At 31.9% G+C, this 57671-nt stretch carries 52 protein-coding genes and 1 pseudogene (1 of these 53 running past the window's edge); 34 read left to right on the top strand and 19 right to left on the bottom strand.

What is annotated here, in order from left to right; genetic code table 11:
* The 16 genes from COJ46_RS22215 to COJ46_RS22140 all read left to right on the top strand — a co-directional run.
* Positions 1 to 526 carry the 3' end of a VirD4-like conjugal transfer protein, CD1115 family gene (locus tag COJ46_RS22215; RefSeq protein ID WP_098566336.1) on the top strand. It extends 1916 nt beyond the left edge of the window, so 526 of the gene's 2442 nt are visible here — the last part of the coding sequence; its start codon lies off the left edge, out of view; its stop codon occupies positions 524 to 526.
* A gap of 19 nt (positions 527 to 545) precedes the next feature.
* Positions 546 to 974 carry a hypothetical protein gene (locus tag COJ46_RS22210; protein ID WP_098566335.1) on the top strand — a complete coding sequence of 143 codons (429 nt, stop codon included), beginning with the start codon at positions 546 to 548 and terminating at the stop codon, positions 972 to 974.
* Positions 974 to 3097 carry a pLS20_p028 family conjugation system transmembrane protein gene (locus COJ46_RS22205; protein WP_098566334.1) on the top strand — a complete coding sequence of 708 codons (2124 nt, stop codon included), beginning with the start codon at positions 974 to 976 and terminating at the stop codon, positions 3095 to 3097. Before COJ46_RS22210 ends, COJ46_RS22205 begins: the two co-directional genes overlap by 1 nt.
* A 1-nt stretch (position 3098) precedes the next feature.
* Complete coding sequence (locus COJ46_RS22200) at positions 3099 to 3407, top strand: DUF5592 family protein (protein WP_098566333.1); 309 nt, start codon at positions 3099 to 3101, stop codon at positions 3405 to 3407.
* Positions 3404 to 4042, top strand: a complete 639-nt coding sequence (locus COJ46_RS22195) for a hypothetical protein (RefSeq protein WP_098566332.1) — start codon at positions 3404 to 3406, stop codon at positions 4040 to 4042. The genes COJ46_RS22200 and COJ46_RS22195 overlap by 4 nt, the downstream gene beginning before the upstream one ends.
* A gap of 13 nt (positions 4043 to 4055) precedes the next feature.
* Positions 4056 to 6014, top strand: a complete 1959-nt coding sequence (locus COJ46_RS22190) for a VirB4 family type IV secretion system protein (RefSeq protein WP_176527976.1) — start codon at positions 4056 to 4058, stop codon at positions 6012 to 6014.
* 4 nt (positions 6015 to 6018) lie between these two features.
* The gene (locus COJ46_RS22185) at positions 6019 to 7125 is read left to right on the top strand and encodes a bifunctional lytic transglycosylase/C40 family peptidase (RefSeq protein ID WP_098566331.1); all 1107 of its coding nucleotides are present in this window, start codon (positions 6019 to 6021) and stop codon (positions 7123 to 7125) included.
* 10 nt (positions 7126 to 7135) lie between these two features.
* The gene (locus COJ46_RS22180) at positions 7136 to 7711 is read left to right on the top strand and encodes a hypothetical protein (RefSeq protein ID WP_098566330.1); all 576 of its coding nucleotides are present in this window, start codon (positions 7136 to 7138) and stop codon (positions 7709 to 7711) included.
* A gap of 19 nt (positions 7712 to 7730) precedes the next feature.
* The gene (locus COJ46_RS22175) at positions 7731 to 8591 is read left to right on the top strand and encodes a hypothetical protein (RefSeq protein ID WP_098566329.1); all 861 of its coding nucleotides are present in this window, start codon (positions 7731 to 7733) and stop codon (positions 8589 to 8591) included.
* A gap of 277 nt (positions 8592 to 8868) precedes the next feature.
* Complete coding sequence (locus COJ46_RS22170) at positions 8869 to 9117, top strand: hypothetical protein (RefSeq protein WP_091024467.1); 249 nt, start codon at positions 8869 to 8871, stop codon at positions 9115 to 9117.
* 7 nt (positions 9118 to 9124) lie between these two features.
* Positions 9125 to 10765, top strand: a complete 1641-nt coding sequence (gene mobP2, locus COJ46_RS22165) for a MobP2 family relaxase (protein ID WP_176527975.1) — start codon at positions 9125 to 9127, stop codon at positions 10763 to 10765.
* Between the two features lie 9 nt (positions 10766 to 10774).
* Complete coding sequence (locus tag COJ46_RS22160; RefSeq protein ID WP_098566328.1) at positions 10775 to 11236, top strand: hypothetical protein; 462 nt, start codon at positions 10775 to 10777, stop codon at positions 11234 to 11236.
* On the top strand, positions 11233 to 11499 hold the full coding sequence (locus COJ46_RS22155) for a hypothetical protein (protein ID WP_098566327.1): 267 nt from the start codon (positions 11233 to 11235) through the stop codon (positions 11497 to 11499). The genes COJ46_RS22160 and COJ46_RS22155 overlap by 4 nt, the downstream gene beginning before the upstream one ends.
* A gap of 25 nt (positions 11500 to 11524) precedes the next feature.
* Complete coding sequence (locus tag COJ46_RS22150) at positions 11525 to 13960, top strand: LPD25 domain-containing protein (RefSeq protein WP_098566326.1); 2436 nt, start codon at positions 11525 to 11527, stop codon at positions 13958 to 13960.
* An 11-nt stretch (positions 13961 to 13971) separates the two neighbouring features.
* A complete protein-coding gene (locus tag COJ46_RS22145; RefSeq protein ID WP_098566343.1) occupies positions 13972 to 14955 on the top strand; it encodes a toprim domain-containing protein in 984 nt (327 codons plus the stop codon).
* A gap of 100 nt (positions 14956 to 15055) precedes the next feature.
* Positions 15056 to 17218 (top strand): type IA DNA topoisomerase, encoded by a 2163-nt coding sequence (locus tag COJ46_RS22140; RefSeq protein WP_098566325.1) that lies wholly within the window; start codon positions 15056 to 15058, stop codon positions 17216 to 17218.
* Between the two features lie 446 nt (positions 17219 to 17664).
* Here COJ46_RS22140 and COJ46_RS22135 read toward each other — a convergent pair whose 3' ends face one another.
* Positions 17665 to 17886 carry a hypothetical protein gene (locus COJ46_RS22135; protein WP_098566324.1) on the bottom strand — a complete coding sequence of 74 codons (222 nt, stop codon included), beginning with the start codon at positions 17884 to 17886 and terminating at the stop codon, positions 17665 to 17667.
* Positions 17887 to 18780: 894 nt separating this feature from the next.
* Here COJ46_RS22135 and COJ46_RS22130 point away from each other — a divergent pair.
* Positions 18781 to 19665: a hypothetical protein gene (locus COJ46_RS22130; protein ID WP_098566323.1), complete on the top strand. Its 885-nt coding sequence runs from the start codon at positions 18781 to 18783 to the stop codon at positions 19663 to 19665.
* A gap of 1142 nt (positions 19666 to 20807) precedes the next feature.
* Here the strand turns inward: COJ46_RS22130 and COJ46_RS22125 are convergent.
* Positions 20808 to 21139, bottom strand: a pseudogene (locus COJ46_RS22125) (recombinase family protein); the annotation flags it as partial.
* Positions 21140 to 21494: 355 nt separating this feature from the next.
* Here COJ46_RS22125 and COJ46_RS22120 point away from each other — a divergent pair.
* Both COJ46_RS22120 and COJ46_RS22115 read left to right on the top strand, forming a co-directional pair.
* A complete protein-coding gene (locus COJ46_RS22120; RefSeq protein ID WP_176527974.1) occupies positions 21495 to 28493 on the top strand; it encodes a DNRLRE domain-containing protein in 6999 nt (2332 codons plus the stop codon).
* 111 nt (positions 28494 to 28604) lie between these two features.
* On the top strand, positions 28605 to 29042 hold the full coding sequence (locus COJ46_RS22115) for a hypothetical protein (protein ID WP_098566321.1): 438 nt from the start codon (positions 28605 to 28607) through the stop codon (positions 29040 to 29042).
* Positions 29043 to 29615: 573 nt separating this feature from the next.
* Here the strand turns inward: COJ46_RS22115 and COJ46_RS22110 are convergent.
* Positions 29616 to 30236, bottom strand: coding sequence for a recombinase family protein (locus tag COJ46_RS22110; protein WP_098566320.1), 621 nt, complete (start codon positions 30234 to 30236; stop codon positions 29616 to 29618).
* 204 nt (positions 30237 to 30440) lie between these two features.
* The gene (locus COJ46_RS22105; RefSeq protein ID WP_098566319.1) at positions 30441 to 31019 is read right to left on the bottom strand and encodes a recombinase family protein; all 579 of its coding nucleotides are present in this window, start codon (positions 31017 to 31019) and stop codon (positions 30441 to 30443) included.
* Between the two features lie 252 nt (positions 31020 to 31271).
* Here COJ46_RS22105 and COJ46_RS22100 point away from each other — a divergent pair, with 252 nt between their 5' ends.
* Both COJ46_RS22100 and COJ46_RS22095 read left to right on the top strand, forming a co-directional pair.
* Positions 31272 to 32885 carry an ATP-dependent nuclease gene (locus tag COJ46_RS22100; RefSeq protein ID WP_098566318.1) on the top strand — a complete coding sequence of 538 codons (1614 nt, stop codon included), beginning with the start codon at positions 31272 to 31274 and terminating at the stop codon, positions 32883 to 32885.
* On the top strand, positions 32869 to 33981 hold the full coding sequence (locus COJ46_RS22095) for a UvrD-helicase domain-containing protein (RefSeq protein WP_098566317.1): 1113 nt from the start codon (positions 32869 to 32871) through the stop codon (positions 33979 to 33981). The genes COJ46_RS22100 and COJ46_RS22095 overlap by 17 nt, the downstream gene beginning before the upstream one ends.
* A 300-nt stretch (positions 33982 to 34281) precedes the next feature.
* On the opposite strand, the gene COJ46_RS22090 is transcribed toward COJ46_RS22095, so the two are convergent.
* Together COJ46_RS22090 and COJ46_RS22085 are read right to left on the bottom strand one after the other, a co-directional pair.
* Positions 34282 to 34608: a thioredoxin domain-containing protein gene (locus COJ46_RS22090; RefSeq protein ID WP_098566316.1), complete on the bottom strand. Its 327-nt coding sequence runs from the start codon at positions 34606 to 34608 to the stop codon at positions 34282 to 34284.
* A 486-nt stretch (positions 34609 to 35094) separates the two neighbouring features.
* The gene (locus COJ46_RS22085) at positions 35095 to 35850 is read right to left on the bottom strand and encodes an alpha/beta fold hydrolase (RefSeq protein WP_098566315.1); all 756 of its coding nucleotides are present in this window, start codon (positions 35848 to 35850) and stop codon (positions 35095 to 35097) included.
* Between the two features lie 430 nt (positions 35851 to 36280).
* Here COJ46_RS22085 and COJ46_RS22080 point away from each other — a divergent pair, with 430 nt between their 5' ends.
* On the top strand, positions 36281 to 36829 hold the full coding sequence (locus tag COJ46_RS22080) for a carbamoyltransferase N-terminal domain-containing protein (RefSeq protein WP_098566314.1): 549 nt from the start codon (positions 36281 to 36283) through the stop codon (positions 36827 to 36829).
* Here COJ46_RS22080 and COJ46_RS22075 read toward each other — a convergent pair.
* Positions 36733 to 37095 (bottom strand): hypothetical protein, encoded by a 363-nt coding sequence (locus COJ46_RS22075; protein WP_098566313.1) that lies wholly within the window; start codon positions 37093 to 37095, stop codon positions 36733 to 36735. The genes COJ46_RS22080 and COJ46_RS22075 overlap by 97 nt on opposite strands.
* 310 nt (positions 37096 to 37405) lie before the next feature.
* Here COJ46_RS22075 and COJ46_RS22070 point away from each other — a divergent pair, with 310 nt between their 5' ends.
* Entirely contained in the window at positions 37406 to 37747 is a 342-nt protein-coding gene (locus COJ46_RS22070; RefSeq protein ID WP_098566312.1) for a hypothetical protein, read from the top strand.
* Positions 37748 to 37760: 13 nt separating this feature from the next.
* Here COJ46_RS22070 and COJ46_RS25155 read toward each other — a convergent pair whose 3' ends face one another.
* Positions 37761 to 37883, bottom strand: a complete 123-nt coding sequence (locus COJ46_RS25155) for a hypothetical protein (protein WP_286145538.1) — start codon at positions 37881 to 37883, stop codon at positions 37761 to 37763.
* Between the two features lie 143 nt (positions 37884 to 38026).
* Here COJ46_RS25155 and COJ46_RS22065 point away from each other — a divergent pair, with 143 nt between their 5' ends.
* The 7 genes from COJ46_RS22065 (at position 38027) to COJ46_RS22035 (ending at position 42695) form a co-directional block, all read left to right on the top strand.
* A complete protein-coding gene (locus COJ46_RS22065; protein WP_286145536.1) occupies positions 38027 to 38647 on the top strand; it encodes a hypothetical protein in 621 nt (206 codons plus the stop codon).
* Between the two features lie 461 nt (positions 38648 to 39108).
* Entirely contained in the window at positions 39109 to 39300 is a 192-nt protein-coding gene (locus COJ46_RS22060) for a hypothetical protein (RefSeq protein WP_098566310.1), read from the top strand.
* Between the two features lie 576 nt (positions 39301 to 39876).
* Positions 39877 to 40281, top strand: coding sequence for a helix-turn-helix domain-containing protein (locus COJ46_RS22055; protein ID WP_176527973.1), 405 nt, complete (start codon positions 39877 to 39879; stop codon positions 40279 to 40281).
* 251 nt (positions 40282 to 40532) lie between these two features.
* The gene (locus tag COJ46_RS22050; RefSeq protein ID WP_098566308.1) at positions 40533 to 40901 is read left to right on the top strand and encodes a hypothetical protein; all 369 of its coding nucleotides are present in this window, start codon (positions 40533 to 40535) and stop codon (positions 40899 to 40901) included.
* A complete protein-coding gene (locus tag COJ46_RS22045; RefSeq protein ID WP_098566307.1) occupies positions 40902 to 41483 on the top strand; it encodes a hypothetical protein in 582 nt (193 codons plus the stop codon).
* A 1-nt stretch (position 41484) separates the two neighbouring features.
* A complete protein-coding gene (locus COJ46_RS22040) occupies positions 41485 to 42363 on the top strand; it encodes a ParM/StbA family protein (RefSeq protein WP_098566306.1) in 879 nt (292 codons plus the stop codon).
* Positions 42363 to 42695 carry a hypothetical protein gene (locus tag COJ46_RS22035; RefSeq protein ID WP_098566305.1) on the top strand — a complete coding sequence of 111 codons (333 nt, stop codon included), beginning with the start codon at positions 42363 to 42365 and terminating at the stop codon, positions 42693 to 42695. Before COJ46_RS22040 ends, COJ46_RS22035 begins: the two co-directional genes overlap by 1 nt.
* A gap of 379 nt (positions 42696 to 43074) precedes the next feature.
* On the opposite strand, the gene COJ46_RS22030 is transcribed toward COJ46_RS22035, so the two are convergent.
* Positions 43075 to 43458 carry a hypothetical protein gene (locus COJ46_RS22030; RefSeq protein WP_098566304.1) on the bottom strand — a complete coding sequence of 128 codons (384 nt, stop codon included), beginning with the start codon at positions 43456 to 43458 and terminating at the stop codon, positions 43075 to 43077.
* Positions 43451 to 44224 (bottom strand): ParA family protein, encoded by a 774-nt coding sequence (locus COJ46_RS22025; protein WP_176527972.1) that lies wholly within the window; start codon positions 44222 to 44224, stop codon positions 43451 to 43453. Before COJ46_RS22025 ends, COJ46_RS22030 begins: the two co-directional genes overlap by 8 nt.
* Positions 44225 to 45372: 1148 nt before the next feature.
* On the opposite strand from COJ46_RS22025, the gene COJ46_RS22020 reads away from it, so the two are divergent.
* Genes COJ46_RS22020 through COJ46_RS22005 form a run of 4 tightly spaced genes read left to right on the top strand, consistent with a single transcriptional unit; the run spans position 45373 to position 49962 of the window.
* A complete protein-coding gene (locus COJ46_RS22020) occupies positions 45373 to 46404 on the top strand; it encodes a CBASS cGAMP-activated phospholipase (protein ID WP_098566302.1) in 1032 nt (343 codons plus the stop codon).
* On the top strand, positions 46391 to 47368 hold the full coding sequence (locus tag COJ46_RS22015; RefSeq protein WP_098566301.1) for a CBASS cGAMP synthase: 978 nt from the start codon (positions 46391 to 46393) through the stop codon (positions 47366 to 47368). Before COJ46_RS22020 ends, COJ46_RS22015 begins: the two co-directional genes overlap by 14 nt.
* Positions 47352 to 49142: a ThiF family adenylyltransferase gene (locus COJ46_RS22010; RefSeq protein ID WP_098566300.1), complete on the top strand. Its 1791-nt coding sequence runs from the start codon at positions 47352 to 47354 to the stop codon at positions 49140 to 49142. The genes COJ46_RS22015 and COJ46_RS22010 overlap by 17 nt, the downstream gene beginning before the upstream one ends.
* Positions 49114 to 49962: a Mov34/MPN/PAD-1 family protein gene (locus tag COJ46_RS22005; RefSeq protein WP_176527971.1), complete on the top strand. Its 849-nt coding sequence runs from the start codon at positions 49114 to 49116 to the stop codon at positions 49960 to 49962. Before COJ46_RS22010 ends, COJ46_RS22005 begins: the two co-directional genes overlap by 29 nt.
* A 437-nt stretch (positions 49963 to 50399) precedes the next feature.
* On the opposite strand, the gene COJ46_RS22000 is transcribed toward COJ46_RS22005, so the two are convergent.
* The 9 genes from COJ46_RS22000 to COJ46_RS24685 all read right to left on the bottom strand — a co-directional run.
* On the bottom strand, positions 50400 to 51311 hold the full coding sequence (locus COJ46_RS22000; RefSeq protein WP_098566298.1) for a BRCT domain-containing protein: 912 nt from the start codon (positions 51309 to 51311) through the stop codon (positions 50400 to 50402).
* Positions 51308 to 51766 carry a hypothetical protein gene (locus tag COJ46_RS21995; RefSeq protein ID WP_098566297.1) on the bottom strand — a complete coding sequence of 153 codons (459 nt, stop codon included), beginning with the start codon at positions 51764 to 51766 and terminating at the stop codon, positions 51308 to 51310. The genes COJ46_RS22000 and COJ46_RS21995 overlap by 4 nt, the downstream gene beginning before the upstream one ends.
* Before the next feature lie 1961 nt (positions 51767 to 53727).
* Positions 53728 to 54135, bottom strand: coding sequence for a hypothetical protein (locus COJ46_RS21980; RefSeq protein WP_098566294.1), 408 nt, complete (start codon positions 54133 to 54135; stop codon positions 53728 to 53730).
* Complete coding sequence (locus COJ46_RS21975) at positions 54116 to 55288, bottom strand: ParM/StbA family protein (RefSeq protein ID WP_141540917.1); 1173 nt, start codon at positions 55286 to 55288, stop codon at positions 54116 to 54118. Before COJ46_RS21975 ends, COJ46_RS21980 begins: the two co-directional genes overlap by 20 nt.
* A 299-nt stretch (positions 55289 to 55587) precedes the next feature.
* Complete coding sequence (locus COJ46_RS25295; RefSeq protein ID WP_098566292.1) at positions 55588 to 55830, bottom strand: Uma2 family endonuclease; 243 nt, start codon at positions 55828 to 55830, stop codon at positions 55588 to 55590.
* Between the two features lie 43 nt (positions 55831 to 55873).
* A complete protein-coding gene (locus tag COJ46_RS25290; RefSeq protein ID WP_176527970.1) occupies positions 55874 to 56167 on the bottom strand; it encodes a Uma2 family endonuclease in 294 nt (97 codons plus the stop codon).
* A 125-nt stretch (positions 56168 to 56292) separates the two neighbouring features.
* Complete coding sequence (locus COJ46_RS21960; RefSeq protein ID WP_098566290.1) at positions 56293 to 56610, bottom strand: nucleotidyltransferase family protein; 318 nt, start codon at positions 56608 to 56610, stop codon at positions 56293 to 56295.
* On the bottom strand, positions 56607 to 57002 hold the full coding sequence (locus COJ46_RS21955) for a nucleotidyltransferase substrate binding protein (protein WP_098566289.1): 396 nt from the start codon (positions 57000 to 57002) through the stop codon (positions 56607 to 56609). The genes COJ46_RS21960 and COJ46_RS21955 overlap by 4 nt, the downstream gene beginning before the upstream one ends.
* A 125-nt stretch (positions 57003 to 57127) precedes the next feature.
* Positions 57128 to 57671: hypothetical protein (locus COJ46_RS24685; RefSeq protein ID WP_176527969.1), on the bottom strand; the 544-nt coding region annotated here is incomplete at its 5' end.

Genomic DNA, 57671 nt, shown 5'->3' with positions numbered 1-57671 from the left:
ACGGCAAGATTTAAATCGAAACCGTATTACACCTTATCCAATCTTTAATTCGAAAGAAACGGCAATGAAGTATAGATGGGAGTACCTATCTGAGGACTTTGATACGGACAAATCAATCAATGACATTGATATTCGTTGCTTGCATGCAGATGTGAATTTAAAGAAATTAATCATTAATTTTAACGGAAGTAATAGAAACCCTGTTGAGGAAGTATTTCAAGATTTAGATGAGAAACTTGGCCAATATGTTAAATCGAACCAAGAAGAACCTCACCAACCTGATACGTCAGATCCTGCAGAGCCTAAACTAACAGATTGGCGACAAATGGATATTCAAACGTTTTTCAAAGGTGATAGCTTAATTTCTTTCATTGAAAAACATGAAAGTGATATTCGGACTATGAATATTCTTGATTTTAATGATTTACTAGTCAATTTACGAGAAACGAATCAAATCAAGATGAATATCTATACGGCAGTGATTGATAAATACAAAGCTTTAATTAATGAATATGAAAATAGTTAACTACTGGAGGTAAGGAAAAGTGAAAAAAAAGATTAGCAAGCTACTAACAGCGATGATAGGGCTCTGTTTACTAACCATCATTTTAACAGCTTGCGGGAAGCCCCCTTTTAATGGAGAGGGAAAAATCATTAATATTAATGTAAAAGAGTATCAACAGTTTGTAGATGGTAAAAAAGACGGATTTGTTTATGTAAAGCGTCCGTTTCCTGAACAAGAAAAACGATATTTAGATCAATTAACTAAAATGGGGAAGGAAAAACATTTTAATGTTTATGTTATTGATGGTGGTTTAGATCTTTATAGCAAATATATTCATCAAATATCTAGAACGATTGTTTACTATAAAGAAGGTACCGTAAAATCTACTGTAGATCTTGAGAAATTTGAAAAAGAACAAGTAGATTTAGCTATCAATCAATTTCTTCAAGATGTGAAGGAGACTGAGTAATGAATGAAACGGTCCAAATTCTATTAAAATTCTCAGACCATCTAGAAATTTCAAATCCAATTAATTATATGTTTAGAATTATTGGATGGTTAATTATTAATGGTTTAGTTTGGTTAGTTGATTCACTATCGAATGTAACGGATTCCATTTTAAAGTTAAAATTATTTTTCACAGACAATCAAATACACGATCTAATTGATCTCTTAAAGCCATTATCGATTACGTTAATGGCTTTTTCTCTTTTATATTTAGGTTATTTAATAATGTTTCAAAAGAAAGTGAATCGAGAAGCCATTGTAGTGAATATCTTTATGGCTCTTGTTGTTTTTACAATTTTAGGAACAGGGATGGAAAAGACAAATAAATTTACAGACCAGGCAATTGAAGGTTTTGGAGTTTCAGGTACTCAATCCATTGCGAAACAAATTGTAAAGGACAACATAACGGATGTTTCGCAATACGATTTAACTTATTGGGAAACAGTGAATTTAGATAAACCAAATAAGATTCCAAAAGATAATATATTAAACATTTCGATAACAGAAACAATTGATAAAGATTTTCAATTTGATAATAATAAAGAATTGAGTCAAAACGGGCAGTATGTTTTTGAAAATAAACTTAGTTACGGAGATAGTGGTACACCAAAAGAAGTTGAATTAGATAAAGGATTGTTCAAGTTCGATGAAAATTATTACCGTTGGGATTGGAACTTTTGGACGATTGCGATCACGTTAGGGGTTATGGCGTTTACCATGCTGACAATTGCGATTAAGTTAGCTAAGTTATTTTTTGAATTAACATTCAATTATGTACTGGCTACCATCATTGCGCCAGCCGATATCCATTCAGGCCAAAAGACGAAACAAGTTATTCAAAATATCCTTAATATCTTTATTACAACCATCATAATATTTATGTCGCTTAAGATTTATACAATCGGAACTGGTTTTATTACGCAAAAACTTGATGGAATTGCCTATGTAATTGCATTATTCTCATTCTCTTTAGCTGTGGTTGATGGTCCAAATATCGTTGAGCGATTATTTGGAATTGATGCAGGTCTCAAATCAGGTTGGGGAGCACTTGCAGGTGCATATGGTGCTGCGAAAGGTATGAGTAAAGGAGTTAATGGTATTACAAGTTTAACAAAGTCTTTGGCACAAGGTGGTGCTAATACAGTTGCAAGTATGGCTGGTGCTGCGAAAGGACTATCATCGAATCAAATGAATTTATCAACTAATCAAGATTCTAATGGTACGATGAACAATCAAAATGATTTAACTCAAAATAGTAAAGATGACAAACAAATAAATGAAACAAATAACGAACAGGCTAACTTAGAAGCGAATGCAGGAATGGGACAAATTGCATCATCCCTCGAACAAGAAATGGATCAACAACAGGCACATGATAATCCAAATCAGCCAATCGGTCTACATGAAGAAATGAATGCAAGTGGTGTAAACAGACCGTCTTCTGAAATGGAAAACCAACCAGGGCATTTAGGGGAATCTACACCAATTGGTTTACATGAAGAAATGAATGCTAGTGATACAAATTCATTATCTTCAGAAATGGCGAACGAACCAGGACAATTGGGCGGCGAATCTTCACCAACTGGTTTACATGAAGAAATGAATGCAAGTGGTGATAATTCTTTAACTTCTCAAATGGAAAGCCAAGTAGGTTCAGTTGAAAATGCCTCAACTAATGGCCTACATCAAGAAATGGATAAAGAAAATTCAATCGCAAGTGTAAGGTCAGATGAACAATCCAATATCCAAAGTGGATTACAGAAAGAAATGAATAATAGTCAACCAGCGCAAACGACAAGTAATCATCTTTCATCGAGTGTTCGTACAAACGAGCCAATGAAAAATTCATCTGTTTCATCAAACCAAAACGGTCAACAAATAAGTCCAGGCAGTGCCAATATTCGTAAACCTATGCAAGAAACTAGACATGTTGGACAAGTGATAAGAGGTCGATTTACTCAAGCGAAACCTGTTCAAAGTGTTCAACGTTCATATAAGATAGGTGAAAATACTGGATCAGCGCTTCGTAATAGCATCGCAAATTATCGAGATAAACATCGAAATAGTCGAAATGAGGAGAGATAATATGACGAATTATCGGATTCCGAAAGAGGTTACTTCTGAATTAAAAATTAATAAAGCAATTTACCTATTTGATCTATTTTTCATCATGGGTTTATTACTAGGGGCAATGGTTTTGGGGAATCTCGTTATAACTTCCTTAAAACATTTTTTTTATGTCTTTGTTGGTATTGTCGGACTTGTTTTCATACTACGTCCATACACAAACCCTCAAAAACGGATGTATCAAGCTTTGTTAATCGCTGCTTCAAGAAAAAAAGAGACGTATTGTGCGATCGATGATCCTACGAACGAAAGGAATGAGAACCAGTGAGTTTGAATGAAAAGACCGTCAATCTTTCACTCGTTGAAAAAAATAATCCAGTAACGAGTACACCAGCTATATTTGATGAAAGTCAAATAATGATGAAGAAAAAACAGAAAGAAGATAAACCAATCATTAAAAAGAGTATTGCAGACATCATTCCAGTGATTGATCTAACAGCTAATGGATTTATTGAACTGAGAAATGGCGAATTCATGGAGATTCTACAGTTAACCACAAAAGATGTGTATTCGTTAAATGAAGAAGATAAAAATCTAAACATCTATTCATTTGCCTTTTTCTTACAGTCGTACTTAGAAGATATGAAGATTGTACCGTTAAACTTTCCTGTCGACACAACCATTCAACAACAACATATCCAACGAAAACTAGAACGTACAGATAACCAACTGTATGTTCCTTTTTTAAAGAAAAAGCTAGAGGAATTACGATTTATTGAAAAGAATCGCACGAATCGAGAATATTACTTGTTTCTTTATTCAGAAAGTGAATTTACTTTAAAGAATAAAGCCATTCAGGTTGAACGATTGTTACAACGGACGACACCAATCAGTCTTTTAAGTGAGGAGAAGAAGATAGCGATTTTGTACAAGCTGAACAATTTAAATTCAAAGACTAAGTAAGGGTGAGGATGAAATGAAACTTTTAACAACAGTGTTTTCACGGTTTAAACAAAGGGAAACAAATCTGACAGATAAAGAAAAGAATGGTTACAATCCGTATCTAGTAGCTGAAATCCAACCGCAAGGTGGTATCAACTTTGAAGAAGCGTTCATTCGAAAAGGTGATGGTTATGAAACATGCATCCATGTATATGATTACAATACATTAGTCAGTGATATGTGGTTAGAGCCGATTTTAAACATGCCAAATGTTGTTGCAACCATTGATATTTCAACACCTAATCGAAAAGAAATTGTCGACTCGATTAATAAGTCGATGGCTGAACAAAATGTTCGACACGCCACTGCAAAAGATAATATTGATCGCATCGATGCCAGGGAAAGTTTCCAGGAGTTAAGTGAAATGTATGATGCCATTACACAAGGTGAAGTCATGAAACGAATTCATCTACGTCTCTATATTAGCGCAAAAACACTCGATGAAATCGAGAGAAACGCAAAGGATGTTATTGAAAACTTAGAAGCTCAGAACTTCCGTGGAAGTATCTTCTTAAATGAACAAGAATATGAATGGGAGGGACTTTTTACAAGTTACTTGACACAGTTGAAGTATACGAATAAACGAAAAGGAAAAGAGATTCCATCTCTTTCTCTTGCAGGTGGATATCCTTTTCATTTCACATCATTAGATGATCCTTACGGCACTCATTACGGGACAACAGCTACAAAAGGTAATGTCATTTGGGATTTATTTCATCGTGACAATCGAAGAAAGCATTACAATGCGTTAATGATTGGTAAAATGGGTTCTGGGAAATCGACATTACTAAAGAAAGTTGCATTAGATAATGCGATTAAAGGCTACTATACACGCATTTTAGACATTACTGGTGAATTTGAAGGGCTAGTTAAACAATTAGGAGGTAAAATAGTCGCATTAGATGGTAGTGAAGGGTTAATTAATCCTCTTCAAGTGTATGCGACTGCAATCGATGAAGATGGTGAAGTCAATGAAGAAGGTAGTTTTAGACAGCATTTAAGTAAATTAAACGTCTTTTATCGTTTTTTAAATCCAAATGCTCCTGATACAGAGCTTAAAGAATATGAAAATCTTTTACGAAATTTATATGTGTTAAAAGATTTATGGAGTGAAGATGAGTCGATGGACATTACAAAGAAAAAAGCAATTGAGTATCCGATTTTTTCAGATTTTCTTTCGTATGTACGAGACGAATTATACAGTGATTTTGATAAAAAAGTCCTTCGAACGAACTTAAGTGAAGATCGAATTAAGCGATTAGGTGATATTGAATTAAACATTGATAACATGGTAACTACTTATGGCCAACTATTTAATGGTCATTCCAGTATCGAAAATATTAACAAAGAAAAAGTCGTTTCATTTCCACTTCGACACTTGTCTGCGATGAAGCCGGAAATCTTTCAAGCGCAGTTGTTTAATCTCATGAACATGTTGTGGGAAGGGATGTTATACAATGGTTCTCCTCAGTTTCGAGCATTTAATAAGAAGCAATTACGCTTCGAAGATGCCATTCGTTATTTGATCTTAATTGATGAATCTCATCACATCATCAATACTCGAAAAGGGTCTGAACATGGTGTGGAGTACATTGAACGATTTATGAGGGAAGCACGTAAATATTTCGGTGGCATCTTCTTTGCGAGTCACTTAATCACTGACTTTGTACCTGAAAATGCGGATATAGGTGCAGCAGAAAAAGTAAAAAATCTATTTCGTTTAACACAATATAAAATCATTGCGGAACAAGATTCCGAATCATTGAAGAATCTACAAGAAGTCTTTGTGAACCAATTAACAGAGAGTGAATTAGCTCAAATTCCTTATTTAAGTAGAGGAGAAATCTTCTTAAGTATTTCAGGTGTAAAGAACATCAAATTAAAAGTAGATGTGTCAAAAGAAGAATTAGGCTTGTTTGGTGGGGGTGCATAATGCTATGCACTTTATATTAAATTTAATTCCTAAAAAGTTTTATGTATATGGTGCCACGATCCTCATTGTTAGCCTGCTCGTGCTAATTATGGGGATTTTTACTGTACTCGTCAACAACACTTCACAACAAGGAACAGATTTCGGAATAACATTCGATACAACAGGATTCGAGATTGGAAGTGCGCCATTAAATGAATTAGTAGATGGTTATCGCGATGATATTTACCGAGAAGCAATGGCCAACGGAATCTCTCAATATACAGACCTAATTCTTGCCTTAATGATGCAAGAAAGTGCTGGTAGAGGAAGTGATCCAATGCAATCTTCAGAGAGCTTGTGTGGTTATATTGGCTGTATTACTTCACCACAAGCGTCCATCACACAAGGTGTAAAACATTTCAAAAATGTAATGGAAAGTGCAGGACAAGACGTATTGCTAGGGCTTCAGTCTTACAACTTTGGCGGAGCTTTTATTGACTATGCAAAAGAAAAAAACGGTGGTAAATACTCGAAAGAACTAGCGATTGAGTTCTCGCAAATGATGTATAGTCAGTTAGCATACACAGGGAATTATTCTTGTGTTCGAGGTGATTCAGTCCCAACGGGAGCCTGTTATGGAGATCCCTTATATGTAGATGCAGTATTAAAATATTATCATCCAAAGAGTGTTGCAGCACTTGATAGTTTACCTTTACATGATGGAAGTGCACTTGCAAATGCGAGTGGAAAATTAAAGCTAGTTTTAACAGAAGCATACAAATATGAAGGCATGCCTTATGTCTTTGGAGGTAACAATCCGGAAGAAGGATTTGACTGTTCTTCTCTTATGCAATGGATTTTTAAAGAAGCTGATGTGAATCTTCCACGTACCGCAAATGAACAATATAAAGCTTCAACTAATATCACACAAGCTCAATTAAAACCTGGTGACTTAGTTTTTTTTAGTGGAACATATAACGCTGGTGTAACGGTAACACACGTCGGTATTTATATTGGAAATGGAAAAATGTATGATACTCATAGCGTAGGAGTAGGTGAAACTGATTTAACTAATTCGTACTGGAAATCACATTTATATGCTTATGGTCGAGTGGCCAATTTTGATAATTAGGATGTGAAATATGGATACTATTAAACTAATAAAATGGCTAGGATTCTATTTACTTATTTTTCTAACAGCTATAAATTTATACTTTTTTGTTCATCAACAGAAAGAAAATAGCAATCTATCTAAATTAAAAGAACAGAATATTTCTCTTCAAAATAAAAACATGAAAATGAAAGAAGAAGTAACTTTATTTTCTCCTACTAGTCGAGAAAAGCATTATCAAGCGATGATCGAAGATGCTAAATTATTTGTTCACTCAGCTTATATTCAACAAAAAGAAGGGTATTCTGAACGCCGAATGGCTGCGAAAAATATCATGACGAATGAATTATGGAAACGATTTTTCCCGGCAGATACAACGTACCAGGACCAAATTCAGACAAGCATTTCAAACGAACGATATTATGTTCAAGAACTAAAACCGAATCAAAATCAAGTCGATGTGATGGTTACGTTTACGCATCAATTGAAAGTTGTTGCGACTGGAAATGTCGATAAAACAAATTTAATTGTCGTTGTTTCTTTTCAAAAAATGGGTGAGAAGTGGATAGCGACAAACATTAAAGATGTCAGTGATTCAACAAAGTAAACTGAAAAGGAAGAGGTAGATGTTTAAACGAGATCGAGTGAACTTGCGAAAAAAATCATCTTTTTTTATGGGAATCCTACTTTTTGTGACATTAGGATTCTCATTTTTTTTATCTTCAAAATTCATTTTTACTGAAAAAATACCAATTAGAAATACAACAATCAATGAAGAATTATCGATTCCAGGTAGTGGTTCGGTCATCATTCAATCATGGTTGTATGATCCGTCTAAGAACGAAATGGAAGTCACACTTCTGACGAAAGATATCAAAAATTTGGAGAACGATGTGCTATTTAATGTCTTCCAACGAAACGGAAATTCGAATGGTTTACAAGTAAAAACGGTGTTTAATGTTGATGAAGTTTACTTCTTAAAAATCTATGGACTATCAAATGAATTTCAACAAGTAGCATTAGATGTCATCAAACAAACGGATGAAGAGTTTAATGAAATGGAACAAACTAGTCATCAAAAATCGGAGAAACATAAACAAGTTTTAACAACATTTTACGCAGATCAACGAAAAGTAAAGCAAGAAAAAATTGACGTAAAAACAGATAAAGAGTATGAAGTTTATCTATTTAATGTGCTCATTGAAGAAACAAATCTTCAAATTAAAAAGGCTAGAAATGATATCCAAAATGAAGAAAAAAAGCAACAAACGATTCAAAATGAGATCAAAAACAATGAAGAGAAACTCATCTATCAAACAGAAGATGAGAAGGAAGAAACGCAAAGTATCATTGATGGATACCAACAATTAATCAATGAATTAAGTGAAAAAAAGAAACAGTTTGAAGAAAAAATAACGTTATTAAATGAAAAAATTGAGAAGCTAGAATTGAAAAAAAGAGAGAGCAATTTAAGTGGGAAATTGTAAGATGAGAAGTGATTTTTACTTCTCTTCTCTTTAATTTCTAAAATTCAAAAAAGCCTATAAAGCGCCTATTTCGCATTTTGAAAGAGCCTATAAAGCGACTATCGGGCAAAAAAAAACGCCTACAAAGCGCCTATTTCGCGATTTTTTGAGTACCCAAGAAAACACTAGGCTTTGCCTAGTCTCACAACCATGTTGGGGGCAGTTTTTCCTTATGCTCTTTCTCTTCCGTTTTAGTGTTTGGCCTTATTCAGTTCATTAACAAAAAAGGAGTATAGAAATGGAAATAAAAATTAGAAATCTAGATCCAGTGATTGTGAAAAAATTTGATGAGATGGCAAAGAAAAGTTCAATCTCACGAGATAAATTATTATGTTCAATCTTAACTAAAATTGCAGTAACACCTGAAGTAGATGAACGTGAAAAAAGATATGAACAACTAATTGTGAAAAATATTGAGATGATGGAATTGATGAGTCTTGAAGTTGGGCATTTACGAAATATCATTACTGAATTAATGGAAGAGTGATGACTACATGGCAACAACGAATCGTGCAGCAAGTGTAATCGTGAAATCAAAATTTGTGTTACCTAGTAATACCACCTTTCAAACCTATATTGATTACGTAGATCGTGATGAAGCAAAGCGAAATGAAATGTATGAAGACTATTCGAGCTATAGTCAAAAGAGTCTTGTTCTTCAAAAAAGTAATCAAAAAAAATTTATTCAAGAGAAAGAATTTTTAATTGAGCGATTGAAAGAAAATGTTAAAAGTGAAAAAGAAAAAATCAATAAACTGTCAGTTAAAAAAGAACAATACAATGAGTATCAAGACTACTTGGATGATCTAAACTCGGTACAAAAACTATTTGCTTTTCAGTCTGAAATTTTTAGTTTTAGAGAGAAAAAAGAACTACAAGATACCTTTAATCAATTAGTTCAAAATCATAAATCGTATGAACAAGATTTTGCGATTGAAGAAAAAATTTTAGAGTTAACCACAAAACAGATTAGACTGCTTGTTAAACCAAAACAAGTAAAAATAGATGAAACAATCGCACGGAAACAAAACTATCTTCTTTACTTGGAAAAACGAATTGAAAAAGAAGTAAATGTGGTAGGTCAAACAAACGAACGTTTAAAACATTTTGATTCCTATATGGACTATATGGGCAACCCAGAAAAGACGTCTTCATTGTTTACGAGTAACACAAATCATTTAGATGATAAAGAGAAACTCGAAGTTAAAAATATTTTTCAAAACGCTCATGATAAAGGAAGTATCATGTGGCAAGATGTTATTAGTTTTGACAACAAATGGTTAGAAGAACATGGATTGTATGATTCAAAGACGCATGTTGTTGATGAAGAAAAAATGAAAGATGTTGTTCGTCTAGCGATGAATGAGATGTTAAAAAAAGAGAACATGGAGGATAAATCATATTGGTCAGCAGCCATTCATTACAACACGCAAAATCTTCATGTTCATATCGCAACAGTTCAACCTGAACCTACGAAAGAAAGAGGGAAACGGAAATTAAAATCACTAGACGCGATGAAATCAAAAGTCATTAACAATATAATGGATCGTTCTCATCATCAAACGAAAATTAATGACATCATTCGAAAAAGTATTGTCGATTCAAAAAAGAAAGACAGTACTTTTTCATTTAAGAATCGTTCCTTTAAAAAAGATTTTCTCGCAATCTATAAAAGACTTCCCAATGATCGTAGACAGTGGTCATATGGCTATCAATCGATATCAGAAGTGATACCAATGTTAGACAAATTATCAAAAGAATATATCGGAAAATATCACAAGAAAGACTTTCAAGATCTTCTCAAAAAATTAGATAAAGAAGTTGAAGTCTATAAAAAAACTTACGGAGAAGGAAATGCAAAACGATATGAGAATTATAAGGAGAATAACGTAAATGAACTATATAAACGATTAGGAAATGCTTTTTTACAAGAGATAAAAGAGTATGATAGGGCCCAAAAAAAATTAGAAGAATCGCTTAAAAAAGGTTCTTTAAAGAGAGAGAATTTGAAAAGAAATGCTTGTTTAAATCAATTGAAGTATGGCATTGATCGGATGTTAAATAGTGAATATAAAAATTGGAAGAATCAAATGGCATATCAACGTCTACAACAAGAAATTGAATTTGAAAGGTAGTGTAATTGAATGAAAGAGGAAAAAAAACAATTTAGAGTATCACTCAATGAAGATGCAATGGATTATATTGAAGAAATAAAAAGAGAACAAAATATTGGATTTAACGGAGATGCAGTTGCATTTTTGATTAAAGATCATCAACGGCTAAGAAGAGAACAATGGTCACTTAATCATATTTCTAAATCTGTCATGACGATATTAACGGATTCGATTAATCAAAATATACGAGAAGAGTTAAAGCGAGTCAGACTAGGGACAAACAATACAGATCGAAATACTCAAATCTTAATCGAACTATTCAATGGATTAATCTATCATGAGGATATTCCTGACATTATCACAACTGAAGATATAAAAATGGCTGCAATTAAAACAGCTGAAAATATCGTTCAAGAGAGAATTGAAAATAAACGACAAAGAAAAATTGATTGGGAAGAAAAATATCAAAAAAAGGAGGGGGCAATAACATGACAGTATCATTAGGAATTGTCAAAATGGTAGGGGAAACTGAGGTAATCTTATCAAATGGAAAGGAAGATTTTGTGATTCCATTAACGCCAGATGAAGTGAAATGGTTACATTTTAAACTATTAAGTGAAGATGAGTTAATTATTCCATTTGATGAAAATTCAAAAACATTAGTAGAGGATTTACTAATACCTTCTGAATGGAACTTAGAAGAATTACAGGGCGACGATAGTTATGAAGTTGATGAAGAGGGTAGCGTAATCTAAAAATAGATGGAAAGGATGGTTAAAAATGGCGATAAAAGCGTATCAACCTAAAACCTCTGAAGAACGACAAAAAGAGATACATGATCTAACAGAACAATTGAACAAAAAAGTAGATTTCTATTTTCATTCATCTGAACAATTAAAAGAGTACCTACTATTTAAATCGAAATTCTACAATTTTTCGAATCGAAATGCAGCGTTAATCGAAAATCAATTCCCAGGGGCAGAAGCTGTTGGGAATTTTCAATTTTGGAAGAAAAGTGGATTCACAGTCAACAAAGGTGAAAAAGGCATTAAAATCTTCAAACCAATGAAATTTGACTATTTCAGACGTGAGAAAAATGGACCGAAGATCCCAATTAGTAAAGCAACAGAAGAAGAAAAACGATTGATTCAAGAAAAGAAAATCAAAGTCTATACAGAATTAAATTATACTATTACGCATGTGTTCGATATCGCGCAAACAAATGCGAGGGCTGAGGATTTACCAAAGCTTTTTCCAAATAGATGGTTAGAGGGCAAAGTAAAGGATTATGATTTAGTCTATCAAGCATTAGAAAAAATTGCTGAAACTAACGGAATCAAAATTGTTGCACCATATGAAGAGTTAGGTGCAGCAAAGGGTGTTTGTTACTCCGAATTAAAACAAGTCGCCTTAAATCCTAGAAACAGTGAACTACAAAATGTAAAGACTTTGATACATGAACTAGTTCATGCAGTTCTTCATACCTTGGAAAAGCGAAATGACTATAATCAACATGAACGAGAATTTCAGGCAGAATTAACTGCATTCACAGTAGCTTCATACATAGGGCTAGATACATCTGAATATAGCTTAAAATACATTCACTACTACACTCAAGATGAATCAAAATTCGAAGATAAAATTCGTTTGTTAGATGAAGTAAAGGAAACTGCACATTCGTTTATTGAAACAATCGAATCAAAGTTAGTACAAGAAAGAAATCAAGGACAGGAAAAAGAGGAAACGCAAGAACCGAAAGTCGTTTTTGAGTACTCAGACATAAATGAAGTAAAACAAGGAACAGAAATGACCTTTAAAGAAGCGAATGACTTCTTATTTCAGTTTAACCAGGAGCTACAGAAAACGATTAATGAAGATGGTACCTTTAGACTGAAAAATAATGAATGTTTTGATGTATCTGTAAAATATAAAGTGATCGATGTTAAGGGAAATATCTATACACCTCAAACGTTTATGATGTCAAAAATGGAAGAGAACCAGCCGTTTTCATCCATCGCAAAACAAATTTACATTCAAGAACCAAAACTATATAAAGAGCTTTGTGAAACCTACTTACTGTATGGTGGAGAAAAAGTAGTCCATAAAGTACAAAATGAAAATGACCTATCTCTTGAAGAAATTCGAGAACGTTATGGTCATTTTTATTATGTTCAAAATAACATGTCCAAAGCTGAGTTAGTTCCTATTAAGGATATGACGGATGAACAGATCCAGCGAGTTTTTACAGATCAAAACTATCTCAATCTCTTTAATCAACCAGGTATGTACGAATTAACAGATGACAAGGAAATTCTTAAACAAATTAATCAGTTTGATGGAAGAATGCTCGGTTCTGATAAAGTTATCATCACTGATAAACACATCACAGAGCCAATGGGATATGTTGTTTGGAGTGAAGCAGTCATTACGAAGCAATTAATGCCATTGAAAGAATTAGATAAGGTCTTACAAGAAGCTGAGTTTGAAGCAAAACATCATCTTGGGTATGAAAAAACGAGAGTCCATTACCTATACCCTAATGAAACTGGTGAAATGATCGTAAGAGCAATGGACAGAATTGATTTCGGAGATGGATCTTTCAAATCGATTGTTGATGAGTTAAAGAACCATCCTTCACACAAAAAAGATCTTGAGTATATGCAGTCTAAATGGGGGATACAAGCAAATAGAGAAGTTGGTCCAGTCTTAACAAAAGAACATGTAAAAAATCAAATTGAACAGTATGTAGTTGAAAGTTTACAAGCGACAACTGAGATAAATAGAGGACTTCGTGCATATGGAAGTACTCGTTCTGAAGAAAATGAATGGATGGTTGATAAGTTTACTCAGATTGCCATGAAAGAAAAATTTTACACCAAAGAAGACGTAAATGATATTCGTAAAAGAACAACTTCTAATTTTAATTATGAATTGCACAAAAAAGATCAAGAGAAAATCCATACGTTAGAAACAGACTACACAACGTATCTTATATTGCTTCAAAAAGAAAAAAAAGGCCCTTTGACAGAAGAGGTGATTCTTGACCGTTTAAATGCCGAAAACACGTACTATCAGTCAAAAGAAACGTTACTGTCTACTGGTGTCATGACAAAAACTACAGTTGGAAAGATGGAAGAAAAGGTATCAGCTCTTTTAAAGGATCATAACCTACAAACATCATTTGCGAAACCATTCGCACATGAAATGGAAAGGTAGTGGATTAGTTGGTGGCAACGTCAAAATATGTCTCATCAGACGAGATTTTAAGCGCAAAACAAATTCATTTAGTTGACTATTTAGAAGCAAAAGGCGAACAGCTAAAGAAAGAGAGTGGAGCCGGTTATTATCGTCACCAGGAACATGATTCGCTTGTCTTTAAGGATAATCTCTATTATTGGAATAGCAAGCAAGAGAAGGGAGTAGGAGCGATCTCATTTGCGATGATGTATTATCACTTGAATTTCGTCGAAGCAGTACACGAAATCAATACCTTAAAATACAATGAACAAGCACGAGAACAACGTCGAATTGAACAAAACAAAAAGCAGGGACCATTTCGGTATCCTGCTTTTTTAGATGTCAAAGAGACAGACGCAATACAAAACTACTTAGTAAATGAACGTAAAATCAATCCTCGCTTGGTGGATTGGTTAATAAAGAATGAATGTATCGTCCAGGATCAACGGAAAAATGTGGTGTTTAAGTGGAAAGAACAGGGTGGTAAAGGCGAAGTAGTAGGGGCTAACCGTCAAGGGACAATCAAACTGGATAATAAGAGAGGCAGTTTCAAACAAATACTTCCGAATGGAAAAGAGCATAGTGGATTTACGATCGATATTGGTAACCCAACTAAGATCATTGCGTTTGAGAGTCCAATTGATATGCTTTCATACTGGTCAATTAAGCAAAAAGAGTTAACGGATGTACGATTAGTGAGTATGGATGGATTAAAACCTAAAACCATCGTTCAATCGCATATTGATGCCAAAAAAGAAGGACATGTCATTGAGAAATGGGTACTTGCGGTTGATAATGATGAAGCTGGTTTGAACTTTATAGAAACCATTAAGAAATTAGTAAAGCCATCTGTACTTGAAGTGGATCTTCCAAGTGAGAAAGATTGGAATGACCAATTAAAAAAGCAAATGAAAATAGCCAATATGAAGCATTTAAACATGAAAAATAATACCGAATTAGTATTAGAAAGATGAAAATAGAAAGACTGATTTCATTTTATAATTAGTCTTTCTTTATCTTATTAAAAGAAAATATCACGTACCGTAAGAGTTAATAAAAAAAGGAGTAATATAAATGAGCAGAGTGGTCATTTTAGCCGAAAAACCATCACAAGCAAAAGCCTACGCCGAGGCCTTTTCAGTAAAAAATAAAACGAAAACATCCATCGAATTAAATTCATGTAGCACATTTCCAAACGGAGCAACTATTACATGGGGAATTGGACATTTAGTTGAGCTAAAACAACCTGAAGAATATAACCAGGAGTGGAAAAAGTGGAGTTTATCCTCCTTACCGATTCTTCCAGGACAATATGAATTTAAAATAGTTTACGGAAAATCAGAACAATTCAACGCCGTTAAAAAGTTATTTAAAGAAGCAGATACTATCATAAATTCTTGCGACATAGACCGCGAAGGAGCAAACATTTTCAATTCAATTTTGAACTTAACAGGTGTTAAAAACAAACAAATCAAACGGTTATGGATCAATTCATTAGAAGTTGATGAAGTAAGAAAAGGGTTTGCGAATTTACATGATAATCAAAAGGATCTACTACTATACAACGAAGCAAAAACCAGACAAATTGCTGATTGGTTGGTTGGCATGAATGGCAGCCGTTTATATACGTTATTGCTTCAACAAAAAGGTTTAAAAGATAGCTTGGCGATTGGCCGAGTTCAAAGTCCAACAGTGTATCTAATCTATCAACGACAGTTAGAAATTGAAAACTTCAAGCCAAAGCCTTTCTATGAGATTGAAGGGGATTTTACCGTTGCCAACGGTAATTATAGGGGAAGGGCAAAGGTTAAAAGTGAGAAAAAAGAAGAAGTACAAGCAATATTAAATCAACATCATATTTCAGGACAAAACGAAGGATTTGTAAAGTCTATCACAAAAAATGAAAAGCGTACTAAGTCACCAAAATTACATTCACTTTCAACTTTACAAGCATCTGCGAATAAAAAGTGGAAAACGAGTCCTGCGAATGTTCTAAAAACAATGCAATCTTTATATGAGAAGAAATTAGTCACTTATCCTAGAACGGATACGCAATTCATCACAGAGAATGAATACAATTATCTGGTCTCAAATGTAGAAAACTATCAAAAGATTGTTGGCCAACAATTTGATTATTCAAAAGTACCAAACAAACGTTATGTTGACGGTTCGAAAGTCCAGGAGCATTACGCCATCATTCCAACTAAAACTATTCCTTCTGAAAGTACTTTACAGGATTTAACAGGAGACGAAAAGAATATATACTTTGAAGTATTAAGAACAACACTAGGGATGTTCCATTCGGATTACATTTGTGAGGAGACAAAAGTCGTGACAGATGTCAAAAATCTTGAATTTGAGACGACTGGCAACATAGAAATAAGTAAAGGTTGGAAAGAATTATTTAAAAATGATGAAAAAAATGAGAATCAAACGAAAAATGAAGGCTCACAAGCCTTACCAGTATTTCAAAAAAATGAAAGAGTAGTAAGTGTTGTGAAATTAAAAGAAGGAACTACTACTGCACCTAAACCTTATACAGAAGGTGAATTGATTTCAATGATGAAAACATGCGGTAAATTAGTTGAAAATGAAGAAGAAATGGAGATTTTAAAAGAAGTGGAAGGGCTTGGAACGGAAGCAACTCGTTCTGGAATCATCGAAACAATTAAGAAACATGGTTATATTGAAGTGAAAAAGAACATGGTTAGTGTGACTGAAAAAGGGAAGATCCTATGTCAATCAATTGAAGGAAACTTGTTATCAAGTCCCTCGATGACTGCAAAATGGGAAGGTTATCTACATAAAATCGGGAGTGGTGAAGGTTCACAAGATGTCTTTTTATCAAACATTGAAAAGTTTTTAACGAATTTAATTAACGAAGTTCCGGGAAAACTTAATTCCGATTCCATTAATAATGGGATTGAAACAGTACAAAAAGCAGACGAGATTGGTCAATGTCCGAAATGCAAAAAAGGTTCAATCGTTCATCGAAAAACATTTTATAGCTGCACAACATATAAAGATGGCTGTAAGTTTTTGATTCCTGGAACATTTTTAGGAAAATCCATTAGTACTTCAAATGCTCAAAAGTTATTAAATGGAAAGAAAACAGGACTAATTAAAGGATTAAAAGGAAAATCAGGTAAAGAATTTGACGCCTATTTAAAACTGAATCAAGTTGGTAAGATTGAATTTGAATTCAACAATCAGAAATTTTTTTCTCAAAAAAAGTAGTATAAACTTATTAGTATGAGGAAAATTAACGGTACTCCCAGATTTGGGGACGTAAAGTCAATTGTATTTCTATAAATAAATTCCAAGTGAAATAATATACAGGATTTTATACAAAAATCAGAGAATCAATTAAAGGTAGATTATACTGCAGCCCATAAATATTAACGATGTATAAAAAACTGTATATCGTAAGAAAAAAAGAAAAAGCCGATCCCTTGATGCGTAAGGGATTGGCTTTTTTGCAACTTCCGTTAAGAATCTTTATGTAAACTAGACAAGTATCGAATATATATGAAACACAAGAAATATTAGTTTTACCTTCACCATGACCATCCAAGATAATTTCATGGTATTCATTTGCATAATGATGTTCTTTTTTAATAAAAGAAATAGAAAATCCTCTCCTTCTTGAGAGGTTATTAGGTTAAATGTTTATGAATTGCGGATTAATCAAATTTATATGTTGCGCTAATTTTTACTTCCTCTATACTTTCATAATCAATTCCGCCACCTTCACCATCATACGCATCAAAATTTAACGTGGCAGGTAGAACATCACCCTCAAATAGTTCACTTTCTATGATAGCAAGTTCAACATATTCAATATCATCCTTGGTCAATTTGGTAGCTATTTTCAATAAATCAGAAACTTTTACTGTAATACTCATAAGTACCTCCACCTTTTATTGTTAATATATCAAACTATTATGAATTGGTCATGAGAATAAAGATGGTTTTATATGATAGTGCAGCAACCAACAAGTACCCCTTAATTCTGAATTTAAGTTTCAACACTAATATCTAAAATAGAGTATTAAATTTTAGAATTATCCTCAGAAAGAAGGCATTTATGCCTTTGTGGTTGATATGTGTAAATTACGGAGTAATAATGGCTTTTTTACTAGCTGATACGATTCATATACACAAACACGGACTTTACAAATAAAAAAAAGAAGGGAAAACGGCGCACCGATTTTCTCTTCTTTTAGTTTCATTTCAACATAAACTCTAAACTTGCAAATACCCTCATAGTTCACTTAAAAACTCGTAATCATTTCATCTATTTCTTCTGGTAACATTAGAAAAAATTATAAACTAAAGAAACAAGCTAAACATAGCTTGTTTCTTTAGCATTCATAAAAAAAGAATTTTGGCTTGAAAAACTTCAAACTAAAATTATACCGTGAATTTATTATACGAAATTAAATTAAAGACTTCAACAAAATTTACTAATTATTAACATTTTTTTAAATAATTTTAATTTATTTTATATTTTTTTGGGCTTTTTTGATAAATTACCCCAAATTTCGATATAAAGCTTTTATATTAAACATGATTACCCATTAGTGTTAAATAAAAACTACAAATACTTATTTTTTTCGACATGCAAAAACTCCCTTTAGTCTAGTTATTGAATATAAAATTTTTAGAATTTTTTAAAAATATGCAAAATTACCCCAAACTACAACTGTCGATTTTTAGATATAATCAAATTTGTAATTTATTCTAATTTTAAATGTAGTATTTATTGCTGCAAATTCACATTAACGGAGGAAGAAAAAATGAACTTATCACGTTTTACTAAGAAACTAGCTTTACCTTTCGTCTTATCAATGGCAATCGCTACCCCAACTGTTTCTACACACGCTTTTGCTGCTGAAACTTCATCATCTTACACTATGGATAATGTTCAATCATTAGGTACACAATTAACGCCAATTAGTTCAGAAAGTTACACAAATCCTACTTCAGACGGAACAGCTAGCGTTATGACAACTACAGACACGTTTTTAAATGGTGTTGAAACAACTTCATCATTCTATGAACCAGCTACTGAAGCAGAAGCAACTTCCGAGATTACACCTGTTGACCCACTTAATGTTCAATATCCACAAAACTATAATTTAACAGATGATGTTAAAAGACAAAGATATCAAATCATCAATCAAATATACGGAGTAGGCGAAGAATTTTCTCCAGCTGATGCTGAATTTATTGCAGCTTATGGGTATGAATTTTCAACTCCAAACAGCGATTATTTAGATGTTGAGCCTTCATACGATACAATGTCAGATACTACTTCTTCTTCTTTCTCTAAAACGAAAACATATAATGGAGTTTCTGTAAAGTTTACAGGTAAACTATATTCTACTATCGGTCTTATTAACCACTCATATAGAGGAAATGTGACGTCATCTATTTATGCTGGTGGTTCAAGTGTTACAAAACTTAAAAATACTATCACAAATATTGCTTATGGTGCAATTGGTAGTGGTGGTGTTGGTAAAGTATACGAGGGTTCAACATCTGGTTCAACAACTACTTCAAATACACTTTATACAGATAAGACTGTAAATTACTCAGCAGTATTAGTTGCTTACACTTATACAAATGCTTACACTACGGTTACAACTAGTAGTTCAAGCTTTAACTTATATGCCTTCTAAGGAGGAAAACAATGGGTAACTTTAATTTAGTAGGCTTACTTGGCTCATTAGCACTTTTAGCTTTGGTTGGGTATGCGATAATTAAGTTCGTAAAATCCCTTGCAAAAAAATAGAAAGAAAGGTGAAGGACTATATTTAGTCCTTCATTCTCATTTCCACATAAACACTACCGTATCGTGTATCACTTCTATTTTTATAAAAAGTTGATACTTGAAGAACTTCGTAATTCCCTTTAAAACTTTCAATCATTTCATCTATGTCTTCTGGTAAATCCCTGTAATCTAATTTTCACCACTGAGGTTCCTATATACTTTGAGGGGGAGGAGGAATTGTCTCTTTTTTTAATTTGTGAATATATTCTAACTTTTTAAATACACCTTAATAGTGTCATATTTGTCTTATTATAATTAATTGCATTTAAGGTAAACCTTAAACAAGCACTTAAGCATTATTGTTAAGATTAGCTTTTGAGTGTATCAAACACATTGAAAAAATTTGAGTTTAAATCGGATTTTTTAGCGATCAATGAGCCAAAAAGCCAAATTCAATTATTTTCTTCAATTATTGTATTGGCTTTAAAAGAATGTACTGAAAAAATATTGAAGTATTATAGTATGGATATTTCGTTGAAAAGGTTTAGATCAAGATTAAAAGTTAGATACCAGTATAGAAATAAAATTTAATATAATGAACCATGAACCTAATCTTCTACAGGACAGGCTCTTTTATTATTATCCATTTTAGATGTATTTCATTTAGATCAGAAATACTCAGATTAAAATGTATCATAAAGTACCTTTTAATCTGAGTATTCAAACATGCATTTTGTCGTTATCTAACCAAAAGGTTGATATATAAAGGAATAAATAACCTGACTAGCTCCCCCCATGTTGTGATAGATAATAATAAAAAAATGTTCAGCAATTACTTTTGTAGAGTTGTTTGAGTTTTTAGGCGTAAATAAACAAGTAATAGACTTGGATAAAAACATCTTTAAAATATATTGACGGTTAATAAGCAAAAATAATATTGAGTACGTAATTTGTTTACACGTACCAAGTTTTTCATATTAAAGCTATTAGTGTGTGATATTAATAATGGAGTGCACTGAAACAACTTATTTTTTGACGAGTTTCTTCCTATTATACCGTGACTTTTTTGAATTCCTCTTCATGTTCCTTTACAAGCTTATAAAAAGTTGTCTTTTTTACACCAATTTCTTTAATAGCTCTTACAGCTGTCATTTCCCCTGATTTCCATCGATTATAGATTTCAATAAATTCTTCATTTAGTTTGGTTTTTGGTCTTCCGAATTTAACTCCATTTTGAAGTGCTGCATCGATTCCTTCACGTTGACGCTTCCGAATTCTATCACGTTCTTCTTCGGTCATCCAAGAAAGAATTTGTAAAACAAGATCAGCGATAATGTACCCAAATAATCTTTATATTGAGTTGTATCTAATATAGACATATCAAATATAAGTGACCTTTAGCTTGATAGACAAAGAGGATAATTCCACTTGGCTACAAGCTTTTTTATTGATTAGAAAAATTGATATTAATGCGAGAATAACTCGGATCTTTTAATGTTAAGAAAAAACGAATAAATAGTAATATTGAATTGTTTAAAAACTACTAAATTTATAGTTGATTAGTTGGATATAGTATTAAAAATTTATAATATTTAGTAAAAATATTGTAATAAAAACGCAACGAATTTATAATTTTATTTATTTTCAAAATATTATGAAAGGAATATGGGATTCAGAAAAAATTGGTCAATTTCTATCTAGAACATATCAAAATTGAATAAGAGGATGGCTATACACATGAAGAAACATACACTAAGGTTTTTCTTTATTAGGATTGTGTTAACAGTTTTAGTTATGAGTTCAATTCAATTAAAAGCATTTGGTGAAGAATTAACTAGTACGAAAAAAGTTGATGAGACAGTAGTTCAAACAAACTCAGTTGAAGATACTGAACCACAAGTCGGAGAATTAATTGATGAGCGTACGGCTAATACCAAGACATTCTATAATGGCGACGGTAAATACACTGAAAAAGTCTACTTTGAACCTGTAAATATGAAAGAACCAGGAGAAACAAACTTCGAAGAAATTTCTCCGGATTTGGTAAAAGATAATACAACTACAAATATCATAACAACAGAAAATACTGCGATCGATACTGAATTCCTTAAAACAATGTCAAATGGCAAATACGCTAATTTTTCATATAAAGGGCATTCAATGTCATTGTCTATATTACAGGCTGCGGGAGAAGATAAAACAACATTAAACGCAAGTGATGTTGATGCCAATTTTGTTGAAAATACGAACAAAATTGTTCATGAAGGCGTTTTTCCGCAAATCGATTTACAAAACTACACCTTTAATCAAAATACAAAAGAAGATTTAGTTTTACACCAATACGATGGTTATCATATTTTTACTTTTAAAATTCAAACTGATTTAAAAGCAACCATTGATGAAAATGGCAATATTCAAATGAAAGATGTCGATGATAAAAAGATTTTTGAATTGCCGAAACCGTTTATGTCGGATTCGAATATTAATGAAGGTTCTGGAGAAGCAGTTACATCTGATAAGGTGAGCTACGATATTGAAGAAATAGAAGGCGGGTACAAATTAACGTTAAATGCTGACGCAGATTGGTTAGCAAGTCCTGATCGAGTGTTTCCAGTATTTATTGATCCGACAACTTCTGTAACGGATTCATCAGATACGTTTGTAATGAGCGCTTATCCAACTACAAATTATTCTAGTTCGTCTTCAAAATGGGACTCTGGGCTAGGTGCATATATCTTAAAAATTGGTAATTATGATAGTACTACCGGTACTTGTTATGCCTTTTTAAACCAAGGGTTACCAGCAAATCTAACTGGTTTAACGATTAATAGTGCTTCCTTTAATGCATACGTAGAACATAGTGCCTCTTCCAGTGCAACTGGTATTTGGTTAGATCGTATTACAGGATCATGGACTAACTCGTCTGTTACTTGGAATACGAAACCAAGTTCTACAAATATAGCAACTGCTACTGTAGGAGAAGGTCAGTGGGCAAACTTTGATGTTACAAATACTGTAAAAAGTTGGTTAAATGGTTCTTTAACTAATTATGGTCTCAAATTACATGAAAACGGAAACGGATCATCTTATTGGAAAAAAATTATATCAACTTCAAATTCTGATAACAATCCATACATATCTGTTAACTATACAATCCCTACACCCGATTCACCAACTGGAAAAGCCTATTCATATGGTGATAGTACTGATTCAGGATATGTTGATCTAAATTGGGATGCTGTTCCTGGTGCTACTGGTTATAAAGTGTTAATTTTCAATGGGAATGATTATGATGAGTTTCCTGTTGGAAATGTAACAAGCTGGAGTACAAAAGGAAGGAAAATTTGGCCATCGCCATCCGAAATCGCAGGTGGAATTTATACATTGCATCATGTCAGTACAGATGGTGGAGTAGAACTACCAAATGATCCATCAGCCCTATATAAAAAGAATGGAAATAAATACCCAACAAGTACAAATTATTGGTTTCGTATAAAAGCAATTTATCCATTAGGGGAAAGTGCGCAATCGGATCCTCCATTTAAACCGACAATACCAAATCTGAAATTTGCAGAAATGACCTCTGTTAATAGTTTTACTAGAGGGACAAATGGATATATTGATTTAAGTTGGAAGCCTGTGACAGGTGCGACTGGTTACAAGTTCTTAATGTATAACGGAAAAGCATTCGAATCATTAGATATTGGAAATGTAACATCATGGTCAACAAAAGATAAAAAATATTGGCCTAAACCAACTGAAGGCTATGATTTACATTTAGACAATACGAAATCTGGTGATGAGCTAGCAATTGATCCTTCGTTAGTGTATCAAAAAGCAAATCCAGATTATAAACCAAGATATTATGTATTAAAAATTGTTCCATATAATGCTAATGGTGAGACGGTACAACCTGCAGCATCCTATCCATACATTCCGTTAATCCCTGTTCCTAATCCACCAACAGGACGAGCTTATACAAATTTAAGTCAAAGTAACTCAGGATACGTAAACTTGAGTTGGGATAAGATTTCGGGAGCAACAGGTTATAAAGTATGGGTTTACAATGGAAAAGATTATGAATCCTATGATGTAGGGGATGTAGATAGTTGGACCACACAAAATAAAGGAATTTGGCCGAGTCAATCGGAAATTGATGGTGGCATGAAAAATTTACATCATCCGACTAACCCGGATGATCCTAATTATGGTGGTGTAGAATTACCTCTCGAACCATCTAAACTGTATGCAAAAAATGGGACAACTTATGCAACTAGTCCATACTATTACTTTAGGATAAGTGCATATAATACCCAAGGAGAAACTGTATATTCAACAACATATTTTAGAACAGTAATTGGAGAAGCAGTACCATTCCTCGGTATTCAAGACTATTGGTCATATGTGGATGTACCTGGTGGTAGTGTTAATACTGCAACTGGTAACTATATCAGAAGTGAAAATGATTTTTCATTAGGTGGAAAAGGACCAGGAATCACAATTGAACGAACTTATAATAGTCAGTCAACAATCAATGGATTATTTGGAGTAGGCTGGCATAGTAACTTAGATGAATCGATTACATTAATAAATAATGAAGCTCATTATGTAGATGAAGATGGCACACTTTTAACATTTGAAAAAGATTTAAAAGGAGTATATCAACCACCAACTGGCGTTGATTTAACATTAACAGATAATGGCTCAGAACTTTCACTTAAAGATAATAGTCAAATAACAAAGACTTTCGATAAGACGACTGGTCATATTAAAAGTATAGAAGATGGAAATCATCTTAAAACATCATTTAATTACACTAATAATCAATTGACATCTATATCTGATGCGTCAAATCGAAAAGTGGTAGATATCCAATATAATGTTGGAGCACATATCAATCAGTTAAGTTTATTTTCGAGTCGTACAATCAATTATGAGTATAATGGTATGTTGCTGTCAAAAGTAACTAATACAAATAATGAAACAACGCAATACGAGTATGATACTGAAAATAAAATGACAAAAGTATCATTACCGGTTATTTCAACAAATACGCCAACTATTAATATCGTATATCAAGATGATCAAGTAGCTTCCATAACTGATCCAATGGATAAAATCTATCAACTAACTTATGATTCTGATTCAGATGGTAATTTTGTAAAAGTTCAATTCCCAAATGATAAAATCAATCAATATTGGTACAATGCAGATGCCAATCCAACTAGAATAAAAGAAGATGTTGGTGGGAAAAACACAACGACAGTTTATAATTACGAAGGTAATAGGTTAAAAGAGTCATATGATCCAAATGATGTTGATATAGCACCAACTGAATCCTATACATATGATGCGAACGGTAATACAGATACAGCTACATCTCACTATGGTACAGAAGATTTTGAATATGATGATTTAAATAATGAAACTTCATATACAGATACAGAGTCAAAAGAATCAACGACTGTTTATGATGGCGTGAATGCTGTATCGGATAATGATATTACAAATGCGATTGCATCCTATACTAAATATGATAACTATGGGAATGCAGTTGAAACTAGTACTAGTTTAAGTGCAGCAACGAATTTATTAACTAATGGTAGTTTCCAAAATGATTTGACAGGTTGGACTAAAATCGTCACCCCTGTAAATGATTCTGGTACGATAAGTATTGATTCAATTGGGAAAAACGGAATTAGTGGAAATAAATCAATCAAATTTTCTCCACAATCAACATCAGTTTCATCCGGATATTTATACTTGTACCAAACGGTTTCAAACATCAAAGAAAATACAATATATACTCTAAGTTCAGATATTAAGTCAGATTTATCAAATGTGTTAGCAATCTATCGATTCCAATTTTTTAATGCTAGTGGTACGAGCATTGGAACTACAATTGGAACAATTAATATTTCTGGAAAACAAGATTGGATTAATAGACCTTTTTCTTTTAAAACGCCTACTGGAACAACGAAAGTTCAAGTTAAACTAGAAGTAGATCATAGCTCTATTGATGGTAAAGGTGACGTGTGGTTTGATTCTGTTCAATTGGAAAAGGCAGAGTTTCAATCTAACTTTAATCCAATTGAAAATGGAGGGTTTGAAAACTCACTTACATCGTGGGCAGGTAGTGGTGGTACCGTTGATTCAACTGAAAAGTTTGATTCATCAAATTCATTAAAAATCGTTCGTTCAAGTTCAACTGCTCCTACAAATGAGTATAAACAAACGGTTTTAATTGGACAAAAACCAGGTGATCAACCAATTGATCTAACTTTAACGGGATTATCTAAAGCAACAAATGTTGTTGTTCCAATTGGTGGCACGAAAGACTCAACGAAATATGCATTAAAAGCAGTTATTAATTACACAGATGGAACAAACACAACTATTAATGCGAACTTTTTAGATGGAACAAAAGAATGGAATCGAGCATATGCAGATATCCCAGCATTAGCATCAAAACCTATCAATACAATTGATGTGTCAGTTGTTTTTGGAGGGAACTTTACAGGTACAGCATGGTTTGATGGTATTCGCATTATAAAAGGAAAAAATAAAACAATATCAATCTATGATACAGATGGTAATTACTTAATTCAAACGACTGACCAAGCAAATTATTCAACTAAATTTGAATATGATTCGTTTGGAAATCAAACAAAGGTAACAGATGCGAGTCCGAGTCAAAATGTGAAACAATTCCATTATGATAATGCAGATCAACTAGATAATGTAACACTTGCGAATCACACAACTATCGACTACAAATATAAAGCAGGTTTACAAACAAGTAAAACAATTAATAGTTCAATAGATAACCTTAGTCAGATCTACCTTTTTGACTATGATGACAATGGTAATTTAGTAAAAACAACTGGACCATTAAATGATGCTACAACAAATAAGTACGATGATAATGGTCGGTTAATTGAATCAACATTACCAAGTGGTACAACGATTTCAAATACTTATGATGGTTCAAATCGTATAACTTCAATTGCTTACAATCATATAAACTATTATGATTTTACGTACGATGGAAATGGAAATCAAACAGAAGTTGATGACGCTCTATTAAATCGAACAACTACAAACGATGTAATTGATACTCAAAACCGTATTACTAAAAAAACCATAACCCAAGGAACGGCAAGCTCGGTCCAAACTTGGTTGTATCCATCTGATTCAGATAAATTAATAAGTACAACATTTGAACAAGGGCCAATGTCTGAAACAACAAGTTATTCGTATAACAATATGAATCAAAATTCAATTGTTTCAAATGGTGGCAAAAAATTTTTATTTAGTTATGATGAACTTGGAAACTTGCGTTCCTATACTGCAGGTAATAATTCGAGTACATCCTATCAATATGATAATAGGAATTTAATTGATACAGAGCGAATTCAATTAGATAATGGTTCAATCCTATTAGATGAATCATATGAGTACGATGCAAATGGTAATCGTACAAAAGTAAATTTACCAAACAATCAAGCAGTTGTTTACACATATGATTCTTTAAATCAATTAACATCGGAAGAACTTCCAGATGGAACGAAAAGAGAATATAGTTACGATGGCTTTGGTAATCGTACAAACGTGAAAGTAACTAAGGACGGTGTAACAACCGAAACAAACTCCCAATTTAATAAGGAAAATCAATTAACTGAATATGGAAATGACCCAATTCAGTATGACGCTGATGGTAATCGTACAGATGATGGAGATTATCGTTACGAGTGGAATCCACTAGGTCAACTAATTTCAGTTACGAAAAACGGAGAAAGTATACCATTTGCGACTTATAAATATGATGAGCAAAGTCGTCGTATTGAGAAGACAGTTGATGGTGTAACAACTAAGTATTTTTATGATGGAAATAGTATCAACCTATTATATGAAACTGACAGTGCAGGTGTAGTTTTACGATCTTATGTTTATTCATCCAGTGGCCAACGTCTTGCGATGAAAAATCAGGGACAACTATTTTATTATCATTACAATGCACATGGAGACGTTATTTCATTAACTGATCAGACGGGCCAAATTGTTGCATCATATGAGTATGATGCATGGGGAAATGTGATTAAATTGGATGCGCAAGGATTGGCTAGTGATAATCCATTTTTATATGCAGGTTATATATATGATAAAGAAATTAAAATGTATTATCTGATTGCAAGGTATTATCAGCCTGAAACTGGCGTATTTTTATCACTAGATCCTGTAATGGGAGATAAAACTGATGTTATTTCCCAAAATGGTTATAATTATGCGAATAATAATCCCGTAATGTCTTTTGATTATGATGGAAATTCTGCTCAACATGATGGCTATGATGATTGGGCAAACGCTAGTGGCGGACAAGGTGTAGGGTTAAGTGATATTGGTGATAGTTTGTTTGGAGTTCGTGGAAAAGCAAGAGGTGCGACCAAGTCAATAAATTTACCTTCATACAAAAAAATTAAAATAGATGATATACATGTAGAAAGTGGACATACACCAGAGGGAATTAGGGCAAAGCAAAGTGGCAAAAAAACTACTTTTCAAAATATGAGTGAAAAGCAAATTAAAAAAGCAGTTAGAAAGGCTTATAAAAATGGAAAAAAAATTAAAACTCAAGGGATTAGGGTAAAAGTTAGAGGAAGAAGTAGCGGATATACAATTGATATGTGGGTAAATACAAAAACCAAAACAATTGAGACCGCATATCCAATTGAGTAAGTTATAGGCTAATATATTTGAGATATTTATTTCTCAAATAATGAATAAATTTAGTTTAAAATAATTTTAATTCTTATTGATGAATAATAAAATATAAACTGAGGTATTAATATGAATAAAGTTAACATTATTATTAATAGTAATTCCTTATATAAATATGAGAGCGATTCAATTATTGGTGAAATTTATTTTCAAATTGGTGATTTTGTTTTCCCTGAGGTAAAATGGACAGATTTTGTAGTTGTTATTTTAACTTGGTGGAATAAGGAGTTTATGTATTTAAAAAATGCTTCTATTCAAAGTTCGTATGAATTAGATTTTATGGATGGACCTTTTATGGTTAAAGTTACTAAAAAATCTTTAGAGTTAGTGGAATTAGAATTTTTACGTGAGACTGTTAATAAAAAAATATCTCTTTATAGAATTGAATGTAGTCTTGATGAAATTTCTAAAACACTCTTACGAGCAACAAATAGTTTGATTAAGCAAATTAAGATAAATAATTGGAATACAGAAGATGTTCAAGAATTAGAAAAATGGAAAAAATGAAATACTTGGGTAGCGTCTGGAAAATGCGGATTTACAATGTTAAGGGCGATTTTCCTGACGCTGCTCCTTATAAGTCTAATATTACATAAAAAAACAAGTAAAAAACTATATAAATAATGTTATCAATATTATTTATATAGTTTTAACGATCATAGCTAAAATTCTACTAAACAAATAAATATTATTATTGAGTAATAATAGAGCGATCACTTGATGTGATTGCTTTTTTATTTCTTCTTATCGCTAAATACCATATAAAAAGTAACCTGATTTGAGATTACACAATTTTAAAAAGCCCTATTTAAAAAAGGGTATTAAATATCTGTGAAAAATTAAAAGGAAATTACGTTCTTCTTTTGGAAGTATTTCTCTTTCTTCAATCTTTCCCCATCATATATAAGGTGTTAGAGTTCATACTTAGCTGTAAATCGTTGATGTTTCTTTTTTATTAAACTAGTTAGCAAGCATGTCGTATTATATTAAGAAAGAGATATTCCTTTTAACGTTTTCACTGAAAGAGCATCAATGGTTTTACTGAAAAGACAGATTATATTTTGACGAGTTTCTTCCTAGTTATATATGCAACTCATTTTTTGTATTTTCATACTCTTTTACGAGTTTATAAAAAGTCGTTTTCTTCATTCCTATTTCTTTCATTGCAGCAACCCCTGTAATTTCCTTCGACTTCCATCTTTGATATACATTTTCAAATTCATTACTAAATTGAATAGTTGGTCTCCCGAATTTAACTCCATTTCGTAGAGCAGCATCAATTCCTTCTCGTTGGCGTTTTCGTATTCTTTCCCGTTCTTCTTCAGCCATCCAAGAGAGAATCTGTAAAACAAGATCTGCGATAAATGTACCCAAACTATCCTTATATTGAGTTGTATCTAACAATGGCATATCTAAGACAACAATGTCAGCTTGAATATTTTTGGTTATGTCGTTCCATTCCTCCAAAATGCCTTCTTTATTTCTTCCGAATCGGTCGAGGGAATGAATATAAAGGATGTCTCCTTTTCTTAAGATCCGTTTCAACAACTGATATTGTTCACGATTAAAATTTTTACCACTTTGTTGGTCAATAAAAAGGTCTCGGTCATCAATGCCTAGTTGTCTCATGGAATCCAGTTGTCTTTGTTCATTTTGATCTTTACTACTCACTCGAATGTATCCAAATTTTCGACTATCCATTGTTTTTCTCCGTTTTAAGTATTTTATAACTAAATTATACCAAAAAAAGTTCGTAAATCTATTAAATTTCATAGAACGTTCAAAAAGTGCGTTTTATAGAATTATGAACGAATTATTTAATAGATTACGAGTATTTCAAGGTCGTTCGTTTAAGTGTACAATTTTAAGAAACTGTTGATCTACCAAATAAATATAGTAAATGATCTAATTTTTTCCACTAGACTTTTTGTGTTCACTCCATCTACGATAAAAGGTTGCTTCGCTTATATTTGTAATTTTGCAGATTTCTTTAACAGTTTTATTAGTTGTTTCATGTAATTCCATTGCATGTTTTACGCCGTCATGTTTTAATCCAAATTTCTGTTTTCTTCCTTTATATATACCTTTTCTTTTGGCAATCAAAATGCCAGCTTGTTGCTTTTCTTTAATCATCGTTCTATCTAGTTCACTGAATGCTGACATAACTGTTAAGATAAATTTTCCTGAAGGAGTTCTTGTATCGATTCCTAAATTTAATATAACCAAATGTATACCACGTTTTTCTAACTCTTCAGTTAACTCTAATAATTGTTTTGTATTTCTGCCAAGACGATCCATTCTTGTTACTACTAATGTGTCGCCCTTAACTAATTGATTAAGAAGTTGATCTAATTCTTCTTTTTGTTCTTTTACTCCAGAAACTTTCTCTTGAACAATTCGATCTACTTTTGCATTTCTTAGTTGCTCGATTTGAGAATCTAAGTTTTGATCAAAGGCTGAAACACGTGCATAACCAAAAATCATAAAAATCCCTCCAAAATTTCAAAATCAAAAGACAAGTGTATATGATAGTTAGATTTTACAGTAAAATCAACAATCTATCAAACTATCGATAGGGTATACTTAATTGATAGTTATTATTTGTTCTACTCTTAGTATTTTTGTAATGAAATTTATTTAATGGTAAAATTTTTATAATAATTAAGAACTGGAGATATCTCGTGAACAACTTTTGGATGGTATCGAATAGTGTAAAAGACAGAGGAGGAGTTAAATATGACAATTTCTAAATTAGTTATTAATAATTTTAAGTCTTATCAAAAATATTGCATAGAGTTTAAGAACGACATAAACATAATTGTAGGTAACAATGAGGCGGGGAAATCAACAATCTTAGAAGCAATTAATTTAGTATTGTCAGGACAATTGCACGGTAAAAATATTATTTATGAACTTAGTCCGTATATCTTTAATTTAGAGATAGTTAATGAATATATAACAAGTTTGAGGGATGGTAAAATTATTCCACCTCCTCGAGTTTATATAGAATTATACCTTGAAGATAAAGAAAAATTATTTGGTGCATTAAAAGGAACAAATAATTCATTATTATTAGACTGCCCAGGAATTTACATGTCTATTGAATTCGATACATCATTTGAAAGTGAGTATAAAGAATATATAAATAATTCAAGTAACATCCAGACCATTCCAATAGAGTATTACACAGTCAAATGGTACTCGTTTGCTAATAACGCTGTTACATATAGAAGTATTCCAATTAATTCTACATTTATAGATACTTCAACAATTCGGATGCAAAACGGAACAGATAAATATATATCAAAAATTATTCATGACACTCTAGAAAGTAAAGAAAAAACTGAACTGGCAATTCAATACAGAAAGTTAAAAGAGAATTTTTCATCTATTGAGCCTATTAAGGAAATAAATGAGAAGTTAAATAGAAAGAAAGGTGAAATATCAGACAAACAATTAAGCGTGTCTGTTGATATTTCTCAAAAAAGTAACTGGGAAACAATGCTGATTTCGTACTTAAATGAAGTTCCATTTGACTTTATTGGAAAAGGAGAACAGAGTGCAGTAAAAATGAAATTAGCTATGGAGGCTAAATCTACAGAAGATCATGTGGTACTAATAGAAGAACCTGAAAACCACTTATCATATTCAAATATGCATAAACTGTTGGGAAATATAAAAGCGAAAAATCAAGGAAAACAGATTATTCTTACAACACATAGCAGTTTTATTTTAAATAAATTAGATATTAGTAACATGTTGTTATTAAATAATAATAAAGAAGCAATGTCATTTAAAGACTTACCGGATGAAACTCGTGACTATTTTATGAAATTACCAGGTTATGACACTTTAAGGATTCTCTTAAGTCAGAAAGTGATATTAGTTGAAGGACCATCAGATGAGTTAATTGTTCAAAGGGCATATATAGACAAATATGGAAAGTTGCCAATTGAAGATGGTGTCGATGTATTTTGTGTTGATGCACTTTCGTTTAAAAGATTTTTAGATATTTCCATTGGATTAAAAAAGGTAATTCATGTTATAACCGATAACGATGGTGATATAGAAAAAAATATAAAGAATAAGTATAAAGATTATTTAGGTAATGAGTATGTTAAAATTTTTTATGGCGATGATATTAACTATAGTACCTTAGAGCCACAATTAATTAAAGCAAATGAATCTAATTTACAAGTTTTAAAAAAGATACTCAATCATGAAAATTATACTAAAGATAGATTAACTACATTTATGATAAATAACAAAACCAAATGCGCCTTAAAAATATTTGAAGCCCAAGAACAAATACTGATGCCGAGGTATATAATGGATGCAATCAAAAAATAGAGTAGTAATTGCTGCAGCAGGATCCGGGAAAACCACAATGATAATTAATGAGTCCCTAAATATCAATAATAAAAAAGTTCTTATAGTAACATATACTAATAAAAATAAAGATGAAATTATTAAAAAGTTTCTATTAGAAGTTGGATATGTACCAAAGCATATTATGATTAAAACCTGGTATTCATTTATATTATCCGAATGTATAAGACCTTATCAAAATTTTGTATACCCTGAAAAACGAATAGAAGGTACATTTTTTAGAAAAGAACCTGTAAATAGATACATTCTTAAATCGAATATCAAAGACTATTATTTGAATAATAAAAATCAAATAGATAAAGATAGATTATCTGATTTTGCATTAGAATGTGAAAAAAAATCAAAGGGAAAGGTTATTAAAAGGTTAGAAGAAAATTTTGATTACATCTATATCGATGAGGTTCAGGATTTAGCAGGTTATGATTTAGAATTATTTAAATTATTTTTTAAATCAAAAATGAATGTTTTACTAGTTGGTGATGTTAGACAAGCAACATACACCACAAGTAATACTATAAAGAATAAAAAATATAAAGGTGCTAATATTATCAATTTTTTTACTGATGAACAAAAAAAAGGTAACTGCATAATTGAAAGTATTACAACTAGTTTTCGGTGTAATCAAATTATATGTGATTTTGCTGACAATTTATATCAAAGATTACAGCAAACAGTTTCAAAAAACTTTGAAAAAACTGGACATGATGGTGTTTTCTACATAACTAAAAATAATATAAAAAGATATATCGAGATATTCAATCCACAGATTTTAAGGTATGATGTAAGAACAAAAGTAGAAAATGCTATCAACTTTGGAATATCAAAAGGTTTAACCTTTGAAAGGGTGTTAATTTTTCCAACAAACCCTATAAAAAGTTATCTAACTACTGGTGATATAGAGCATATTAAAAATATTGGTACTAAAGCAAAACTTTATGTAGCAATAACTCGTGCGAAGTATAGTGTAACGTTTGTAATGGACAAACCTATAAATAATTTAAATATTCCTGCCTTTACGTTTAATGAAGAAGAATTAGAAGTTTTTACTTTAAATTAATTGTCGGTTTTACTTTTCAGAATCTCTAGATATTGAACTTTGGTAATGCACTGAAATGTAAAAGTGTTTAAAAAAGAGAATAAATGATTATTTAAATGAGTAAAATCCTGGTGCTTTTTGTACCAGGATTTCTCATTTCCTGTGACAATTATACTCCTGCTCAATTCATATACTTTGAATGTATTTATTACTTTTTTCATACCATTATTGTATTATTGTCCTAAAGCGATAAGATAAAAAATAAATCTTTCTTATATTAATAATAAAAAAACTTCACTATATGGTCTATGTGTCCTTTTGTTAATTTAACATTTTAACAATCTCTGGAACTTTTAATTCTTTCCCTATTCGTATTACTTCTTTTTTATTTTTAAATAGAATAATAGTTGGAAGCTCTTCAATTTTATATCCCTTAATTAAATTGGATCCCTCATCAATTATCGCCATTACACGGATTGCAGCGTCCTCATTATATATTGGGGTTCCTATAAAAATTCTCTCCATGATAGTACGCATTGCGAACTCATTATTTCGAAAGCATACAATGGTATTATGTTTCTTGTTTTGTTTTAAAATCTTTTTTAAATCTTTTTTTGTATGAACATTATATACAGTATGTGTGAGCATTTTAACTACCTCTTTCATTATTAGTTCATATATTTGAAAAAGTAAAATTAGTTGAACGCTTTGCAGAATTAACTAGTGATAAAGAGATTGAAGCTATTATTAATTTACGAAACGAATCAGATTGAAACGATATGTATATTGTCTAGCACCCTTCTTTGAAAAGATATCGATATCTTAATAATGATAAAATGAGCAGGTTTTTCAATAGTTTGAATTTGCTCAAAACTAGATTAAAGCCATTAATAAGTTAATTGGATTTTCCATATAACTTATTAATGACTTAATTAGTTACCGAGTTCTTCACTTACAGATTATTAGTCCATAGTGTTTATTTAGCAATTGAACCCGAGATAGAATAAGTACTAACAGATATTTACATAATAAATTATTCGTAATGTAAAAATGTATCGTTTGTAATGAATCTTACTTTTATATCCACTTTAACTTATTCTTGAATTTGCTTAGTTATCACATAGCATTCATTATCTATTTATCAATATTTATTTTTTCGAGCATGTTTTGAATTTCTCTTGTAACAATTTCTGGCTGATCAATATGGACAGCGTGACCACAATCTTCAAGGATAAGGTGTTTACTATTTTTTGATAGCTTTGCAATATTCTGTTGAAACTCCATCCATACAGACATAGATTCAGGTGAATGATGTGGTTGCTTTCCACCTGTTAGTACAGTAAGCGGGATATTGTTAGGAAATTCAGAGCAACGAACTTGTTCGAAGCTTTCTTCGAAATCACTAAGAGATTTTTTATCCTCAAATCCTTTATAGTAATCTTCTTGAACTTCTTTTTTAAATAAATGTACCATTTTCTTGTGTTGATCTTCGTGAGATGGGTCTAGAAGTATTACTCCAACTACTTCCTCAGGATATGAGCTTGCATATAATCTTACATTGATTCCACCAAATGAATGCCCAACAAACACATATGGAGGCATAATATTTGCCTTGCGGAGTAAGATACGTAGATTTTCGATGTTTTGTTGGCTATGGCGATGTCTTTCGTCCTTGGTACTATTCATAATTCCGGATCTGTTATACATGAATACATTAGTTAAGTTTGAAACTTCCTCTCGAATCGAATTCCAATAAGTTAATGGACAACCGTAACCAGACTCAAATATTATTGTAGGATTCCCAGTGTTTTTACCAAAATATTCATAATACAATTCAATACCACCTATATCTAGTGTATTACCTATTTCGGGAATAATAGCATTATTCATAAAATAACCCTCCATAAAATTTAGTTCACTTTATTTCCTTAATTTCGACAGAAAACAATGATATACCTTTTTTTTATTTGGGAATTTTTTCTATTACTTAGAATGTGTTTTCGCTATAATGATATTTTTGTAATAAAATTTTTAAATATATTGAATTTGTCGAATAAATAATTATTATATAAAGAGAGAGATTAAGAAGTTGGATTCCATATTATTAAGAATTGATAAAATGAAAATCTCTATTAGGACGATAATATAAAATTATTTTAACCGTAGTAACTTTAATAATTTTTATGGCAATTAGAATAAATAGGCATTTTTTTGTGAAAGGAGTGTTGTTATATAAGGAAATTTGTAATATGGATATTAAGTTAGGCCGTTAAATTTTAAATTTATAAGGTTTAGTATTATTTTTTATAGGAGGATATATATGTACATAATGGGTATAAATTCTGTTTATCATGATTCATCTGCTTGTTTAATAAAAGACGGTAAGATATTAGCTGCTGTAGAAGAAGAGCGATTTAACAGGAAAAAACATGGTAAAGATTTATTAATTGAAAATCCAAATGAATTACCAGTAAATGCAATTGAGTATTGTCTAAGTATAGCAAACATAAAAATGGAAGATATAGATCATATAGGGCTAAGTATCAATCCTGAAAAAAGGCTTCAAACGATAAACATTGATGATGTAGTCCAAGAAGAGAGTTGGGGTAGTTATGAAGGTGAAATGAATTTTTATAACAATACCCTAAAAAATGTATTTCAAGATAGCGTAGATAAAATGCAACGTTCTTTAGATATTACAAAAGGATCACTTCTTCATGCGGTTTATTTAAATATGGGTAAAGGAAAAGTAAGTCGTTTATTGATAGTAGTTCACCATTTAGTCATAGATGGAGTCTCTTGGCGGATACTTTTAGAGGTATTCAACTTAGATTCCCATTCTTCTGCGATTTCAAACAAAACAGAATAACTGTATGGAGATTCGTATTCTTGTTCTTGAATAACTGAGATAACATCATTTGTTTTATGATCAAGTGCTATTAATAACTCTGTTGAGTCATATTTAGGATGATAAGGAGTTTCGTCTTGGTTACTAAAAGTATATGCATCTTGTGAAAATAAATCTGTTTTATAACTGATTGTACCTTTTTCTTCAAGTTTTTTAAGTAATATTTTTATTAAATAGTTTGGATAAACTTCTTTGATAGTAGTTTGAATAACATTTTTATATTCCATAATTTCCCCCATTAAAATTTATAAACATACTTTTTGAAAAAATTTCCAGTATTCCCACTAATATTAACATAAAGGATGTAAATTTATGAGGAATAGTTGTGTATCCACTTTCGTATAGGTATCCAAGTATCTCCATAACGCACAAAGATGCTTATGTTTATTTACTTGAACGATTCATAAAGAATAGTTTGCAGACTTGGAGTATCAGTATATGAATGGAGACAAATTACATCCCGCGTATATGAAAGTCAATTTATGAAAATGAAATTTATAGATATCTTGAATAATAAGGTAGTTGATATGAGGTAAAATGAACTTGAGAAGTTCACTAAAAATAATGGATATTGATTATTTAGGATCACAATATAGCAACGTTTGTCATGAATTTATAGCAAATCTTTTTAAAAAAGTTCAGCCTATATTTATAAATCAAAGAATCCATTTTGAACAGTCATTTTTTCTAAATGGCTTCATTTTAATTGCCTTCATAGGTTTATACGGTATGACCGATCGGCAAAATAAACAAGATTTACCTGGTTTTGCAATTTCTTACATCTGGCTTGGTATCGAGTATTTTAATATCGAAGTGACAAGTTACAGCTTTTCAGAAGGACTATTTTCGTTATTGATCAGCTGTCATGCTACCGAATAAAGTCTATTTAAAATTATTTAGATGTAACTTTTTTCTTTTTCTTAGCTTTCTTTTCAAGAATTGAAAAACCGTATTTTAAAGAGTGTTCACGTAACTCTTTTGCAATTTGATCAACAGCCTTTTTAGATAGTTTCATAATGCCTTCTCCTCACCATTCTTTTTAGTAAATTTATTGCCAAATTCTGAATTATTTATACATATCCTCCTCTTCTCGTTCATAAATTAGAGACAGGTGGAAAGTGTCCATACCTTAAAGTATTTTGAGGGAGGCTATAAATCGTGGAAAAAGAGAAGAGAAAGGTAAGATCAGACAAGCTTATCTATATAAAACCAACTATACCGTTAGAGTTAAAAGAATGTATTTCTCGAATTGCCTATCTGACGGATCAAACTGTTAAGGATCTTGGTGAAAACATTTGTAGAGAAGGATTATCTTCAAAATTAGTCATTGAAATATTATCTCAGAATTTCAAAAGAGATTATTGGTATCATTCTACGTTACTAATCGGTGATCTCGGTAGACATTCTTTACAAAGAGTGAGTTTAGGTTCTGATAGTGATCGTATAACGCTAAAAGTACCTTATGAGTTGAATGAAAGAATTAAGGCACTTGCCTATTCTCTAGATGTTACACCTTCAAAAGCAACTGCTTTATTGATGTATTTAACATTAAAAAATACGAATTTTATTAATGAATACATAAAAAAATATAAAACGTCAAACTTAAATTATCATTTTGTAAAAGAATTAAAAGAAATATTGGCCTTTATTAATCAGAATAACAGCTACAATGAAGTGTATGCTTGGAGTGCATTCCTTTCTTATCTATACGGTGAAATGAGAGGTAGCAAAGTTTTTGTTTCAGAAGAGATTTATCATTGGATAAAAGCTTACGAATAAGAAAATCATCTTAATGATGGCTGTCGAAACAGCCGGATTTTTTTGATGTTTTGAATGATAAAGCTGAAGATTTTTAGAGAGTCAATCCCTCAAGGGATAAGAGATTTATAGATATATTTCGGGCGGCAGCCTTTCTGTCATTCCGTAGGTTCCTGTTCCATTTACTGCAAGGCCGCCATACCGAACGAGCCGAAAACCGAAGATTAAAAGAATGAAAGACAATAAGAAGCAGCCGATTAATCGGCTGCTTTTTATTATTATTTTTTCCTTTTGCCTTCTGAATCGTAAAACAGCGCAAGCCGACTAAGCTTTCAGCCGTTAGGACACCCGAACCTCTCCGGCAGGAAACTAAGACGGCTAGGCAATCGTTCAAGGGGCAAAAACCTTTTTGTGCGAAGAACTCCCTTGACCAATTGCCTAATGCGTGTTTTTCGTTCTACTTGCAAAAGGGGAATTTTAAAATGGAATTAACAACAGTCTTTGAGGTCGTAAGAATTAAGCAGGAAATTAGGGAAGTTTCAGCACTTAAAATGATTCGAAAAGAGCGAAATGATATGTATCACCATATGTACATTTATTATCGTGTTGGTGAACAAGGATCAAATGAATTTAAAAGTCCAATGATTATTAGGACAGAAAGAAAAAAAGGATAATTAAATCTAAAAAACAAAAACTCGTTTTCTATAAAAAATACTTAACAGAATCAGCTGAACTTTACCAATTTTAGGGTAAACGTACTCATATGTTACATGCTTCTTTTCATACTAAACGGAATAAATTATTGAGAGAGCTCACAAATTTTGAATTCTCTTGCCACAAAAAACTTTTTTATTCTGGCCACCAAGCGGAAGCACGGTAGAAGACCAGTGGTATTAAATATGCTTCAAATTTAAGGAATCGATAAACACTTAGGAAGACTAAATTTATAATGTTTTAGGTGAGAAGGAATTACTTTAAATAATAATCAAAGATGTTTAGAGGTTTTTTTTTGAGATAAATACTTTTGATCATCTAGAATGTAAAATAAAAAGCGCTTCGACTGAATAGATATTACTATCTGTCCTAATCAATACGCTTTTTTATTTTATTTATTCTTCTCTTGTAACTTTCTACCTTGTTCGATCCCTTTTTTTAATCTGTCATCGAAATCTTTATCTTTTAACAAAATCATATATTCACCATCTTTATTATTTTAATACCATTCTTTACAAATGAGGAGTGTGTTAAACATGGAAGTAACTATTAATCTTCCGGATGATGTTTATTCAGATTTAGAAAATTTAGTAGGATACTACAGACATAATAATCTTCTAAATAATGAAGAAGATACTACCTCGATCGAAGAAGTCATTAGCGGAGCAATCGCAATGTTTTTAGCTTGGCTGCCGTTAAGAAAGGAAAGAATATTATCGACTAAAACGATGATTATAGAAAATCGAATTCAGAGCATATTTGAACAGCAAGGAAAGACTCAAAAAGATGTCACCGAGTTAACCGGAATAAGCAAAAGTGCGATTAGTAACATTTGGAACGGTGGAGTACCAACTTTAGAAAACTTTTTACGAATATGGATATCTTTAGGAAAACCGCCTATCGAATTGATGCTTGAGATTAAACCTGACTTATCTGAATAGATGAATCAGGTTTTTTATTTTTCGCTAGTTTTCCAGTCGAAACTAATTTTTTAATATCGAAGGAATATGACAAGCCATTAGATTAATACATTTTACCAGTGAGTGAGAATTACTCATTTTTACTCATAGATACTTACTGATACTCACAGTTACTCAGAATATAGTAGGGGAGAGGTGACACCAAGAGAATCGACCGACCGACCCAGACATATATCCAAATTTCAAAAAAGTTATTAGGAAGGAGAGAGAGGATGAATCTCAATCCGATTTTCAATCATGAAAACTACCAAAAACGACGTTCCAATAAGAAAACTCGATCAGATAAAAAAAGTGATATAAAAATATACGTTTCAGAAAATACTTACAACTATTTATTTAAAAAATCAAGTGCACTGGATATTAGTATGACAGAGCTTGTTTCCAATGCTTTTTATGTGATGTTTAGAAGAGGATATGACTACCAGCAATTCAAATACACTGTTACTGATTACATGGTTCATGTGAAACTAAACAAACAAGATAATGAGACATTGGGTAGATATGCCGGAGAATGGATGATAAGCAAACGAAAGGCAGCTACAAACATTTTTAATAACATTTTGTATATAAGGGGTGTTTAAATGATACAAAAATCTTATAGCGAAGCTGATTTATTATATTATGATCGTTGTAATCGCAAAGGAAAGTCATTTTTCAGAGGCATGAATAAATTATTAGGTGTTCCTCTTGATATTGAAATACCATCAGTACACCTTACTCGTTTAACAGCAATATGCAGAGACTTCAGGCAGAAAACTGGAGCAATACTGTTTATCAATAAGTTAATCGAATTTCTAGTTCAAGATTTTATTGATGAAATCAAGACCACAGCAAATAAAAAAGAAATCTATCGAAGGATACTAAATATGGACCATACTGTTGAAATTTCTGGGATTAATGAAAATGAAGTTTCAAAGATTCATAGTTTACCGGATTCCTATTTTTCGAACTTACAGACTACTAGAATTGTATTTAAATATGATGATATTTATAGTTTAGAAGTTACATTGTCTGATTTAGAGATCATACAAGAACATGATTATACAGTGGAGAAATTAATAGGGTACTTAGTATCTGCATTTGTAATCGATATCCAACAATCTGGATTAGGAAAAGTAATGAAAGAATTGATTTATAAATTGGATCCTGGGGAGGAATGTTGATATGACTACATCTTACAATTCTTTAAATCAAATTATTGCTGTTGATGCTGGGAACAATGAAGTAAAGGTATGCCAGGGGGAAAAGTTAGATAAATTTTGTTCGGCCATTTGTGGTCATCACCATAGACCATTTGAGGAACAACATGGGTATGATGATATGGAGTGGCATTACGAGGGATTAAAAGGGTTCGGAGGAACATTAGCAAAAATAGAAAGTGAATTTGGAAGTGGAATGTATGGTACATCAAAAAATCATTTTGAAGCAATGATGAGGATTCTTTTAGCATTACATAGAAATACAGGTGAGAAAGAAATTTATTTGGCCATAGGCAATCCTTATGAAACGCTAACAAAAACGGAAGCTCTCAACATGAAAGAACCATTAATTCGAACACACGAATTAACAGTAAATGGTAAAACAAAGAAGTTTACGATTAAAGATGTCATTGTAATACCAGAAGGTGCTGCAGCATTCCATTCCATACCTTATACAGATGAATTGGTTCGTATCATCGATATTGGAAGCGGAACCGTAAATTTAATCTCAATCGTAAAAGGTAAAATTATCAATGTAGAAAGTTTCACGACAGATTATGGAATGTTGACATCTAAATATGGAGAAGCAGATTTGCCGCATATTGCAAGAGCAATTATAGGAGATACATCTAAAAAGTGGAAAAGAGAAAATAAATTAATCATAGCAGGGGGACCTACAGAAGTTATTGCGCCATTTATTCAGCAACATTATAAAAAGGCAGAAATAATCAAGCCTGAAATATGGACACCATCTGGAATTAAAATTACCTTACCAATCTTCGCTAATGTAGTAGGAATGTATAATTTAGCTATAAAAAAATTTGGTAAAGTGGTGAATGTCTAGTGGGGAAAAATGGAAGGGAAAAACGCAGAAGAGAAAGAATTCAAATCACTTTATATATTGATAACAAAGAAGATAGAGAAATATTTGAGTATTTAAGTGGTTCAGTGAATAGTAGTAGTGCTGTAGGCAGAGAACTACTATTAAACGCATGGAGAATGAGTATGAATGAAACTATTCCTAAGGAATGTAAAATAAAAGAGATTTTAGATGAAGAACCTGACATTTACAACCCTAATGATCCGTTAAGATATGATACTGTACCTCGTAAATTGGAAATTATATTCTCTGAAGAGATACAACAAAACCATTCGCTGGATGATTATTGTTATTAAAACTTGGACCGGGTGATTTTGCCCGGTTTACTTCTTATGAAAGGTCGTATTCATATATCGTTTAATAAGATATACAAAGTATAGATCTAAAGATCCTAATGAGGTTTGGTTAATAGGGTTAAGGAATGAAGGAGATTAATAGATTATTAGCAATATCTTTGTTTCGAATTTAAATGAAGATCTACAAGTCGCGATTTTACAAACTGCTTATGAGTGGATTAATGCGGAAAAAAGTATGAAAGAAAGTTTGGATTAATAGACTTTTTCTTTTTGAAGGAAAGTATAAAATTTTTCTTTATCTTAAACAAATATGAAACCATCTCCCTTATCCGTACTTCTATATAAATAGACAAAATAAAGAGCCAGTAATTTGGCTCTTCTATTCGTTTGCATAGTCATTAAGGTACTTCACTAATGCTTTATTAATATGATTTGTTTGGTCACCTTTGTTGATACTAATCACTTCCAACGCCTTTAATAAGTCATTATGGATCCAAAATGTTTTTTGGCGGTGCGTATCTTTAAACTGGGGCGATTTTTGTTTCTCCACTATTTTTGCTTTTGCTTTAAGTGATTCCATATTAATGCCAGAAAATGATTTGCTTTGGTCACTTTTCTGTTCTGGTAGGCTGAAGATCTCATCTCTTACTTCTTCAACTGTCTCCACTTTCTCTGTTGCTGGTATAGTAATCGGCTCAGACAGAACCGAGTGTGCATTTCTCTTTTCATTCTTCTTATTCATTTGTTGTTCAAATTTATTCAAGTACGCCACGCTCCTTTAGTTCATTAATTACATCTCGATACTCTCTGATTGCATCTTTTAATTCTGGATTGTCAGAAAAACCGAACGCACTGATCCGACCAGTAGATGCTTTCCGTTTAATGACTTTATTAAGGACTAAATCGCCGTATTGCTCCTGTATCTTTTTTAAGAAATATAAGTTATCGGATCGTCGGCTATCTTGCATAGACAGTAATATACCTGCCACTTTTACATTACTAAAATTTTGTTGCGCATGAGAAACTGTTTCCAAAAAGCGTCCGATTGCTCCCAATGACCATTTGCTAGTTTCTGATAAAACAAGAACGTGATCAGCAGCAACAATACTCGCAATGGTAAACTCACTTAATGATGGTGGTGTATCTATTAAGATATAATCATATTGCACTTTAACTTGGGCAATTAAATCCCTCATAAAGTAATTAATTTTATTGGCTCTTTGTGTATAAAGATAACGTGGCACTAATGCCAAGTAATCATCAGCTACGACTACATCAATGTTTTCATTTTCTGTTTTTACTATGTATTTCGCCAAATCTTCTTCTTTGATGGCTTCAAATAATGTGTGTTCCGAAAAATCTTCTAGGTCTTGCTGCGTTAAAACATCAGATAAGTTGCCCTGGCTGTCCGTATCAATACATAAGATTTTTTGATTTTGTTCTGCCAACAAATGCGCCAAAATGCTTGTTGTCGTTGTTTTTGCACAACCACCTTTTTGGATTCCAACTACAATTACCTTTGCAGCCACAAACTCATCTCCTTTTCTCACTTAATTCTATTTACAAGTTTATTGATTAGTTGTCTATGATGAGGTCTATACGTACATTATCTTATTCATTTTTATCTGTGTCAATAACAGTATCATCATCTATATTTTTGTATTTGTTTAGGTATACCTTTATATAAACGTTTATGTATATATTTAAGATATCGTAAACGTATACTTTACTATTTATAGTTATATTTTCGTATATATCAAAATTGTTATGTGAATAATTGCTGTCGGATTTATGGTCCTTTCATGGGAGTGTCGAGATTCATTTATTTTTCTACAATTTTATGTAATTAAAATGAAAGGTAGATTAATTTGATAGATGATATATTCTTCAGAAATTGGTCTAGATAACGACAGATCTTTTTCAAAAATAATTGATTATTGGTCTAAAATGCATAAGAGTTTGTGAAGAAACGTATAACTGGCAGATTAGTTTAAGTGTAAAGTTTCACAAATAGGAAGTATTTTAATATTTGCAAACCCTAAATTCATCCGCGTTTTTCTAGGATAAGACAAATTATTAATTAGGGGAGAAATTTATTTTATCATTTATTAGAAGTAATTAACATTACTCATAAGTAGTAGCATAATTTCAGGAATCGATGAAAATCGATTCCTTTTTTAGTATTTGGCAGGATAGTGAAAGAAGGATTGTGCATTCGAAAAAATATCCCATTTTTTCTATTAATTGTAAAATAAAACATTCACTCACTCCCGTAGGTAAGTAATAATACTACACTATTTAGAAGTAATTAATATTGAAAGTAAAGTAAATGAGCATTATGATCTGGTAGATTCAATGAAAAAGTTACATTTATAAAAGAGAGATTGTATTTTTGGTGAGATAACAACCAATAAAATAAATAATCACTTTCACAAGTTGGTAAAAACAATTTAGAAAAAGGGTATATTTTATATTTTTTTGGAAGATAAATGTATTAGTGTGTATTATAATTTTATTATAGTGAACTTATGTTCTTTTATAATGTTCGAAAATATTATTTTTCTACATAAAAAGAATTTAATACTAATGAACACAAGATAATAATAAGTGTTACATGTGATACAACTAAGGTGGTTTATTAGAAGAAAATATACCTTTTAAGAGATTAGGAGAAATTATGATTGAACAAAAAATATTTAAGATACTTTCTATCGATGGAGGAGGAATAAAAGGTTTGTATTCTGCGGTCATTTTGGCTGATTTTGAAGAAGAGTATGGATCATTATCAAATCATTTTGATTTAATCTGCGGTACCTCTACAGGGGGAATTATTGCTCTAGCAATTGCAGCAGGAATACCGGCAAAAGAAATCGTTAAATTTTATGAAATTTACGGACCTGAAATCTTTAAGTATAAAAATAATATTTACCGTAAAGTTCAGCAATTGAAACAAATTTTTATTACTTCAAAATATAGTGATAAAGAGTTAAAGAACGCTCTTAAAACTGTTTTTAAGGATAAACGAATTTGTGATTGTAAATCAAATGTATTAATACCTACATCAAATATTACAACTGGTTTACCCTGTATTATAAAATCAGATCATAGTGAAGGCCTAGGAAGAGATAAGCAGCACCTTTTAGTTGATGTTGCATTAGCGACTGCTGCCGCACCAACTTACTTTCCGGTGCAAACCATTCCTACAATGGAAAATCCAAATGATCAATTTGCAGATGGAGGGTTATTTGGAAATAACCCATCATTGCATGGAATACAAGAGGCTTATCGGTACTTTATTGGAAAAGAAAACCGAAACTATCAGAAATTCAGTTTGCTTTCGGTATCAACACTTCATAAAAATTTTGCTTTTGAAAGGAGACTTAAAGTTCAACGTAGGTCCTTTGTATTATGGAATTCTAAATTAATATCGTTAATGATGGATTTACAATCAATTTCTACTCATTATCATATAGAGTATTTAAATAAATCATTAAACGGTAATTATGTAAGAATTTGGAGTGAAGATTTGGATAAAAAAGAAAATAGATTGATTGATTTAGATAAGGCAGGTAAAAAATCTATTGAACTCTTAATTAAAAAGGGTCATGAGGCTAGTGCTAAATGGATTAGTAACGAACAGTTAAAACAAATTCTAAAAAAAGAAGAAAATGAAAACTTATTAAGGAGTGAAAAAGTTGGCTCAATGTAATGATCTTTTTATTCTATTTGATGCAAATATTGCCTTAAAATCAGAAAAGAAGCAGTCTTTAAGAACTTCTAGAAATGCTATAAGAAAGAAAATTCAAGACCATTTTGCCCAAACATTAAAAGCGTCTAAACCAAAATTTTGGGGTCAGGGTTCCTACATGATGAATACAACTATTAAACCTATTGAAGGAGAATACGATATCGACGATGGTGTTTACTTGGCACACTTAGCAGGAGAAAAAGAAGAAAATTGGCCAGCGGTTAGTACAGTTCATAATTGGATACTTAAAGCCGTTGATGGCCACACGACTACTCCTCCCGTTGATAAAAATACATGTGTACGTGTCATTTATAAAAATGATTATCATGTTGATATCCCTATATATATAAAGGTGGATGATGCTGAACACCCAAAATTAGCCCATAAAACCAAAGGTTGGGTAGATAGTGATCCAAAACTTTTAACAAATTGGTTTAACTGTGAAGTTACAGAAAAAGGCTTACAACTTAAGAGGATAGTAAGATATTTTAAGGCATGGAAGGATTCTAAAAAAGGGAGCGACAAATTTCCAAGTGGAATGATATTTACTATTCTTGCAGCAAACCATTTTGTCGAAGGTTATGAAGATGATGACGATGCTGCATTCGTTGCTACAGCTAAAGCCATATATGACGCATTAAACTCTTCATTTAGTCTAACACGTCCAGTTTTCCCCGAAGAAGAACTATTTGATGGATGGTCAGAAGGAATACAAACCACGTTCCTTAGCAAGTTATCTACACTCATTATTAATGGCCAAAAAGCATTAGAAAAAGATGATAAAAAAGAGGTTGCGGATATTTGGAGAAAGTTATTTGGGGACCGATTTCCTGAATATACATCTCCAGAGGAAAGAGTGGATAAAGGACATGCTTTTCAAACATCATCTCCTGCAATTATAGGTAATCATGGACGCTCTTCATAATCTAGCTGAAATATATTCCCAATTACGTAGCGATTCGATAAACTATCTCATTAATAAATATCAGGCTGAGTTTGTTGATTCTTTACAAAATAATCAAAATATCCAAAAATATCCAGTGACACTAAAGCTTAAAGTTGAAGTGGCAGGCATCGATATAATTTTGCTAATAAGTCTGCCTTTTAATTTTCCAGATTCTTTTCCAAAAATAAGTCTAGAAGATCATAGTTTTGATAAATTGTATCCATTGCCACATTTGAATCAATATAAAACACTTTGTATTTTTGATGAAGTAGTTGCAACTCCAAACCCTCATAAACCATTAGAAATCTTAGATAGTTGTATTGAGAGAGCAGAAGAACTTCTTTTAAAAGGTATAAAAAATGAGAATATGCAGGATTATTTAGATGAATTTGAGACATACTGGTCGGAAGGCAATAAGGGGAATTTTTTATCGCTCGTTCAACCTGGTGAAGAATGTAAGGAAGTCTATATAACGCCTTTTATATTGAGAGGATCTCAACATAGGTGGATTCTCTCCGATCAAAAGAGTACTGCAATTAATTGGATACAAAATATCGGTGGAATAGCAAAAGATGAAGAGGTTACAAAGGTACTGTATATTCCTTTAACAGAACTTCTCAACTTCCCCTTTCCCAAATGCAATTATGATGTATTCCGTTTAATAAAAGGAAATAAACTAGCAATAAAAGCCCTTTCAGATTATTTAACTAAGAATAAAAGACCCTCCAAAGTATTGTTTTCTATGTTTTCTAATGGTCAATATTCGTGGGGGGTATGGGAACACGAAAAACCATTTAAAAAAGTGACTTCACAATATAAAGGGCAGAAAAAATTACAAACAAGTGTTAAAGGCTTTAGAAAAGGAAGCCAACATGGGTGGCTTGAGTTAGTAAAAGATTTCCCAAAGATGAATATAAATAAGTATACCGTAGACGACGTTAGAGCCACCCGATTAAAAAATCGTGGTGGTGATGGTAAAACAAATAATCAGGGTTTAAGAGTAGCTGTTATAGGTTGTGGAGCAATAGGAAGTCATTTAGCACAAGGACTAATTGATATAGGTATACATCACCTAATGCTAGTTGACAATGATATACTCAGTTTTGAAAATATTAATAGACATTTGTGTGGGGCTAGTGATGTAGGTTACATGAAGACAGAAGTGGTTAAAAATCTACTGAGAAAGCATCATCCTACTACTCAAATACATGTATACAACGGTGATGTGTTATCACTGTTAACAAGTAGCCCCAATGCATTAAATTCTTTCGATTTAATTATCACAGCGATTAGTAACCTGCCAGCTGAACTAAGATTAAATGACTTGCAAAAAAACAACTTAATTACGAAGCCTATATTACATGTTTGGGTAGAACCATATTTGGCTGGTGGACACGCTATTTGGACTAATCCGGGAGAGCAAATCTCATTGAAGTCATTATTTTTGAGAAATGGTGAATATAAGTATCAAGTTTTAAAGAATGGAAACCATTACACTAAAAGAGAACTCGGTTGTAATACTTCATTTGTACCATATGGAGTATTAGATTTAAAAAAGTTTATTTTAGATGTAATTTTATTTATTGAACAACAATTAGTAATGGAATTGAAAACTAGTAGGATTTTTACATGGTTGGGGAATTTAGAGGAACAGAAAAATAATAAGCGACTATTGGCCCCTAAATGGGTTGGTGCCAATGGATTCACCACTAGATTCTTTAATTTTGAAAATAACGAAGAAAGTGCTGATTGATTTGATATATAAGAATAGTGTAAAATATGTTGTTTTTACCAAACAAGTGACTGAAATGCTTAATTCATATAAACAACTTAGAAGTGAGCAACACGAATCAGGTGGGATATTACTAGGAAAAGTATATAAAGATGTAATTGTAGTAGATAAAATTTCAGCTCCATCAAAAGAAGATAAATCAGGGCGTTTTCATTTTGAGCGGAATGTTGAAAAAGCACAAGAGATTATAAAAAATGAATGGAAAGATTCTAATGGTGAAAGGATTTACTTGGGGGAGTGGCATACACACCCTGAAAACATGCCTAGCCCTTCTAGCGATGACAAAAAATTAATAAAAAATATGCTGAAAGATTCAATTATGGAAATAGACTTTTTATTAATGTTGATTATTGGGATGAAAAGTAATTATATTGCTGTGCTGCAAAAAGGAGAAAAAACTTTACATCAATTAAAAAAAGTTGATACATCTGACGGTTTAGAAATTACGTTTTACCAAAATGATCAAGGTGGAATTTTTGGTTTTAAAGTTGGAGGTTATTTAGATTATGCTCCAAAAGGATATGATATTTATAATGCAGTCTTTTCACAAATATTTCTGGGGATTATTAGCTCTATACTATCGTTAACAAATGTACGTGATTATTCTCTTGAAGAAACAGAAGGATTTATACGATTTGCAGTTCCAGAACTAAAGTATCAAATTCGAAATGAAATTTCTCTTTTATTTGACTCTCTGTACCTTCAAGTTCAAATGGTTATAAACGAAATGGATGAACGAGTAATAGAAAAAAAAGTAAGAATAAAAATGGATAATTTATAATTGTTAAAAGTAAGATTTAATAATATTTCGAAACCGTTCATGCATATAATCACGCTTATGACCAAAGGAGAGAATATACTTAAGAATTACGTGACTGGCGATGGTGGAACAGTTAATGCTGCAACTAGAGCTTCAATTAATGATTTTGTGCAAGTTTAAGTGAGCGTGTGCCAAACATTAATAAAAGTATAGCGAGTAGATTGCCTAGTTGGATCAAGAGCGCTAAAAATAGAGAAGAGGTTTTAAAAGGGATTAATAAACTAAGAATAAAATTGAACGAATAATAAAAAATATTTAAAATCTAATTCAACTAACGAACGCTATAGTTGAAGATCATAAGTTGCATAATAACAGTGAGAATTAAGATTTTATTAATCATTAATAGGAAACGGAAAAACGCCTCTGACAAAAAGGCGTTTTTAATTTCGTATGTTTATTTACCCAATTAACTTCCAAAAATCGTTTTCATGCACAATTAGCACATTTGAACCTTCTTTTCGAAGTTGAACCGCTTTTTCAACTTTTCGCCCATAACAAGAATAAGCCCAACAAGGATTACCTTCTCCTCCAATGATTAAAAAATCGGTTTTCTTAAGAACGTTATTATTAAATAATCCACCTTTATCAGTAATAAGATTGGCAATTTCATTTCGCTTTGCTTTGTAGGAAGTACCAGTGAAACAGAATAACTTCCCTTCAAAAGAAATCTCAGGTTCAGTAGCACAAATTCCTTCGATCGAATACTTGCTTTGCAATGCTTTTATATCATATTCATTTATATTATAGGATTGTTTCGTGTCAATGAAATTTCCAAAGAAGGCTTTTAATGTGTTTTTTTCATCTACCGTAATTATTCCATCTTCAAGAACACTAACAAGTAAGCTAGTAATCTCATCAAATGGATAAGAACTCTTTAAAAAACGACGGTCATCCATCCACTTCTTTAACTGGATAATTTCAATGTCAGAAAGTTCATTATCTGCTAACATACCGTGAAAAATACCTTCTAATTGTTGAATGGATGAAGTGGTCAGATCATAAAACTCAATAAAATCTTCATCTTTATTTACTTGATTACATAACCATAAGATGTCATTAATTTCATCCAACTCAAGTATGTTGTCATTTAAGGATAAATCAATCAACGGGATAATTTCTGAAAAAGGTGGTTTTGATTGCAAATGTCTGTGTAAGTTACACCAATTGATCAATTCAGATAGTTCATCTTCATTGATCTTTCCGTCAAATTCCATTCCGCTAATAATCCCAATTAATGAGTTTACTGATCTATGTATTTCTGATTTTGAAGTAAAACTACGATATTCGTTTACTTCCTTAAAGTGCGTCATATATTTACCTCACTTTCCACTAAGTCAACCTCATGATTAAAACGTTCAACTAAAAACGACTGTAAAGCATCAAAAGAAGCAAATAAATATGATTCTTCCATCGTAAAATAATTAAACTGGTTAGTATAAACACATTTTCGGATCGTGATGACTCTAGTTTTTTGCAATCCGTTAGTATCTTTGAATTTTTGAGAGTATTTTTTGAACTCTTTAAATTGATATTTTGCTTTTTCTAGGCCATTTTCCATAATCACGAACAGGGCATTTGTTTTAATTCTTTTGTAATCCAACTCAGACTTCGTAATAGGGTATCTTCCTTTTGAGGACCAATTATCGATTCCTTTTGACGAATGACTAAGTAACCGTTCATGTGACTTAAACCCAGTTACATAAACATAGTCACCACTAAAGTCAAGAATCGCACTTGAAAGTTCTTCAATTCGTTCTTGTAACATAAACTACACCACTTTCAATAAATTTTTAACAACTAGAGTTGAAAAATTCGGAATTATAAAATAATTTTATCGATTAATGAGAACTTAGTAAATAAAATTTGATTAGAGTTTCTAAACGTTCTAACGAATTCATTGGTTTTAGTAAAGAAGGATTCAGAAGTTATGGGAGTTTTCAGACTTGTGATAATTTTAGTAAACGTAATAGTGATACTAGGTAAATATTTAGAACTCCTGGGAGCTGGTCATAGGCTCTTATTCTATTATTTATCTTATGCAACTAAACCAGCTAATAGAAGATTATTAGTCACTCCATTAAAGGACGCGGTTTTTCATTATTTAGTGACGCTTTTTCTTCTTCTAGAAGTAAGAAAATAAAAACGTTAAAAAATTTAAGGTTAATTTAAGTATGATTTAAAGGATAGTTCTTGATGAAAAATCATATAAAGACAAATGGAAAGCTTCTTCAAACAAATAAACGTTTTTCCCAATTGAAAAATAGTCAAAAAGATTGGATCACTATGGAACTTTATCAGCTTTACCACGCTAAAATGAAAGAAAGACGTACAACAAGGAAACTCTCTCCTGATCAGCGCGATTATGTTATATCGTCTCTATAATGAACAGATTCAGAATAGAGAAATATGGGTTCCGTATGGTGAAGTAAAAAAATATGCATTTAGTAAAACTACAAAGTTAGTAAAATCTTTTAAGAAATAAATTACTAAGTTGAGCGAGGAAATTGATGCCGAGCACGCTAACAGATAGTAAATGAATAATCTTTTTATAATAGGATAATTCAATTGGAATATATCAAGAGCCTGTTTTGTTCTAACTTTTTTCAGTACACGCTCTTTTGTTTGGTTCGTTCATCAAGGTTTTTAGAATAAGGGCAAATTAAATCCTAAAGTGATAACGGCTTTTCCAATGATGACATCTATATGTTCATTATCTTTTTCAATTTTATCTATTTTAATAAACGTTTCATCATCCATACAATTGTATATGTTTAGGTGTGCTTTTATATAAACGTTTATGTGTTTATTTATGAAAACATTAATGTATTCCTTTTGTTTATAGTTACATATTCGTATACATAAAGATAAATATTATTGAGTATAAAAACAAAATAGGAGTTGTATATATTTATGTATACGATTACATACATTTTAATGTATATATTGTATATCAATGTTAATAATCACAAAAATAAAAGTATAATAAACTGGATTTTGCTTAGGAAAAGAAATGAATTGATGTCGAAGTAATGGTCCATTTAAGGGAACTTTGGAAGGAATAAGGGAATAATTTTATGATGGCGTATCAAGATACATTTATTTTACTACACTTATAAAAATAGTGAAATTGATATACAAATTGTCAAACCCTATAAAGGTTAATAAAAAGGCCTTCCTACGTTAAAACATCAGATAAATTACCGTGGCTGTTCTTATCAATACATAATATTTTTTGATCTTGTTCGGCCAACAAATAGGTCAGCCACAAAATTTGCATCGTATTTGTTTTTGCACAAACACAACGCACTTCTCTTTTGGGATTCCAACCACAAATTCATCTTCCTTGTCATACATAATTCTATATATAAGTCTAAAGATATGCATGTCCATGATGACATCCATATATTCATTATCTTATTCGTTTTTATGTATGTCATCGAACTTAGCCTCATTTATATAGGTATATTTGTTTAGGTGTACCTTTATATAATCGTTTATGTTTTTATTTACTAAATTATCTTTGTGTTCTTTTTCATTTATAATTATATCTTTGTATATAAATAGTAGATGTTATCGAGTATAAATGAATGGAAACCTATCGTACATGCTGAAATTCACGGAAGGCCAGTAAAAGTTATTTGTTACGCTTTTAAAATGATTTGGTGATGTCTTAGAGTTGTTTAGTTATGTTACTGAAAAAAAATCCACCTTTTAAAAGGTGGAAGGTCAAGCAAAAGGATCATCATCGAGTATATCAAGATTTGCCCATGATTCCTTTTTCTTTTTTTCTTCTGATTCGTAGGTATCATCTGAAAGTCTTGATTCAGATGATACCATAATTGCATTAGGTACAGATTGTTTTTCTATCGGTTCAGGTTTAGTTATTGTTGGCTTTGGAGCAAGTGCAGGTGATTTATCAGGCGAAGAAATATCAAAATTAATCTTCCTTGGCATGATTTCTGAAACATCGATATATCCGGTCTGATCGTAAAGTTTTTGAGCTGCGTATAAGAAAAAACTTGATAAATCCGACTGACTATTGATCCAATCGATAAATTCCTGATTTACATCTTGGCTTAAATAAATATTGATTCTTTCCCCTTGCTGGTATGTTTTATTCCGCTTTCGTGCCATTAGCTAAAACACCTAATTCCTTTTCTTTTTGCTGTTCATAACGTGGTGAACAAGTATAAACAAGTAAACCGCGCACATTCACATATAAAGGATCAGCTAAGAAGGTTACATTTATTGTACGACCTTTAGTATCAAGGATTTTTTGAAGGTAATCTTTCAAAATAGCTGCGCCACCGCCATAGATGAATACATATGGATCATCCTTTAAGTCGTCAATTTTATTAATGATAGTGCTACTAATTTGTTGCGCAAGCTGTAACATACCTGTTTGTGATTCTTGATTTAAATCATTATGACGAGGGTGTTCAGAATCAAAATAGATTTCATTAAATTCTGCCATACTATCAATGGATTTACGAGGGTACTTACGGTTCCAGCGCTTTATCACTTCTAGAATTGTTTGTTTAACCCCATAATTTAATCCTTCAGAAAGCTTTGGATTAAATTTAACTCCTTCTGTTACAACGATTTCCGTTGTTCCAGCCCCAATATCAAAGTGTAGTAATGTTTTATTTTGGAAGTCTACCCTAATGATATTATCACCAACTTCAACTTTTCGTTCGATTACTTTTCCGGTTTCATTAAATACAACTCCCCAAGCAGCTGCTGCTCCTTCAGGAAGACATTTGCAGTATTCAACTTTAATAATGACTTTCACATTTCTTCCAGATGGATGATGGAACGTGATTTCATGTGTTCCCATATAGCGATCTGAATTTGCTTTTGCATTAGCTTGTGTGATGGTACTTACTGGTAATGCGACTGAAAGATCATAAGTAGCTTTAATTGTATCTTTACCATACTGTTTTTTCATCGCATTGATAGCTAAACCAGCAAGCGTAACAATTACAGGGATTTCATCTTTTGATTTATCCGATTTTTTTTCTAGTTCAACAGCTTGAAGATTATCATTTAATACTTTTTCACCGATTATGTAACGTTGACCATTAAACGTAAGTGCTTTTGAATGAATGGTTACATCAATATTATTAATTAGTTCATCAGCTGGAATGTCGTCCATATCCATCAGTTCAGTTGTTTCCCCCATATAAAGAGAATAAACAGTGGGAATCATAATAGGTTCAGAATCTTTTACCCAAAGTTTCAATCCATTATTCCCAGCATCAGCACCAGCTTTTAAAATTGTCATTATACATTTCACTCCTTAGAGATTAGTAGATTTTACCTTTTTTAGTTAAATTATACATACTATTTAATATATTAGCAATATAATTTAATAAATAATGCGCACAATTTGAGTATAATTTTGTGCTTTTTTCGTCTAATTTATATTCCGTATAGGTGTACATTGTGTGTAGTTAGTGCGCAGTTTAGAAATAAAAAAGATGAATTTCTTTATTTTGTGAAACCTCAGGAAACCGGATTAACAACGCTAAGTAAATTTTCAATTTCGTAAAACAAAATAATCCTTGCTACCTTAGCAAGGATTATCTATTTGGAAAAAATATCATTCATAGTTATTTCGAATTCTGGTAAAACGTGAGAATTGAATCCATCCTCATTATTGTAAATATAAGGCACTCCATATATACCATTTTCTTCAAGAATATATTGTTCCATGATTTTTTCATTAGGGTAAATTAACAAATACTCTATTACCCCAAGACTTTGATATTGGTTCAGTTTCTCAATACGATCTCTTAGCCAAGTGGGAGGAGATAGGACTTCTACAATGAGGTCCGGAGCGCCTTAACATCCTTTATTGTCTAATTTTCTTTTAGTCACATACTACGCTGATGTCAGGCTGTACAACCAGGTATTCTTCCTCATCCTTTGTAGCAGATAATCTGACGTCAAATGGAGCACTATAAACTTCGCACGTTTTACCTTTTAAAAACGTACATAGTTCACCAGTTAGTTGGGTGACAATACGTTGGTGTTGCCTTGATGGTGCAGCCTGCTTATAGGGAATGCCATCAATGACTTCATAACGAGGCTCATCAGGCCATGTTAAATAGTCAGCATAGGTTACCTTCTTAAAATGAGGTGGATTGATATATAAAAGGAGCACCTCCTTAATTATTTTTAGTTTAACATCATTAATAAAAAATACAGCTGAACTAAAAATAGAAGGAAGCGACTAGCTTCCTCCTGTTCGACTTATTAGGAAAGTGCACAATTGCAATAAGTTTACGTTTATGATGTGGATGATTTTTTGAAAATAACTTGTCCGACCCGTTCGATATGCCTTTTTAAGGCTTGGTGTGTAAGATGTGTACCATCGACTATATCGAAAAGGTAAGGCATATGACTTAAGTCTTCCAACCTGGCATGTAGCTTCGAGACAATGTGGAAATTAACCTGATCTCCATATATTGCAAGATCAATATCCGAAGTAGGTCTATAGTTACCTTTGGCACGAGAACCAAAAAGTATAACTCTATCGATTGCATCAAATGAAGAGGCCGCTTGGATGATAGCAGAGAGATCTTTTTCACTTAATCCATATTTCATCTTTCTTCTCTGAATTTCTCAATTAGTTTTTTTAAAGCTATATAATATTGATCTTTAATCAGTTGTTCTGCCTCTTGAGCATATGTATCATTATAAGTATGTGCCATCATGTTTCTTTTCTCTAGCATATCGATCCAAATATGTCCGTCTGTTATCAGTTCAGACTGAAAAGCGGTCTGAATTGTAGAACGAGGAGATTTTACATCAAAACCTTCCTGTTCTAGATAGTCTTTCATTGTTTTCCAAGCAAGCTCAAATGTATACTCGAAACACTGAATCAGTCCCTGTACTTCGAATTTGTTTAACTCACCTTTATCAATAAATTCCGTTAATTGCATGAATGCTTTATGAAAGTTGTCAAACCGTTGTTTCCAACGAATATCTTGCATCATAAGTATGACCTCCCATCGTTTTACATTAATTATGATTTTATTATAGTCAACAAAAATGAAATGACAAACTGTGAGCCCTTCACGGACACAATATTTCTTCATTGTTATACATACACTGTAGTATTTTACGAGCTTGTTACTTGCAACCACTGTAACGTTTTTTCATGACTAGCTGAACTCAATTTCTTTGAACTACCACCCAAGTATCGGCGCACAGTCGCATATGAGATACCAATGTCATTCGCTGCAGCCTTAATGGTGATCCCTTGATTCCTAATTGCCTGTTGAAGTAGTTCAGGAGAAAGTTCAATCCTTGTTTTTTCTTCATTACGATGATGACTATTTTCCTCTACGAGTATTTCTGGAATAGGCAATTGTGTTTTACTTGCTGCTACATCTTGTTCTGCGTAAGGAAGATTATTTAGTTCAATCTTTTTCTTATTTTCCTTTTTCACAATCTCAAGAGGCTCAATCATAACTTTTAATTTAGACCAGTATTCATCTATCCACTTTTTTTTCGCAGACGTTGGTTCACTAAATGATTCTTCGTAATGCCATTCCTCAAATATTCCATTTTGCTGAAGCTCATCTAGGATTTCATCAAAACGGTCCTTTAACTTTAATCCAGAATATCGTGCAGAAATGTTCATTTCAGTTAGGAGTGTTGAT

This window comes from Bacillus sp. AFS077874 (assembly GCF_002566505.1).
Classification (GTDB): domain Bacteria; phylum Bacillota; class Bacilli; order Bacillales; family Bacillaceae_G; genus Gottfriedia.
Note: the sequence above shows the minus strand (reverse complement) of the source record. Positions and strands in the feature narration are given on the sequence as shown.

Coding starts and splice junctions, on each gene's coding strand:
- COJ46_RS22205 (WP_098566334.1), top strand. CDS start 974: ATGAATGAAACGGTCCAAATTCTATTAAAATTCTCAGACCATCTAGAA.
- COJ46_RS22200 (WP_098566333.1), top strand. CDS start 3,099: ATGACGAATTATCGGATTCCGAAAGAGGTTACTTCTGAATTAAAAATT.
- COJ46_RS22190 (WP_176527976.1), top strand. CDS start 4,056: ATGAAACTTTTAACAACAGTGTTTTCACGGTTTAAACAAAGGGAAACA.
- COJ46_RS22185 (WP_098566331.1), top strand. CDS start 6,019: ATGCACTTTATATTAAATTTAATTCCTAAAAAGTTTTATGTATATGGT.
- COJ46_RS22180 (WP_098566330.1), top strand. CDS start 7,136: ATGGATACTATTAAACTAATAAAATGGCTAGGATTCTATTTACTTATT.
- COJ46_RS22175 (WP_098566329.1), top strand. CDS start 7,731: ATGTTTAAACGAGATCGAGTGAACTTGCGAAAAAAATCATCTTTTTTT.
- COJ46_RS22170 (WP_091024467.1), top strand. CDS start 8,869: ATGGAAATAAAAATTAGAAATCTAGATCCAGTGATTGTGAAAAAATTT.
- mobP2 (WP_176527975.1), top strand. CDS start 9,125: ATGGCAACAACGAATCGTGCAGCAAGTGTAATCGTGAAATCAAAATTT.
- COJ46_RS22160 (WP_098566328.1), top strand. CDS start 10,775: ATGAAAGAGGAAAAAAAACAATTTAGAGTATCACTCAATGAAGATGCA.
- COJ46_RS22155 (WP_098566327.1), top strand. CDS start 11,233: ATGACAGTATCATTAGGAATTGTCAAAATGGTAGGGGAAACTGAGGTA.
- COJ46_RS22150 (WP_098566326.1), top strand. CDS start 11,525: ATGGCGATAAAAGCGTATCAACCTAAAACCTCTGAAGAACGACAAAAA.
- COJ46_RS22140 (WP_098566325.1), top strand. CDS start 15,056: ATGAGCAGAGTGGTCATTTTAGCCGAAAAACCATCACAAGCAAAAGCC.
- COJ46_RS22135 (WP_098566324.1), bottom strand. CDS start 17,886: ATGAGTATTACAGTAAAAGTTTCTGATTTATTGAAAATAGCTACCAAA.
- COJ46_RS22130 (WP_098566323.1), top strand. CDS start 18,781: ATGAACTTATCACGTTTTACTAAGAAACTAGCTTTACCTTTCGTCTTA.
- COJ46_RS22120 (WP_176527974.1), top strand. CDS start 21,495: ATGAAGAAACATACACTAAGGTTTTTCTTTATTAGGATTGTGTTAACA.
- COJ46_RS22115 (WP_098566321.1), top strand. CDS start 28,605: ATGAATAAAGTTAACATTATTATTAATAGTAATTCCTTATATAAATAT.
- COJ46_RS22110 (WP_098566320.1), bottom strand. CDS start 30,236: ATGGATAGTCGAAAATTTGGATACATTCGAGTGAGTAGTAAAGATCAA.
- COJ46_RS22105 (WP_098566319.1), bottom strand. CDS start 31,019: ATGATTTTTGGTTATGCACGTGTTTCAGCCTTTGATCAAAACTTAGAT.
- COJ46_RS22100 (WP_098566318.1), top strand. CDS start 31,272: ATGACAATTTCTAAATTAGTTATTAATAATTTTAAGTCTTATCAAAAA.
- COJ46_RS22095 (WP_098566317.1), top strand. CDS start 32,869: ATGCAATCAAAAAATAGAGTAGTAATTGCTGCAGCAGGATCCGGGAAA.
- COJ46_RS22090 (WP_098566316.1), bottom strand. CDS start 34,608: ATGCTCACACATACTGTATATAATGTTCATACAAAAAAAGATTTAAAA.
- COJ46_RS22085 (WP_098566315.1), bottom strand. CDS start 35,850: ATGAATAATGCTATTATTCCCGAAATAGGTAATACACTAGATATAGGT.
- COJ46_RS22080 (WP_098566314.1), top strand. CDS start 36,281: ATGTACATAATGGGTATAAATTCTGTTTATCATGATTCATCTGCTTGT.
- COJ46_RS22075 (WP_098566313.1), bottom strand. CDS start 37,095: ATGGAATATAAAAATGTTATTCAAACTACTATCAAAGAAGTTTATCCA.
- COJ46_RS22070 (WP_098566312.1), top strand. CDS start 37,406: ATGAACTTGAGAAGTTCACTAAAAATAATGGATATTGATTATTTAGGA.
- COJ46_RS25155 (WP_286145538.1), bottom strand. CDS start 37,883: ATGAAACTATCTAAAAAGGCTGTTGATCAAATTGCAAAAGAGTTACGT.
- COJ46_RS22060 (WP_098566310.1), top strand. CDS start 39,109: ATGGAATTAACAACAGTCTTTGAGGTCGTAAGAATTAAGCAGGAAATT.
- COJ46_RS22055 (WP_176527973.1), top strand. CDS start 39,877: ATGGAAGTAACTATTAATCTTCCGGATGATGTTTATTCAGATTTAGAA.
- COJ46_RS22050 (WP_098566308.1), top strand. CDS start 40,533: ATGAATCTCAATCCGATTTTCAATCATGAAAACTACCAAAAACGACGT.
- COJ46_RS22045 (WP_098566307.1), top strand. CDS start 40,902: ATGATACAAAAATCTTATAGCGAAGCTGATTTATTATATTATGATCGT.
- COJ46_RS22040 (WP_098566306.1), top strand. CDS start 41,485: ATGACTACATCTTACAATTCTTTAAATCAAATTATTGCTGTTGATGCT.
- COJ46_RS22020 (WP_098566302.1), top strand. CDS start 45,373: ATGATTGAACAAAAAATATTTAAGATACTTTCTATCGATGGAGGAGGA.
- COJ46_RS22010 (WP_098566300.1), top strand. CDS start 47,352: ATGGACGCTCTTCATAATCTAGCTGAAATATATTCCCAATTACGTAGC.
- COJ46_RS22000 (WP_098566298.1), bottom strand. CDS start 51,311: ATGACGCACTTTAAGGAAGTAAACGAATATCGTAGTTTTACTTCAAAA.
- COJ46_RS21995 (WP_098566297.1), bottom strand. CDS start 51,766: ATGTTACAAGAACGAATTGAAGAACTTTCAAGTGCGATTCTTGACTTT.
- COJ46_RS21980 (WP_098566294.1), bottom strand. CDS start 54,135: ATGGCACGAAAGCGGAATAAAACATACCAGCAAGGGGAAAGAATCAAT.
- COJ46_RS21960 (WP_098566290.1), bottom strand. CDS start 56,610: ATGAAATATGGATTAAGTGAAAAAGATCTCTCTGCTATCATCCAAGCG.
- COJ46_RS21955 (WP_098566289.1), bottom strand. CDS start 57,002: ATGATGCAAGATATTCGTTGGAAACAACGGTTTGACAACTTTCATAAA.